General features: G+C 31.9%; 55 protein-coding genes (2 of these 55 running past the window's edge). 6 read left to right on the plus strand and 49 right to left on the minus strand.

Annotation, left to right across the window (positions count from 1 at the left end; genetic code table 11):
* The 13 genes from AB9Q04_RS00850 to AB9Q04_RS00910 form a co-directional block, all read right to left on the minus strand.
* A protein-coding gene (locus tag AB9Q04_RS00850) for a siderophore ABC transporter substrate-binding protein (protein WP_410023502.1) crosses the window boundary here: on the minus strand, positions 1–171 show its start. 882 nt of this gene lie to the left of the window's left edge; 171 of the gene's 1,053 nt are visible here — the first part of the coding sequence; its start codon is at positions 169–171; its stop codon lies beyond the left edge, outside the window.
* A gap of 553 nt (positions 172–724) precedes the next feature.
* A complete protein-coding gene (locus AB9Q04_RS00855; RefSeq protein WP_410023503.1) occupies positions 725–1,231 on the minus strand; it encodes a cysteine hydrolase family protein in 507 nt (168 codons plus the stop codon).
* Positions 1,232–1,372: 141 nt separating this feature from the next.
* Positions 1,373–3,283: a lysine--tRNA ligase gene (gene lysS, locus AB9Q04_RS00860; protein WP_410023504.1), complete on the minus strand. Its 1,911-nt coding sequence runs from the start codon at positions 3,281–3,283 to the stop codon at positions 1,373–1,375.
* 9 nt (positions 3,284–3,292) lie between these two features.
* Positions 3,293–3,766, minus strand: a complete 474-nt coding sequence (gene greA / locus AB9Q04_RS00865) for a transcription elongation factor GreA (protein WP_394020164.1) — start codon at positions 3,764–3,766, stop codon at positions 3,293–3,295.
* A 1-nt stretch (position 3,767) separates the two neighbouring features.
* Positions 3,768–4,730 carry a tRNA dihydrouridine synthase DusB gene (dusB, locus tag AB9Q04_RS00870; RefSeq protein ID WP_410023505.1) on the minus strand — a complete coding sequence of 321 codons (963 nt, stop codon included), beginning with the start codon at positions 4,728–4,730 and terminating at the stop codon, positions 3,768–3,770.
* The gene (locus AB9Q04_RS00875) at positions 4,711–5,496 is read right to left on the minus strand and encodes a type III pantothenate kinase (RefSeq protein ID WP_394011865.1); all 786 of its coding nucleotides are present in this window, start codon (positions 5,494–5,496) and stop codon (positions 4,711–4,713) included. The genes dusB and AB9Q04_RS00875 overlap by 20 nt, the downstream gene beginning before the upstream one ends.
* Before the next feature lie 73 nt (positions 5,497–5,569).
* Positions 5,570–6,064, minus strand: coding sequence for a DUF5673 domain-containing protein (locus AB9Q04_RS00880; protein ID WP_410023506.1), 495 nt, complete (start codon positions 6,062–6,064; stop codon positions 5,570–5,572).
* A gap of 34 nt (positions 6,065–6,098) precedes the next feature.
* The gene (hpt, locus tag AB9Q04_RS00885) at positions 6,099–6,653 is read right to left on the minus strand and encodes a hypoxanthine phosphoribosyltransferase (protein WP_410023507.1); all 555 of its coding nucleotides are present in this window, start codon (positions 6,651–6,653) and stop codon (positions 6,099–6,101) included.
* Complete coding sequence (gene tilS, locus AB9Q04_RS00890) at positions 6,646–8,007, minus strand: tRNA lysidine(34) synthetase TilS (RefSeq protein ID WP_410023508.1); 1,362 nt, start codon at positions 8,005–8,007, stop codon at positions 6,646–6,648. Before tilS ends, hpt begins: the two co-directional genes overlap by 8 nt.
* Positions 8,008–8,038: 31 nt before the next feature.
* Entirely contained in the window at positions 8,039–8,407 is a 369-nt protein-coding gene (locus AB9Q04_RS00895; protein ID WP_410023509.1) for an FtsB family cell division protein, read from the minus strand.
* The gene (locus AB9Q04_RS00900; protein ID WP_410023510.1) at positions 8,394–8,645 is read right to left on the minus strand and encodes an RNA-binding S4 domain-containing protein; all 252 of its coding nucleotides are present in this window, start codon (positions 8,643–8,645) and stop codon (positions 8,394–8,396) included. Before AB9Q04_RS00900 ends, AB9Q04_RS00895 begins: the two co-directional genes overlap by 14 nt.
* An 82-nt stretch (positions 8,646–8,727) precedes the next feature.
* A complete protein-coding gene (locus AB9Q04_RS00905) occupies positions 8,728–9,540 on the minus strand; it encodes a YsnF/AvaK domain-containing protein (protein ID WP_394011877.1) in 813 nt (270 codons plus the stop codon).
* A gap of 122 nt (positions 9,541–9,662) precedes the next feature.
* On the minus strand, positions 9,663–9,902 hold the full coding sequence (locus AB9Q04_RS00910) for a DUF2382 domain-containing protein (RefSeq protein WP_394011879.1): 240 nt from the start codon (positions 9,900–9,902) through the stop codon (positions 9,663–9,665).
* A 70-nt stretch (positions 9,903–9,972) separates the two neighbouring features.
* On the opposite strand from AB9Q04_RS00910, the gene AB9Q04_RS00915 reads away from it, so the two are divergent.
* The gene (locus AB9Q04_RS00915) at positions 9,973–11,007 is read left to right on the plus strand and encodes a DNA polymerase IV (RefSeq protein WP_410023511.1); all 1,035 of its coding nucleotides are present in this window, start codon (positions 9,973–9,975) and stop codon (positions 11,005–11,007) included.
* A gap of 36 nt (positions 11,008–11,043) precedes the next feature.
* On the opposite strand, the gene recA is transcribed toward AB9Q04_RS00915, so the two are convergent.
* The 13 genes from recA to AB9Q04_RS00980 form a co-directional block, all read right to left on the minus strand.
* Positions 11,044–12,096, minus strand: a complete 1,053-nt coding sequence (gene recA, locus AB9Q04_RS00920) for a recombinase RecA (protein ID WP_410023512.1) — start codon at positions 12,094–12,096, stop codon at positions 11,044–11,046.
* Positions 12,097–12,105: 9 nt separating this feature from the next.
* Positions 12,106–12,636 (minus strand): CDP-diacylglycerol--glycerol-3-phosphate 3-phosphatidyltransferase, encoded by a 531-nt coding sequence (gene pgsA, locus AB9Q04_RS00925; protein WP_410023513.1) that lies wholly within the window; start codon positions 12,634–12,636, stop codon positions 12,106–12,108.
* A complete protein-coding gene (locus AB9Q04_RS00930; protein ID WP_410023514.1) occupies positions 12,623–14,956 on the minus strand; it encodes a DNA translocase FtsK in 2,334 nt (777 codons plus the stop codon). The genes pgsA and AB9Q04_RS00930 overlap by 14 nt, the downstream gene beginning before the upstream one ends.
* A gap of 94 nt (positions 14,957–15,050) precedes the next feature.
* On the minus strand, positions 15,051–17,213 hold the full coding sequence (locus AB9Q04_RS00935; protein WP_410023515.1) for a polyribonucleotide nucleotidyltransferase: 2,163 nt from the start codon (positions 17,211–17,213) through the stop codon (positions 15,051–15,053).
* Between the two features lie 44 nt (positions 17,214–17,257).
* Positions 17,258–17,524 (minus strand): 30S ribosomal protein S15, encoded by a 267-nt coding sequence (gene rpsO / locus AB9Q04_RS00940; protein WP_203126780.1) that lies wholly within the window; start codon positions 17,522–17,524, stop codon positions 17,258–17,260.
* Between the two features lie 110 nt (positions 17,525–17,634).
* Positions 17,635–18,573, minus strand: coding sequence for a bifunctional riboflavin kinase/FAD synthetase (locus tag AB9Q04_RS00945; protein WP_410023516.1), 939 nt, complete (start codon positions 18,571–18,573; stop codon positions 17,635–17,637).
* Positions 18,563–19,447, minus strand: coding sequence for a tRNA pseudouridine(55) synthase TruB (gene truB / locus AB9Q04_RS00950; RefSeq protein WP_410023517.1), 885 nt, complete (start codon positions 19,445–19,447; stop codon positions 18,563–18,565). The genes AB9Q04_RS00945 and truB overlap by 11 nt, the downstream gene beginning before the upstream one ends.
* Positions 19,447–20,403, minus strand: coding sequence for a DHH family phosphoesterase (locus tag AB9Q04_RS00955; RefSeq protein ID WP_410023518.1), 957 nt, complete (start codon positions 20,401–20,403; stop codon positions 19,447–19,449). The genes truB and AB9Q04_RS00955 overlap by 1 nt, the downstream gene beginning before the upstream one ends.
* A complete protein-coding gene (gene rbfA, locus AB9Q04_RS00960) occupies positions 20,393–20,776 on the minus strand; it encodes a 30S ribosome-binding factor RbfA (protein WP_394011898.1) in 384 nt (127 codons plus the stop codon). The genes AB9Q04_RS00955 and rbfA overlap by 11 nt, the downstream gene beginning before the upstream one ends.
* Position 20,777: 1 nt before the next feature.
* The gene (gene infB, locus AB9Q04_RS00965; RefSeq protein ID WP_410023519.1) at positions 20,778–23,036 is read right to left on the minus strand and encodes a translation initiation factor IF-2; all 2,259 of its coding nucleotides are present in this window, start codon (positions 23,034–23,036) and stop codon (positions 20,778–20,780) included.
* A 10-nt stretch (positions 23,037–23,046) separates the two neighbouring features.
* Positions 23,047–23,313: an RNase P modulator RnpM gene (rnpM, locus tag AB9Q04_RS00970; protein WP_410023520.1), complete on the minus strand. Its 267-nt coding sequence runs from the start codon at positions 23,311–23,313 to the stop codon at positions 23,047–23,049.
* A 3-nt stretch (positions 23,314–23,316) separates the two neighbouring features.
* On the minus strand, positions 23,317–24,684 hold the full coding sequence (gene nusA, locus AB9Q04_RS00975) for a transcription termination factor NusA (protein ID WP_410023521.1): 1,368 nt from the start codon (positions 24,682–24,684) through the stop codon (positions 23,317–23,319).
* Between the two features lie 9 nt (positions 24,685–24,693).
* Positions 24,694–25,137 carry a ribosome maturation factor RimP gene (locus AB9Q04_RS00980; protein ID WP_410023522.1) on the minus strand — a complete coding sequence of 148 codons (444 nt, stop codon included), beginning with the start codon at positions 25,135–25,137 and terminating at the stop codon, positions 24,694–24,696.
* A 216-nt stretch (positions 25,138–25,353) separates the two neighbouring features.
* Between AB9Q04_RS00980 and AB9Q04_RS00985 the strand changes: the two genes are divergently transcribed.
* Both AB9Q04_RS00985 and AB9Q04_RS00990 read left to right on the plus strand, forming a co-directional pair.
* Positions 25,354–26,808: a carbon starvation CstA family protein gene (locus AB9Q04_RS00985; protein ID WP_410023523.1), complete on the plus strand. Its 1,455-nt coding sequence runs from the start codon at positions 25,354–25,356 to the stop codon at positions 26,806–26,808.
* Positions 26,809–26,857: 49 nt separating this feature from the next.
* A complete protein-coding gene (locus AB9Q04_RS00990; protein WP_410023524.1) occupies positions 26,858–27,169 on the plus strand; it encodes a hypothetical protein in 312 nt (103 codons plus the stop codon).
* 41 nt (positions 27,170–27,210) lie between these two features.
* Here the strand turns inward: AB9Q04_RS00990 and AB9Q04_RS00995 are convergent, their stop codons facing one another.
* From AB9Q04_RS00995 to AB9Q04_RS01025, 7 genes are all read right to left on the minus strand, one after another.
* Positions 27,211–27,855, minus strand: a complete 645-nt coding sequence (locus tag AB9Q04_RS00995; protein ID WP_410023525.1) for an ABC transporter ATP-binding protein — start codon at positions 27,853–27,855, stop codon at positions 27,211–27,213.
* Positions 27,856–27,865: 10 nt separating this feature from the next.
* A complete protein-coding gene (locus AB9Q04_RS01000; RefSeq protein ID WP_410023526.1) occupies positions 27,866–30,094 on the minus strand; it encodes a hypothetical protein in 2,229 nt (742 codons plus the stop codon).
* A gap of 150 nt (positions 30,095–30,244) precedes the next feature.
* Entirely contained in the window at positions 30,245–34,372 is a 4,128-nt protein-coding gene (locus tag AB9Q04_RS01005) for a PolC-type DNA polymerase III (protein ID WP_410023527.1), read from the minus strand.
* Positions 34,362–35,423, minus strand: coding sequence for a flavodoxin-dependent (E)-4-hydroxy-3-methylbut-2-enyl-diphosphate synthase (gene ispG / locus AB9Q04_RS01010; RefSeq protein ID WP_410023528.1), 1,062 nt, complete (start codon positions 35,421–35,423; stop codon positions 34,362–34,364). The genes AB9Q04_RS01005 and ispG overlap by 11 nt, the downstream gene beginning before the upstream one ends.
* 9 nt (positions 35,424–35,432) lie before the next feature.
* Positions 35,433–36,449, minus strand: coding sequence for a M50 family metallopeptidase (locus AB9Q04_RS01015; protein ID WP_410023529.1), 1,017 nt, complete (start codon positions 36,447–36,449; stop codon positions 35,433–35,435).
* 9 nt (positions 36,450–36,458) lie between these two features.
* Entirely contained in the window at positions 36,459–37,235 is a 777-nt protein-coding gene (locus AB9Q04_RS01020; protein WP_410023530.1) for a phosphatidate cytidylyltransferase, read from the minus strand.
* Positions 37,222–37,977 carry an isoprenyl transferase gene (locus AB9Q04_RS01025; RefSeq protein ID WP_410023566.1) on the minus strand — a complete coding sequence of 252 codons (756 nt, stop codon included), beginning with the start codon at positions 37,975–37,977 and terminating at the stop codon, positions 37,222–37,224. The genes AB9Q04_RS01020 and AB9Q04_RS01025 overlap by 14 nt, the downstream gene beginning before the upstream one ends.
* Before the next feature lie 177 nt (positions 37,978–38,154).
* On the opposite strand from AB9Q04_RS01025, the gene AB9Q04_RS01030 reads away from it, so the two are divergent.
* A complete protein-coding gene (locus AB9Q04_RS01030; RefSeq protein WP_410023531.1) occupies positions 38,155–38,901 on the plus strand; it encodes an ECF transporter S component in 747 nt (248 codons plus the stop codon).
* A complete protein-coding gene (locus tag AB9Q04_RS01035; protein WP_410023532.1) occupies positions 38,902–39,684 on the plus strand; it encodes a type III pantothenate kinase in 783 nt (260 codons plus the stop codon). It begins immediately after the preceding gene.
* A 17-nt stretch (positions 39,685–39,701) separates the two neighbouring features.
* Here AB9Q04_RS01035 and AB9Q04_RS01040 read toward each other — a convergent pair whose 3' ends face one another.
* The 8 genes from AB9Q04_RS01040 to AB9Q04_RS01075 all read right to left on the minus strand — a co-directional run bounded on the left by AB9Q04_RS01040 (position 39,702) and on the right by AB9Q04_RS01075 (position 48,966).
* Complete coding sequence (locus AB9Q04_RS01040; RefSeq protein WP_410023533.1) at positions 39,702–41,399, minus strand: alpha-keto acid decarboxylase family protein; 1,698 nt, start codon at positions 41,397–41,399, stop codon at positions 39,702–39,704.
* Positions 41,400–41,574: 175 nt separating this feature from the next.
* The gene (locus tag AB9Q04_RS01045; protein WP_410023534.1) at positions 41,575–42,111 is read right to left on the minus strand and encodes a phosphoribosyltransferase family protein; all 537 of its coding nucleotides are present in this window, start codon (positions 42,109–42,111) and stop codon (positions 41,575–41,577) included.
* Positions 42,112–42,119: 8 nt separating this feature from the next.
* Positions 42,120–43,181: an NCS2 family permease gene (locus AB9Q04_RS01050; RefSeq protein ID WP_410023535.1), complete on the minus strand. Its 1,062-nt coding sequence runs from the start codon at positions 43,179–43,181 to the stop codon at positions 42,120–42,122.
* 85 nt (positions 43,182–43,266) lie between these two features.
* Positions 43,267–44,448: a GspE/PulE family protein gene (locus AB9Q04_RS01055; protein ID WP_410023536.1), complete on the minus strand. Its 1,182-nt coding sequence runs from the start codon at positions 44,446–44,448 to the stop codon at positions 43,267–43,269.
* Complete coding sequence (locus AB9Q04_RS01060; protein ID WP_410023537.1) at positions 44,448–45,977, minus strand: YifB family Mg chelatase-like AAA ATPase; 1,530 nt, start codon at positions 45,975–45,977, stop codon at positions 44,448–44,450. The genes AB9Q04_RS01055 and AB9Q04_RS01060 overlap by 1 nt, the downstream gene beginning before the upstream one ends.
* Before the next feature lies 1 nt (position 45,978).
* Complete coding sequence (locus AB9Q04_RS01065) at positions 45,979–46,878, minus strand: RluA family pseudouridine synthase (protein WP_410023538.1); 900 nt, start codon at positions 46,876–46,878, stop codon at positions 45,979–45,981.
* A 62-nt stretch (positions 46,879–46,940) separates the two neighbouring features.
* Positions 46,941–48,077: a hypothetical protein gene (locus AB9Q04_RS01070; protein WP_410023539.1), complete on the minus strand. Its 1,137-nt coding sequence runs from the start codon at positions 48,075–48,077 to the stop codon at positions 46,941–46,943.
* Positions 48,078–48,159: 82 nt separating this feature from the next.
* On the minus strand, positions 48,160–48,966 hold the full coding sequence (locus tag AB9Q04_RS01075) for a hypothetical protein (RefSeq protein WP_410023540.1): 807 nt from the start codon (positions 48,964–48,966) through the stop codon (positions 48,160–48,162).
* Between the two features lie 137 nt (positions 48,967–49,103).
* Between AB9Q04_RS01075 and AB9Q04_RS01080 the strand changes: the two genes are divergently transcribed.
* Complete coding sequence (locus AB9Q04_RS01080) at positions 49,104–49,931, plus strand: exodeoxyribonuclease III (RefSeq protein WP_410023541.1); 828 nt, start codon at positions 49,104–49,106, stop codon at positions 49,929–49,931.
* A gap of 35 nt (positions 49,932–49,966) precedes the next feature.
* Here AB9Q04_RS01080 and AB9Q04_RS01085 read toward each other — a convergent pair whose 3' ends face one another.
* The 8 genes from AB9Q04_RS01085 to AB9Q04_RS01120 all read right to left on the minus strand — a co-directional run.
* Positions 49,967–51,091 (minus strand): hypothetical protein, encoded by a 1,125-nt coding sequence (locus tag AB9Q04_RS01085; protein WP_410023542.1) that lies wholly within the window; start codon positions 51,089–51,091, stop codon positions 49,967–49,969.
* 58 nt (positions 51,092–51,149) lie between these two features.
* On the minus strand, positions 51,150–52,190 hold the full coding sequence (locus tag AB9Q04_RS01090; RefSeq protein ID WP_410023543.1) for a hypothetical protein: 1,041 nt from the start codon (positions 52,188–52,190) through the stop codon (positions 51,150–51,152).
* A gap of 130 nt (positions 52,191–52,320) precedes the next feature.
* Positions 52,321–53,586: a CAMP factor family pore-forming toxin gene (locus tag AB9Q04_RS01095; protein WP_410023544.1), complete on the minus strand. Its 1,266-nt coding sequence runs from the start codon at positions 53,584–53,586 to the stop codon at positions 52,321–52,323.
* A 159-nt stretch (positions 53,587–53,745) separates the two neighbouring features.
* Entirely contained in the window at positions 53,746–53,874 is a 129-nt protein-coding gene (locus AB9Q04_RS01100; protein ID WP_410023545.1) for a hypothetical protein, read from the minus strand.
* A gap of 89 nt (positions 53,875–53,963) precedes the next feature.
* Positions 53,964–54,872, minus strand: a complete 909-nt coding sequence (locus AB9Q04_RS01105; protein ID WP_410023546.1) for a helix-turn-helix domain-containing protein — start codon at positions 54,870–54,872, stop codon at positions 53,964–53,966.
* Positions 54,873–54,902: 30 nt separating this feature from the next.
* Positions 54,903–56,006, minus strand: a complete 1,104-nt coding sequence (gene mnmA, locus AB9Q04_RS01110) for a tRNA 2-thiouridine(34) synthase MnmA (RefSeq protein WP_410023547.1) — start codon at positions 56,004–56,006, stop codon at positions 54,903–54,905.
* A 37-nt stretch (positions 56,007–56,043) separates the two neighbouring features.
* Entirely contained in the window at positions 56,044–57,228 is a 1,185-nt protein-coding gene (locus AB9Q04_RS01115; RefSeq protein ID WP_410023548.1) for a sensor histidine kinase, read from the minus strand.
* Positions 57,225–57,671, minus strand: the 3' portion of a protein-coding gene (locus tag AB9Q04_RS01120) for a response regulator transcription factor (protein WP_410023549.1). 234 nt of this gene lie beyond the right edge of the window; only the last 447 of its 681 coding nucleotides appear in the window; its start codon lies beyond the right edge, outside the window — the gene reads right to left on this strand; the stop codon is at positions 57,225–57,227. Before AB9Q04_RS01120 ends, AB9Q04_RS01115 begins: the two co-directional genes overlap by 4 nt.

A 57,671-nucleotide genomic window follows, 5' to 3' on the forward strand; every position in this document is an offset into this window, starting at 1 on the left:
ATTATTAGAATCACTAGCTACATCTTTCTCTACTTCTTTATCTATCGTTTCTACTGAGCTAGTATCGCTTTCTTCAATAGATGTATTATTATCAGAAACTTCTGCTTCATTCCCACATCCTACAAGGCTTAAAGCAAGTCCTGCTGTTATTAAATATTTTGTAATTTTCATTACATCCTCCTGTAATTGATATTGATTATCGATATTGATATCCTAACATAATCATATGCTTAAGTCAATTGTTTATAAATATATAAAGTATATAGTACATAGCTATAATTATGGAAACATTTAATCCAAATTCAAAAAGAGCTGTTACAGAAGTTCTAGTATAGAAAAAGAAGAGGATATTGAGCCCTCTTTTAAGAAAATGTATATAAAATAAAATATTATTTAAAAATTTTGATATACTCTTATATCTAAACATGCATCTTTAATAAAAAAGGATGATGAGCAGAATATATTTAGCTATTCTGCAACATCACCGTTTATCTTATAATATCAAAAGTGCGGTTATAGGAGTTCACCACTTCTCCATATTATATTTCCATCAATATATTTAATACAGTAATTTTATATTAATTCTCATTAATAAATATTAACTTTAATACATTATAGCATATAGATCCTGTAAAATTTATGAGAATATGCATTATATACTCATCCAAAGTGAATGTGTTAGTAAAACTAAAAATCCTATTGCATTACCCAAAATATTAATAATCTATTTAACATTAATTTGAATACTTTCCATAGCTTGAAGGCTTGTCCTATGATTATCCTCATTTGTACCTTTGCATAGAGATCCAATTACATCTATTGGAGTATTAGGTAAGGCATTTTTGACTAGAGTAGCATTTGATAGGACACATATATCTGTACAAATTCCAACAAATATTACCTTATCAATTCCTTCTTTTTTATTTAATTCTACTAAATAATTTACCAGATCATATGAGCCAAAAGTTTCTTTATTAAAAATCTTGTGTTCCTTGGTATCAATCCTAATTTCCCAACCCTCTGTGCCTTCTTGGCAATGGATTATAGGAAGGTTTTTACCTTCGAGAGTTTGTAGATAATCTTCATGATGGGTATCACGAGTAAAGATCACTTCGCCATTAAAGCCTTCAACAAGTTCTTCTATAGGTTTTACAATCTCATCATTGCCTGGATTTCCTAGACTTCCATCTATAAAATCATTTTGTAAGTCAACTACAACTAAAACTTCCATTATCTTCCTCCTTTTAGTATATTAGTTAGACTATACCCATCGACTCTATTATGGGCAAAACTATATATAGAAATGATATAAGTATAAAAAACACATCAATTTAAGATAGAAAAAACCAGCCTAGGCTGGTTATATAATCTATTACTGAATTTTAGCTCCTGCAGGTATTCTGTTTGATACTTGAAGCACATTTAGTACTTCTTCGCCGTTTTGGTTATGAACTGCAGATAGGATCATACCTTCAGAATCAATTCCCATCATAGCTCTTGGTGGAAGGTTTACTATTGCTACTAGGTTTTTACCTATTAGTTCTTCTGGGCTGTAGTGTTTTTTTATACCTGATAGGATTGTACGCTCTTTGCCTGTTCCATCATCTAGGGTGAATTTTAGAAGCTTGTTTGATTTTGGTACTTCTTCACAAGCTAGGACTTTTACTACTCTAAAGTCTGATTTGATAAAGGTATCAAAGTCTACATCTTCATATATATCTTCGATTTCTACTCCAGTAAAATCTATTACTTCATCTATTTCTTCAACTTGTTTTTTTGGAGCTGGACTTTGACTTTCATTTCCTTCAACAGCATTTTTACCAGTTGGTTTCATTGTTGGGAATAATAATACGTCACGAATAGAGTGTTGGCCAGTAAGTAGCATGATAACTCTATCAATACCTATACCAAGTCCACCTGTTGGAGGAAGTCCTACTTCTAATGCATTTACGAAATCGTGGTCCATCATTTGTGCTTCATCATCACCTTTTTCACGTTTAGCAACTTGTGCTTCAAATCTTTCTCTTTGATCTGCCGCATCATTTAATTCTGAGAAGGCATTTGCTACTTCTTTACCATTGATAAAGGCTTCAAATCTATAGGTTAATGACTTATCATCATTTTTTCTTTTAGCTAGTGGTGAGATTTCCACTGGATAATCTATGATAAATGTTGGTTGGATAAGTTTATCTTCTACAAACTCTTCAAAGAATTCTGATATGATTTCACCACGAGTTTCTTTTACTTCAACACCTTTTTCTTTTGCAATTGCTACTGCATCTTCATAGCTTGCAATTTCGTTAAAGTCTATACCAGTTTCATTTTTTATAGCATCAATCATAGGAATTCTTGCCCATGGAGCTTTTAATTCGATTTCTTGTCCATCGTATTCGATAGTGGTTTTTCCTAGAACATTTGTAGCTACTGTTTCTATCATATGTTCTGTGATTTCCATCATATCTTCATAATCAGCATAGGCTTGGTATAATTCCATTGCGGTATACTCAGGGTTGTGAGTGGCATCCATACCTTCGTTTCTAAACATTCTGCCCATTTCATAAACTTTATCAAAACCACCTACGATTAATCTTTTTAGATAAAGTTCGTTGGCAATTCTTAGATACATATCAATATCTAGAGTATTGTGGTGAGTAATAAATGGACGAGCAGTTGCACCACCTGCGATAGTATTTAGGATTGGTGTTTCTACTTCCATAAATCCTCTACCGTCTAAGAATTTCCTAATTTCACTAATGATTTGGCTTCTTTGGTAAAATACTTCTTTTACTTCTGGGTTTACGATTAAGTCTAGATATCTTTGTCTGTATCTTAGGTCTGGGTCTTTTAGTCCGTGCCATTTTTCTGGTAATATTTGCAAAGATTTTGTTAGTAATTGAGGTGTTTGGGTTTCAATAGATATTTCACCTTGATTAGTTTTAAAAACATTACCTTCAATACCAACTATATCTCCTATATCATATTTTTTTACTTGTTTAAATTCATCACCGATAACATTTTTACGATTTACTATTTGGATAGTGCCAGACTCATCCTGGATATCCATAAAGCTCATGTTCCCATGGCCACGTTTGGCTCTGATACGTCCTGCTATTCTTACTGATTTGCCATCATAATTATCAAAATTATCTTTAATTTCACTTGCAGGTATACGATCTTTAAAATTTACAATTTCGTGTGGATCTCTGCCTTCTTGCTTAAGTTCTTCAAGTTTTTCTCTTTTTATCTTAAGCATTTCATTTAAATCTTTATTGTTATCAGTCATTATTTCTCCTTATTTAATGTCTTTAATAGTAAAATACATTTTGCCATTTGGAGTAGTAACTTCTACTCTATCATTAACTTTTTTTCCTAATAATGCAGCACCTACTGGTGATTCATTTGATATAAATCCTTTTACAGGATCTGACTCTGCAGTTCCTACGATTTTGTAATCCATTGTTTCATCAAATTCTTCATCATATACTGTCACTGTATTTCCTACCCCAACTTCATCAGAATTTAAGTCTACTTCGATAGTTTTTGCATTTCTTATCATATCTTCAACTTTTGCTATACGACTTTCGATTTCACCTTGTTCATTTTTAGCTTCATCATAGTCAGCATTTTCTGATAAGTCACCAAAGCTTCTTGCAATTTTTATTTTTTCTGCAATCTCTGGTCTTCTTTTGGTTTTTAGGTATTCTAATTCGTCTTCTAATTTTTCTAAATACTCTTTTGAAAGTATTACTTCTTTATTTTCTGCCATTTCATCCCTCTAAAACATTCTTATATTCATCTAATAAATCAAATATTTCTTCTTTTGTTTTTAATTTATTAACTTCATCACGGACCTTGCTTGAGTCCTTAAGGCCTTTTATATACCATCCTACGTGCTTTCTCATCTGATTTACTACTAGCTTTTCATCTTTAAATTCTAAAGATAGGGCATACTGCTCTTTGATTTGATCAATTATTTCACTCGGGCTTACCTTGCTATAATTTCCAGTTTTTAAATAATCTTTAATATATTTAAACAAGAATGGATTACCCATAGCACCCCTTGCAAGCATAACTCCATCAGCATTAGTAGTTTCTATGATTTTTATAAAATCATCTACAGAAAAAACATCTCCATTTGCTATTACTGGTATAGCTAAAGCTACTTTTAATTTTTTAATATCATCCCAGTTTGCGCTTCCGCTATATTGTTGCTCACGAGTCCTACCGTGTAGGATGACATAATCTACACCATTATCCTCGCAAATCTTACCAATTTCAACAAAATTTCTACGTGTATCATCTACACCTGATCGAAATTTTACATTTACTTTTTTATTAGTAGATTTTACCAGGGTTTTAGTTATCTTATCAACTAAGTCTGGTTCTTTCATAAGAGCTGAGCCTTCTCCATTTTTATATATCTTTGGAGCAGGACAGCCCATATTAAAGCTTAAGTCAGTAATAGTGTCAATTGGATTTATCTTTTCTTTTATAGCTCTTTCAATTTTTTCTGGGTCTCTGCCAAAAATTTGGATATTTGCGTGTTTTTCTTTATCAGCTATATAAAGAATTTCATCGGTTTGTTTGTTATCATAAATCATGGCATTTACACTTGCCATTTCCGTAAATGTTTTATCCGCCCCGTATTTTTCGCAAATTATTCTAAAGGCTACGTCTGTAACTCCTGCTAGGGGAGCTAACATGATTTCTTTATTTTTTAATTCTGTCATAAATAATTTTTAGCCCATCTAACATCAAATCAGGTTCGATACGGTTAATATATTTTGACTCACTTGCAATTAATTCAGAATAGCCACCAGTCGCTATTACCTTTATCTCATCTGCTATCCCATAGTCATTTATAAGCTCATTTTCAATTTGACTTATAAGTCCATCTATTAAGGCAATATATCCGTAAACAATCCCAGCATTCATACTTTCTGGTGTAGTTCTTGCTATTGCCGTTTTTGGATTTCTAAGTTCAATTTTTGGTAACTGAGCAGTCATGCCAAAAAGACCATCTTGGGCGATGCGAATACCTGGTGCTATAGATCCACCTAAATATTTTGCATCTTTTGTTATGACATCAAAAGTAATAGCTGTTCCCATATCTACTATTATAGCTGGTCCACCATATTTATTGTAAGTTGCAACTGCATTTACAATTCTGTCCGCCCCAACATCTTTTGGTGACTCATAGTCATTGGTAATACCTGTATCAGTCATATAGTCAATAACTATAGGGTCCTTATCAAAAAGCTTGCGGTTACATGATTGCCATGCATACATGATATCAGGAACTACCGATGAAATAATGGTATCATCGATACATTCTTTATCAATTTCATGAATTGTAAACATATTAAAAAGGGTAGCTACTAATTCATCGCTGGTGCGTTTTAAATTTGTAGCCACTCTATATCTGAATTCTAATTTATCTTTGTTGAAAACACCTAGAACAGTATTGGTATTTCCTACATCTACTACTAGCAGCATCGTATCTCCCTTTAAGGTTTTAGTAAATAAAATTTAACTCTAATATGATACGATAATTTCCTCTTTAATTCAACTATTTACCTAGTTTATATTTTCTTATAAGTCTGTTGACTTCTACTATATCCAAAGACTTTACTTTTGTTGCTTCATTTGTATTTTGCTTATCTTTTTTAGCTTGGATTACAAAGTCATTTTTTTCCTTATCAAAGCCCCATTTTTTTATTTCTTTGTAGGTATAAAAAGTGGAATTTATAAGAATTCCATTTTCTGCAATATACAATTTATTTTGTTGGGATAGGGCAAATACAAAGGCTAATATAACCATAACAACAGACATCATAATAGCATTTTTATTATCTTGCTTAAGTCCTGCTACTAGATTAAATACTCCTGTTGCTAGTAAAAAGGCTAATAGCACCCACTCAAAAGTAGTAGATGGTCTATCAAATCTATTTACTTCTCCTTGTAATAACTTTTTATTTTTTTGTGCTTTGATAAGTCTATAAGCAAAAAATACAATAATTGCTATATACATTATCAAAACAAAACTATCTAAATTTCTCTCCATAATAACTCCTCACATAAAAAATAGGTCTTATGACCTATCCTTCATAAACTTCTCTTTTTAATACACCTATAAATGGCAAATTTCTATAACTTTGGTCATAGTCTAGTCCAAATCCTACTACAAATTCATCTGGTATCTTAAAGCCATACCAGTCTGGCTTTATATCAACTTCCCTTCTTTCTGGTTTATCTAAAAGGGTAATGATTTTTATATCCCTAGGATCTCTTTTTTCCAGATTATTTTTTAATTTGAAAAGTGTGTGACCTGTATCAATTATATCTTCAATTAATAGCACATTTTTATCTTTTATATCAGTGTCTAAGTCCTTTAAAATTTTGACATTTCCTGATGATGTAGTGCCAGATCCATAAGATGATACTGCCATAAATTCCAGATTAGTGTCAACTTTAATATGTTTGGCAAGCTCAGCCATAAACATTACTGAACCCTTTAGGATTGCAACCATTATTAGGGTATCTTCATCTTTGTAGTGCTCATTTATATATGAAGCTAATTTTTTTATTCTAAGATTTAAACTCTCTTCATCAATCAAAATTTTTTCAATTATTTCATTTGTATCACTAATCATTTGTCACCTCAATTTTTAAAATATTTTTCGTTTGCTTACTCACCTTATAATCTTCAGATATCCTATGACCAGCCAGCCAAATAATTTCATGATTTGATAAGATTAAAGGAACTTCATCACGGATATTTTTATCAATCTTTTGATCTATAAAAAAATCTTTTAGCTTTTTATTATGACTCATCCCCAAGGGTTTAAATCTGTCCCCATTTCTCCTAGTCCTAACGGTAAGAGGGAAAGAAATCTTATCTAAGTCAAAATATCCTATATTTTTATCATTACTACTTTTTTTAAAAACTTTATCAGCCCTTATACTATATCCATTAAAATTAATTTCTTGGCCAAGTTCAAGGCTAAGAATATTATAAGAAAGTTTTTTATTTGTAATAATTTCTAAATCATAAGACTGATAATTTTTTCTAAAAATTATATCATCTTTAATAATTTTTTTACCCGTATCAAGGTCCACAAGTCTTATAAATTCATCTACATTTTCTCTTGATAAATCTTTTATCTCACCCTTAAGTTTAAAAATAGCTTTTCTAATAATTCTAGACTTTTTATTATAAGAAAGATTTTCAAATTCCTTTATATCAAATTTTATATAAGTATCTGCTTCACTTAGCGCAATAGACTTATATATGTCTTCTATAATTTCATCTATGATTTCTAAATCATTTTTTACAAGGTCTGATAAGTTAAAAAAGTTTGATTTTACATTAGAGTTTATTTGTTCCAGGCTTGGGAAAATCTCATTTCTAATATAATTTCTGGTATAGTCATTTTCTAAATTTGTCACATCTATAGCATAATCTATATTATTTTCTTCTAAGTAAGAGAGGATTTCTGACTTTTTAAAGGATAAGATTGGTCTTATTATCCTGCCATTTTTATAATCCATGGCAGCTAAACCATCTAAGCCAGTACCTCTTATCATACGAAATAGCATGGTCTCTGCCTGATCATCCATATTATGGGCAATAGCAATCTTAGAATTTTTATTTCCATTGGCTAATTGATTAAAAAAATCATACCTTAACCTGCGGCCAGCATCTTCGGCAGATATCTTATTTGCTTTTGCAAAATCATCCATGCTAGCTCTTTTGACTTCTACTTTCATACCTAGTTTTTGCCCAGTTTCTTTTACTAGGTTTTCATCAAAAGATGCTTCTTTTCTATGTAGGTGGTTTAAGTGGGCAAGAATAATATTTAAATTATATTCTTCTTTTATTTGATTAAAAAGGTAGATTAAAAATTGGCTATCTGGGCCACCACTTGCACCAATTATTATGGTATCATTTTTTTCTACTAGGTCATATTTTTTTATATTGGATAAAAATCTATTAATTATCGTCATTACTTGTTTCTGGTTCTAAGAGTTCTTCTGATTAATTTTCTTTGTTTATAGTATCTTCTTGATTATTTTTGTCATCATCTTCTTCTGTTGACTTATCTTCTTGTTTACTTTCAGTATTACCCTTTGTCATACCCAGTCTTTCTTGGGCAATTTTTTCCTTAAATTGATCAGTATTTCTTATTTCATAGTCTTTTTCTAGACTAGTAATTTCTTTGTTTACATCATCTAGTTTTTTTTGAGTAGAAGAAATTTCAGTATCTAACGAATTTATTTCTGCCTTCATCATTTTATTTAGAAAGATATAAGAAATTACTGATATAAGCAGGACTAAAAATATGGTTAATAAAAACCTTCTATTTTTAGCCTTTCTTCTTCTCTGATATGATTTAGCTTTCGCCATCTATAACCTCATACATTTCACCGGCAGTAGACTTCTTTGCTCCATCTATTAGGTCTGTTACTTTTACCTTTAAGTTACTTTTTCCAAAAGCAATCTCTATTATATCGCCCTCTTCTACTACAGAGCCTGGTTTTGCAACATTTCCATTTATTAATACTCTGCCATTTTCACATGCTTCTTTTGCAACTTGCCTACGTTTTATTATTCTTGAATTTTTTAAAAATTTATCTATTCTCATAGGCTTATTTTACTCTAATAGCGCGCTTATAGCTAGCTAAAAACAAAAGCCCAGGCTAAGCCTGGGCTAAATAATTTTTATCTTATAATAGGTGATCTTCGTCTGAATCTACTTCTTTAACATCACCATTTTCAACAACGTCTAATCTTTCTTTTCTTACTTGATCAGAAACTCTTTGGTTTTCTGTAACTGTTTCAGTATTTACATCTACTTCTTCTGATACGTAAGCTTCTTTATCTACAGATACTTGTTCTTCGTGGATTGGAATTCTGATTTCATCAGCTGTTTCATCGAAGTTGTATCCATCTACTGCTTCACCTTCTACAGCGTGTCTTTCAACAGTAACTCTTTCTTTTTCTACAGGAACTTCGATTTCTTGAGTTTCTGTTACAACTTCTTTTTTAAGTCCAATTTCACCAGTTTGAACTCTTTGTTTGTTTACTCTTAGTCTTTCTTCGTGAAGTCTAATTTTTTCATTTTTTGATAGGTCATCTCTTTCAAGAATATCATTGTCGATGTAGTCTTTTCTTTGTTCATAAGCTGCATCTACATATTCTGGATCATCTAAGAAACCATCTCTTTCGATAGCTAATACATAGTTACCATTTTCTACTGCACCTAGTGCTTCGTCAGATACGTTTCTATCAAATCCGAAATCACCAAAGTATGTTGGATCTAAATCTTCACCGGTGTAGTAAGCATAGATTCCGTTGTAGTCTGGGTCTAATGTATCTCTATTAGCTCTATCTGAAATTCCGTAATATCTTAAATTGTCATTATCAAATTCATTTGCAGAAATTACTTCTAGTTCGCTATCGCTAAATCCTTGAGCTCTAAGTTGATCTATTCTTGCTAAAAGTTCATCTTCTGTTCTAAATGTTTCAAAATTTGCCATTATAATCTCCTTTTTAATTGCTAGACTTATTGTCTAATTTGTTCTAGTAGGTATATACCCCCTAGTAATTTTTATTAAACATAAATATAAAAATTTTTTTAAATTTTTACAAATATTTATATTTATTGTTCAATATTATCAAAATTTAGTTTACTATCATCAACTGTAATAATCTCTTTTCTAACTGGAACTCTAATAGTTTGCATCTCTATATATTTTTCTCTTCTTATTACAAGCTCTTCTACAACTTTTTTTTCTTTTCTAACTGTTACTCTTTCTTCATGCAAAGGAATAACTATAGTTTCGCCTCTTTTTAGCTTTTCTAGATATTCCTCATTTAAATCATCTTTTAAATTAGTCATCTAAATCATCCTTTCACACTTTTTTTATTTATACCCACAATTTAAAAAGTATAGTAGTATAGGTGATAATATGAATAATATTTTACATATAGACTGCGATGCCTTTTATGCATCGTGTGAAGAAATTAGAAATCCTAAACTTAAAAATTATCCTCTTGCAGTGGGAGGACTTACTAATAAATCGATAATTACAACAGCAAATTATAAGGCTCGTGAATATGGCTTGCACTCTGCTATGCCAGTTTTTATAGCCAAAGAACTATGTCCACATGTAATTTTAGTACCCGTAGACCATCCATATTATAGGAAAAAATCTGAAGAAGTTTTTACTATTATAAAAAAATATGCCAAAAATTTTGAGCAAGTTTCTATAGATGAGGCCTATCTTGAAGTAGATAATAAAAATCCTTATACTTTAGCAAAGTATATCCAAGATGAAGTATATAAAAAGACCCAAATTAACGTTTCTATAGGTATTTCTTACAACAAATTTTTAGCAAAACTTGCAAGTGATTGGAATAAGCCCCATGGTTTAAAAGAAATAAATAAGGAAGATGTCCCTGATATCTTGCTTGATTTTGATATAAAAAAAGTACACGGATTGGGCAAACATGGAGTAGAAAAATTAAATACTATTGGTATCTATACTATAAGAGACCTATTAAGACTTGATGAAGAATTTTTGATAGATTTATTTGGAAAACAAGGCTCTTACATCTATGGGGTTATCAGAGGTGAGGATAAAAGAGAAATAAATCCAAGTAGGGTAAGAAAATCATTGGGACGAGAAAGAACTTTTAGGAAAAATACCAATGACATTAATATTTTAAATAATTACTTAAAAGAAATTGCAGAAAAAATCGAGTTTGATTTAGCAAATAAGGATTTGCAGGGAAAAACTGTTAATTTAAAACTTAAAAATAGTGATTTTAAAACGACAACTCGTGCTATAACCTTCCAAGAACCTATATACAAGAAAGAAAATATATATGAGGCTGCAAGTGATCTATTAAATGAAGTTTATAAGGGCGAATATATTAGATTAATAGGCATCTCTTTATCAAAATTATCAAACAGAAATAGCAACCAATTATCGTTTTTGTAATAAAAAAGTACTGAAATTAATCAGTACTTTTTATTTTTATTCTGTATCTAGACTTTGTTGACCCTCTTTTTCTTCATCCTCAAAAAGGTCTGGATTTTCTTCATCATCTCTAAGGGTTGCTCTTATTTTTCCCTCAATTTCATTCATGATATCTTGGTTTTCTTCTAGGTAGGTTTTTACATTTTCACGACCTTGGCCCAGTTTCTCTCCATCATAAGAGAACCATGATCCAGCCTTATCAACTATATCCATTTCAACTGCAGTATCTAAGATTACCCCAGATTTTGAAATACCAGTTCCATACATTATATCAAACTCCACAACTTTAAATGGTGGTGCAACCTTATTTTTTACAACTTTTACCCTAGTACGAGATCCTATAGAATTATCTCCCTCAGTTATAGTTTTTATCCTACGGATATCAAGCCTAACTGATGAGTAGAATTTAAGGGCACGACCACCAGTTGTAGTTTCTGGTGAACCAAACATTACCCCAACTTTTTCTCTTAATTGGTTGATAAATACAACAGTTGTATTTGATTTTGCAATAACACCAGTTAGTCTTCTTAAGGCCTGACTCATAAGCCTAGCTTGAAGCCCTACGTGGCTATCTCCCATTTCCCCTTCAATTTCTGCTCTTGGTACTAATGCTGCTACAGAGTCTATAATAATTAAATCCACTGCACCAGAACGAACTAAAGATTCTGCTATATCAAGTCCTTGTTCCCCTGTATCTGGTTGAGATAGGATAAGATTATCTATATCTACACCAAGATTTCTAGCATATTCTGCATCCATAGCATGTTCTGCATCTATGAAGGCACATGTTTGACCTTGTTTTTGATCTTCTGCAATCATATGAAGGGCAAGGGTTGTTTTACCAGATGATTCTGGTCCAAATATCTCTATTACTCTACCTCTTGGTATACCACCAATACCTAGAGCAATATCAAGGTTGATAGCTCCAGTTGGGATAGCTGATACCTTAACTTTTGGTGCTTCACCCATCTTCATTATGGAGCCTTTACCATATTTTTTTTCAATATTTTTAAAGGCTTGGTCTAAGGCTTTTTGTTTATTATCATCCATAAAAATCTCCTATATATTTTCTAAATCTAAGACTTCTTTGTTTTTTATTATATAATCTAAACCAGAAATGATAGTTAGTATTACAGCTAGATAAAATACATATATACCTATATGATTTAAACTATTATTATCAAGTAAAAGTAATACTAGGGCTATCATCTGGCTAGTAGTTTTTAGTTTTCCCCATTTACTTGCTGCAATGGTGATGCCCTTATCGGCTGCAAGGGTTCTAAAGCCTGTAATAATTAATTCTCTTGCGATAATAATTATTACCGCCCAAGCAGGTATTATACTTCCTTCTACCAAAACAACAAAGGCAGCCATAGTTAAAAGCTTATCTACTAAAGGATCAACAAATTTTCCAAAAGTCGTTACCAAATTGCGGCTACGGGCTAGATGTCCATCTAGGGCATCAGTAAGGGATGCCACTACAAAAACTATAGCAGCTAGATTATTAGTTGACCCATAAATATAATATAATACTAAGAATACTGGAATCAAAAGTAATCTTAAGACTGTAACTTTATTAGCTATATTCACCTTGCTCTCCTTCGATATAAGTTCTATCTACTAAAACTTTTCTTGGCTTACTGCCTTCATAAGGACCTACTACACCTTTTTCTTCAAGCTGGTCTATTATCCTACCTGCTCTAGCATAGCCTACCCTTAATTTTCTTTGTAAAAGTGAAACTGAGGCAGTATTTTCATCTATAATAATTTTTATAGCCTCATCGATTAATTCATCCTCGTCATCCACTTCTTTTACCTGAGAATTTTCTTCAACTGTTTCTATTGCCTCTTGATTATAGTTAGCCTTTGTTTCTTGTTTGATATAATCAACCACATCTAAAACTTCTGTATCCGATACAAAGGCTCCTTGGATTCTAAGTGGTTTCATAGAATCGCTTGAAGCGTAAAGCATGTCACCCTTACCTAAAAGTTTTTCTGCTCCTGCTGAATCTAGTATGGTTCTAGAATCTGTTTGAGATGTAACTGCAAAGGAAATTCTAGATGGAATATTTGCCTTAATTGTACCTGTAATAACATCTACAGTTGGCCTTTGAGTAGCTATTACTAAATGAATACCACAGGCCCTTGATTTTTGAGCAAGACGCATAATATAATCTTCTACTTCACTTGCTGCAGTCATCATAAGATCTGCAAGCTCGTCTATAATTACAACTATATATGGTAAGTTTTCCATAGATTCATCAGATTCTGCTGCTTTTTTATAGCTTTCTATATCACGAACATGGTATTTTTGAAAGGCCTTGTATCTTTTTTCCATTTCTGAGATGGCCCAAAATAGAGATGAACTTGCTTTTTTAGGATCAGTAATTACCGGCATAATTAAGTGTGGAATGCCATTGTAGACAGAAAGCTCTACTACTTTAGGGTCAATCATCAAAAGCTTTACCTCATCTGGTGAATGTTTGTATAAAATACTCATTATAATAGTATTAATGCAAACTGATTTACCTGATCCTGTTGCCCCTGATACTAGTAAGTGAGGCATCTTTTCTATACCAGAAACTACAGGATCACCTGCTATAGATTTACCCATAGCAAAAGGGATTTTTGACTTAGCGTTTGCAAATTTGTTAGTAGATATTATTTCTTTAAAACCAACTATTTCCTTGCTATCATTTGGCACTTCTATCCCTACATGGCTTTTGCCAGGAATAGGGGCTAATATTCTTATACCACTTGTTGCAAGTGATAAGGCCAAGTCATCTGCAAGATTTAATATCTTACTAACCTTTACCCCTCTTTGCGGTTTTAATTCATAGCAAGTTACTGTTGGTCCTATATCAATTTGAACTACCTTTGCTTCTATACCAAAGCTTTCTAAAGTCTCTTCTATTGCTAGGGCTTTTTCTTTGATTTCGCCCTCATCTATGGATCCTGCATCAGACCTATCTTCTAAAAGATCAAGTGGTGGATAGTTATAATTGTCAAAGTCCTTTTTGAAAGACTCATCTAAATCTCTCATTTCAATTTGCTTTGATTTATAGCTTCTTACTTCTATTTCTTCATCGTCTTTGAAATCATAAGCTTTTATAGGTTTTTTCTTAGGTTTTTCAACTCTTACAGGTTCTTTCGCAACTTTTACCTCTAAGTCTTGGCTTGCTACTGGCTTTTCTTCTAGAGTTGGCCCCAAATCTTTATTATCATCTGGGATAAGGACTTCTTCTGCTTCTTTACTTTCATTCTTTTTAGAAGATTCATTTCTTTTTTCCTTAAGGCCAGCAAAGAAATTAGATACTCTCCCTCCTATAAAGACTAATATGTCCCTTAGTTTTATTAAAAACTCCCCATAGGTCATAGGACTGATGCCTATTACAAATAAAAATATGGAAAGGCCAAATAATATATCAAGTCCTAGAGTTCCTAAAAAGCTTACTATATAATAGGCGAAAAATCCGCCATAGATTCCACCAGAATCTTTTGCATTTAGCATATTATAATCCATAGTCCAGCTTAAATCATTTCTTACATAGGGCTTTGACATAAAGGCTAGGGTCATTGTAAATACTAAATATAAAAGCAAAAAGTTTTTTATATTTACCTTATATTTATCCCTATAAGCAAATAGAAAGCTTATAAAAACTATTAGGGGAAATAGTAGGGCAAGTTTTCCAAAGGTACTTGTAAAAGCACTAGTTACTACATTTCCAAGTTTACCAGTATTTGATGAAAGTATAAATATAAAGAAAAATAAGGATAGACCCATCATAACTAGAGAAAAAATATTAAAATTAAAGGTCCATTCTCTTTTTTTAGTAGCTCTTTTCTTATTTTTTGGAGGTTTATTTGTGGATTTTTTTCTTATTCTATTGTCATTTTTACTATTTGCCATATCTTACCTCACTATAAATTATATTATATCAAGGCTAAAAAATAAACTGCCAGAATATGGCAGCTTATATATTGAGTTTCTATTATTTATTTCTTTATTTATTTCTTGGGTCTTCATCAGCAGGCCACGCTTCTGCTTTTGAATTATTTTTGTAATCTTCTTTATCTTCTCTTTCAGGTTTTTCTAAAAGAGCTTTTCTAGAAAGATTTATTCTACCTTGTCTATCTATTTCTGTAACTTTTACTGTTACTTCATCTCCTACAGATAGGACATCTTCTACCTTATCAGTTCTAGCATGGTCGATTTGTGAAATATGAAGCAAGCCTTCTTTGCCAATTGCAATTTCGACAAAGGCACCAAAATTCATAATTCTAGTAACTTTTCCTGTGTAAATATCTCCCACTTGTGGGTCAGTTACAATGGCACGAATCATTTCTATTGCTTTTTTACCGCTTGCTCCATCAGTTGATGCAACTGTAATGTGTCCATCATCTTCTGTTTCGATTGTTACTCCAGTTTCATCGATAATTTTATTAATTGTTTTACCACCTGAACCTATTACATCACGTACCTTTTCTGGGTCTATGTCTATTGTAAATAGTCTTGGTGCATAATCTGATATATCTGCTCTTGGTTTATCAATGGTTGATTCAATTAAATCAAGGATTTGCATTCTAGCTTCTTTTGCATTATCTAGTGATTCTTCTAGGACTTCACGAGTAATTCCTGCAATTTTCATATCCATTTGTAAAGCTGTGATACCATCACGAGTGCCTGCAACTTTAAAGTCCATATCTCCCAGGTGGTCTTCGAGTCCTTGGATATCAGTAAGAATAGATATTGAATCTTCTTCTTTTATAAGACCCATCGCTATACCTGCAACTGGTTTTTTAATTGGAACACCTGCATCCATTAGTGAAAGTGTAGATCCACAGATAGATGCTTGAGAGCTTGATCCATTTGAACTTAAAACTTCTGATACAACTCTAATTGTATATGGAAAATCACTTTCTTCTGGTAATACTGGAACTAAGGCCCTTTCTGCTAGATGGCCGTGTCCTATTTCACGACGTCCTGGAGCACGCAGTGGTTTTACATCTCCAACACTAAATGGTGGGAAGTTATATTGATGCATATATCTTTTGTGAATTTCTTCACGATTTAATCCATCTATGATTTGTACATCCGCTGGTGAACCTAGGGTAGTAACTGATAATACTTGTGTTTGTCCACGTTTGAATAAACCTGAACCATGAACTCTTGGTAAAAGACCAGCTTCTACTGAAAGTGGTCTGATTTCTTTTAAATCACGTCCGTCTGGTCTAATTTTATCAATAGAAATCATACGACGAACTTCTTTTTTCATGATATCATCAATAACCCTATGAATTTCATCTTCTGTTTCTGGGTATTCTTCTAAGTACTTTTCCTTAGCAGCTTCCTCTATATTAAAGATCGCTTCGCCACGTTCCATTTTATCTGTTGTTCTAATAGAAGATTTGATATCTTCTGAATAATCTGCTATGATTTTTTCTTCTAATTCTGAAGGAACAGTTACTTCTACTAGTTTTTTTTCTTTACCAATTTCATCAATGATTTCTTGGATAAAGTCAGAAATATGACCAATTTCTTCGTGGGCTATTAGCATTGCTTCAAGCATTTGGGCTTCAGTAAGTTCATTTGCACCTGCTTCTACCATGTTGATAGCCTCTTTGCTACCAGCAACTGTTAAGTCAAGCTCAGATTTTTTTCTTTGCTCTTCATTTGGAAATACAACAAATTCTCCATCAACAAAGCCTACTGAAACAGCTCCAACTGGTCCATTAAATGGAATATCTGAAGTACCAAGGGCAATACTTGCACCAATTGTTGATAAGCAATCTGGCTGATTATCTTCATCCATTGATAAAACTGTAGCAATTACTTGCACATCATTATAATAATTTTCTGGGAAAAGTGGACGCAAAGGTCTATCCATTTGGCGGGAAATAAGGGTAGCTTCATCAGATGCTTTACCTTCTCTTTTTAGAAAACCACCTGGGATTTTTCCTACTGCGTATAATTTTTCCTGAAAATCACAAATTAGTGGAAAAAAGTCTATCCCCTCTCTTGGTTTTTCACTAGCTACTGCAGTCACTAAAAGAGAAGTGTCTCCACTTTTTATGTAACATTCGCCATTAGCCTGTTCTGCAAATTTTCCTATTGTTACATCAAGCTCATAACCATGCTTTGATGTATAAGTATATTGTTTCTCCATCTTTTCTCCTAAAAAATAAGGCGGGATAATACCCCGCCAATCAACTAACCTCTGATGCCTACTTTTTCGATAATTGCTCTATATCTTTCGATATCATTATCTCTTAAGTAGTTTAATAACCCTTTTCTACGTCTAATCATTTTGAAAAGTCCTCTTCTTGATGAGTGGTCTTTTGGATTAGCCTTTAAGTGTTCTGTTAAATCTTTAATTCTGTAGCTTAAAATAGCTATTTGTACTTCTGGAGAACCTGTGTCTCCTTCTTCTAATTGGTATTCTTTAATAAGTTCTGTCTTTTTTTCTTGTGATAACATAATTTTCCTCCTATATGTTTATATGCCTTTGACCGTGTAAAAGTCGAGGTTGCGTTTACAAAGCCAAGGTACCTAAGGTATTATACCAATAAAAAAAGCATTTGTAAAGCTTACAAATACTTATTATTTATCATATCAATCGCTTGTTTTTTGTCCATTTCCATTTGCTTAATAAGATCATCAACTGAGTCAAATTTCATATCGTCACGGAAAAATTCTAAAAACTCAATTGTGATGTTTTTCCCGTATATATCCTCATTAAAATCTAAAATGTAGGTTTCTACTTTTCTAAAGTCATTTTCAAAAGTAGGATTTGAACCTACATTGCTTAAGGCAAAGTGATTTTTGCCCCCTACATTAACTCGTGTTAGATATACTCCATCCTTAGGAATAGTATAAGAAAAATTCATTTTTAGATTTGCTGTTGGGAAATTTAGCTTACGGCCTCTTTTATGACCATCTACTACTTCTCCTCTAATTTTATAAGGCCTACCTAAATAAGTGCTCGCCTTATTTATATCACCGTTTTTTATAAGATTTTTTATAGTACCAGAGGAGATCTTTTCTCCATTATCAAGTTCAAAATCAATTACTTTTGTTTGATAGGCAAATTCATCTTGCAAGGCCCTTAATTTTTCAATATCTCCCTTAGCATTTTTGCCAAAGCGATAATCTTCCCCTACAACTATATATTTAGTATTTAATTTTTTATACAAAATCTTAGCTATAAAGTCTTTAGGACTAAGCGATCTAAATTCTTCATCAAATTCTAGAATACAAAAGGTATCCAAGCCCATTTGAGCAAGGATTTCTATTTTGTCATCTAAACTTGTTAAATAGTCTTTTTCATCTATCAAAGTTTTTTTACTATTTTCTTTAAAAAGTAAAACTGAAGGGACCAAATTAAGTTGATGGGCAAGCTCTATATTTTTTTTGATTAATTTTTGGTGGCCTATATGGATACCATCAAAATTACCCAAGGCAATGGCCTTGGGCTCAAAATCAGTCATGCCCCTATCTAGGTCATAAATTTTAATATTATTTTTCATAAAATACTTTCTCCATTTTTAGAAAATATTTGTCACTACTTTTGTGGGCTTTGCCTAGGCCTATAAATTCATTTTCTACATAAACCCTATGTAGGCTATTTGTATCCATACTGTTAACCGCCATAGTCATACCATTTGTAGCCTGTTTTAAATAAGACTTGTCTAAAATAATTTTTGGATAAGTTTTTAGAGCATAATCAACTGGTTTTAATTTATCAAGGACTTCTTCTCTGCTCATATTTAGTAAGTCTTCAGAATTTATTGCATCTTCTATATAAAAATCGCCCACCTTGGAACGGGTCAAACTATTTACATAAGCAAAAGATCCTAGATTTTCACCTAAATCGTCGATTAAGGTTCTAATATAAGTACCTTTTGAACAAGTGATTTTAAAAGTAGCCTTTGGAAAATTAAAATCAACTATCTTAAAAGAATAGACATTTACTTGGCGTTTTTTGCGCTCTACTTCTATACCTTTTCTTGCCAAATCATAAAGTTTTTGGCCATTTACTTTTATAGCTGAATACATGGGTGGTATTTGAGTAATATCTCCTATGAAATTTTCCATTTCTTTTTCTAAATCTTCTCTAGTAAAAGTTGCATCAGAAGTTTCTACTACTTGACCATCATAGTCTAGGGTGTCCGTTCTTTTACCAAAAATTGCCTCTGTAATGTATTCTTTTCTTTCATCCATTAAAAAGTCTGAAACCCTAGTTGCCTTACCAATTACTATTGGTAAAACTCCACTTGCTTCTAGGTCTAAGGTTCCAGTATGTCCCACTTTTTTTGTATTTAATGCTTTTTTTACAAGGCTGACACATTTATTAGAAGATATGCCCACTTCTTTGTTTATATTTAAAATTCCACTAATCATTATATATTTTTAAGGATTGCGTAAGCTTTTTTAGCTGCAGATTCTAGGCTATCATCAAAAATAGAAAATCCACTAGCATTAACATGGCCGCCTCCGCCATTTTCGCGGGCTACTTTTGCAATGTCAATCCCCTTAGATCTCATGGATACTTTATATTCTCCATTATCATATTCTTTTAAAAGCATAGCCACTTCTATACCTTCAAGGTCTCTTAGGATATTTACAACATGCTCACTATCACCCATTTGTACGCCAAATTCATCTACCTTATCTTTAGAAGCTATAGCAAAAACTTTATTTTCCATAAATTCCGCATTAGCAATTAAATCTGTCTCAAATTTTAAAGTTTTTATTGGCTTATTTTGATATAAGGCTTGGTAAATAAAATCTTTATCGGCACCAGCATCTATTAACTTTCCAGCAACATCGAAGGTTTCACGATTTGTATCATAATACATAAACCTACCAGTGTCAGTTACAATTCCTGTAAACAAAAGGCTTGCTGTTTTTTCATCTAAGGGTAGGTCTAGTTTATTAATTATTTCATAAACTAATTGACATGTAGCTGGAGCATCAGAGTGGATAATATTTAAGTCTGAAGTAATTTTACCTCCCAAGTGGTGGTCAATTACTGCAGTTTTTTTAGAATTGTGGGCTACTGGTTGAGCATCACCTATACGGTCAAATTCTGAAGCATCCAAGATTAATAATAAATCATAAGAGTCTTTATAGTCATTTTTATAATATTCTAAATCAGGTAAAAATTTTAAATAATTATCAATAGTATCATGACCTAAAACTTCTACATCTTTTCCATAATTTCTTAATGCACGAGCTAGACCCAAAGAAGATCCCAAGTTATCTCCGTCTGGATTTACATGGGATACTACTCCGATCTCATCTGCCTGATCGATTAGACTTTTTAATTGTTCTAAGTTTTCTCTACTAATTGTCATCTTCTTTATGAGCCCTCTCATCTTTTGCAATGGTTTCTTTGATAAGTTTTTCCATGTATGCCCCATATTCGATAGATTCATCTAATTTAAATCTAAATTCGGGCATAGAACGTAGTCTCATCCTATCTCCAATTAGCATTTTTATATAGCCTTTTGCTTGATTTAGAGCATCTAGGACATCTTCTTTTTTTCCATTATCTCCTAGTACTGATATATAGCAATCAGCAAAAGAAAGGTCATTAGTGACCCTTACTTCTATTACTGAAACTGTTGCTGTATCTGATAGTCTTGGATCATTTAAATCATCTCTAATTATTTTTGATAATTCTTTTTGGATTTCTGCTCCAATTCTTTCAGTTCTAATTTTTTTCATTCTAGTCTCTTTCTTTTTCGACTACTTCGTAGGCTTCCATAACATCGCCTACTTTTATATCGTTAAATCTATTTAAACCGATACCACCTTCATAGCCGTTAGCAAGTTCTTTGGCATCATCTTTAAATCTTTTCATTGATGAAATATCTCCATCAAAGATTACTACGTTATCACGAAGTAGTCTGATTTTTGCTCTTCTAGGTACTGATCCACTTGTTACCATAACACCTGCAATTGTCCCAACGCTTGGTACTTTAAATGTATCACGTACTTCTGCACGACCTAGGACTTCTTCTACAAATTCTGGATCAAGCATACCTTTTATAGCATTTTCTACATCTTCAATTGCTTCATAGATTACGCTATAAGTTCTTATTTCAATATTATTATCTTTAGCTCTCTCCATTGCTCCTTGAGTTGGACGAACGTTAAATCCGATAATGATTGCATTTGAAGCTTGAGCTAATAATACATCTGATTCTGTAATACCACCAACAGCACCTGCTACTACTGAAACTTTTACTTCTTCATTTGATAGTTTTAAAAGTGATTGGCTTACAGCATCCACAGTACCTCTTACGTCTGTTTTTACTATTACATTTAATTCTTTTAACCCACCTTCGGCAGCTTCACCTGATAAATCTTCAAGGCTAGCTCCCTTAGCCATAAGTCTTTCTTCTCTTTTTTGTTCTTCAGCACGTGCTGCATAAGCTCTTGCAGTTTTTTCATCTTCTACCGCAAATAATTTATCTCCAGCTTCTGCAACATCTGATAAACCTAAGATTTGTACTGGAACAGATGGGCCTGCTTGTTTGATAGCATTTCCTTTAGAGTCAAACATTGCACGAATTCTACCTGAAGCTGATCCTGTAAGAACATTATCTCCTTCATGTAGAGTACCTTTTTGAACTAAAACTGTAGCAACTGGTCCACGAGCCTTATCAAGTTGAGCTTCAATGATAAGACCTACAGCATCTCTGTTTGGATTTGCTTTTAATTCTCTCATTTCTGCAACAAGTAGAACCATTTCTAGTAATTCTTCTATGCCTTGACCTGTTTTTGCAGAAACATCAACTGTAATTGTATCTCCACCCCAATCTTCTGAAACAAGACCATATTCCATAAGTTCTTGTTTTACTATGTTTGGGTCAGATTGTTCTTTATCTACTTTGTTTACTGCAACTACTATTGGAATTTCAGCAGCTTTTGCGTGGTTGATAGCTTCTACAGTTTGTGGCATAACACCATCATCTGCAGCTACAACTAGGATTGCAATATCTGTTGATTGAGCACCCCTCATTCTCATTTCTGTGAAGGCTTCGTGGCCTGGAGTATCTAAGAATGTGATTGCTCTACCGTTTAAATCTACAGAATAAGCACCAATATGTTGGGTAATACCACCAGCTTCACCACTTGTTACGCGGGTATTTTTAATTGCATCTAATATAGAAGTTTTACCGTGGTCAACGTGACCCATTACTGAAACTACTGGTGCACGTGTTATTAAATCTTCTTCATTATCTTCATAATCTAGATCAATTTCTTGCTCTTCTATGGCAGAGAATTCTTGTTCTAAGCTAATTTCTTTACCAAAGTCCATAGCAATTAATTCTGCTTGTTCAAATTCAATAGTGTCATTAAGGCCTGCCATTACTCCAAGTTGGATTAATTTACCAATAACAGCATTAGAATTTTCGCCAATTTTTTCTGCAAAGGCACTTACTGTAACTACTTCTGGAATTTCTATTTTGCCATTTTCATTACTTTCTTTGGCTGGCTGGTTATTTGCCTTATTAGATTTTGATTTTCTATTTTTTTTCTTACGATTTTTATTCGGTTTATTTGGATTAAAATCTTCATTATCGTCATTGTCGAAATTTTTCTTAGATTTAGTTTTATTTTGATTTTTTATCTTATTTGATTTGCCGATTTTTTGTTTTGATCCGTGCATGCTCTCATCATCATCGTAATCATCCATTTGATCGTAATTTATATTATTATTTTTTTTCATATTTGATTTTTTATTGTTTGATTGTTCTTTTTGAGTTTCCTTATTAGTTTTTTCTTTTGTTTGCTCTTTTTTATCTTCATTTGAGCTTTCATTGAAGTATTCGTTTATTAGCTCTAGGTCATCTCCACTTACACTTGACATGTGAGATTTTATTCCTAGACCAAATTCTTCGTTTAAAAGTTCAACCATTTTCTTTGCTGGCATTCCTTGTTCTTTTGCTAGTTCGTAAACTCTAATTTTATCAGCCATCTATTTCACCTCATTTTACTTCATAAGCTTCTAACTCCTCATAAAGTTTGTCATCTATTTTTTGTTTAAATACACGATTAAGCTTATTGTTTTTCCTAACATCTGCTAGGCACTCATTATTTTTACAAATATATGCTCCGCGTCCGTTAAGTTTTCCTGTCTCATCAATTACAACCCCTAAGTCTTTGTTGTTTACAACTCTTAATAGGTCGTTTTTGTCATAAAGATTTCCACAATTTATACATTTTCTTTGAGGAATCTTTTTTGTCTTTTTCATCTTTTACTGATCCTCATCTTCATCATCACTTTCCCTGTGTGGTACAAGGTCAGATTCATCAGTATATACATCTTCAAGTTGATTTTCATCAACATCTATTTGACTAGTTAAAGAATCATTTTCTTCATCATAAAGTTCTTCTAAAGTCTCGCTTGTGATATCTTCTACTTCTTCATCAGCTAATTCATCACTTGCTTGATCTATAATTTGTCTATCTTCACTAGCCATTTGATCTGTTATTTCATCTGGATTTTCGACTAATTCTTCATCTATCATGATTTCTTCCCTCTCTTGATTTAAGCCTAAAATTTCATCAATTTCTTCATCAGTCATCATATCAAAGTCTTCTTTTGATTTGATATCTATCTTCCAGCCTGTAAGTCTTGCTGCAAGTCTTGCATTTTGACCTTCCTTACCTATTGCTAGGGATAATTGTTGGTCATTTACTACTACTAGTGACTGCTTATTTTTTTCGTTTGTTAAAACTTCAATAATATCTGCTGGAGATAGAGAATTTGATATAAATTCTTCTATATCTTTGTTATAGTTTATGATATCAATTTTTTCATTTTGTAATTCTTCTACTATAGAATTTACACGAGAGCCCTTATATCCTATACAAGCTCCTACTGGATCGATTGCTTCATCGTTTGAGAAGACTGCAATTTTAGTACGAGATCCTGCCTCACGAGCTATAGAATATATTTCTATGACTCCTTCAGTTATTTCTGGAACTTCTAATTCAAATAGTCTTGTAACTAGGTTCTCACTAGAACGAGAAAGTATGATTTGTGGTTCTTTGGATGAATTTTTAACATCTTTTATTAAAAATTTCATTCGCTCATTTGGTATATATTCTTCATTTACCACTTGCTCTTTAAGTGGAACTATGCCCTCGATTTTATCAAGATTTACATAAAGGTTGTAGTTATCTTGTCTTTGGATAGTTCCTGTTATCATTTCATTTTCTCTATCTAGATATTCACCATAAACTGAATCTCTTTGAGCATCTCTTATTTTTTGGATAACAATATTTCTTGCAGTCTGGGCTGCAACTCTACCGAAGTTTTTTGGAGCAATTTTTATTCTTGCTATATCTCCTATTTCTAGGTTACTATCCACTTCTTCTTTAGCTTCTTTTAGAGAAATTTCATTGATATTATCATTTACATCATCAACTACTTCTCTTAGAGCAAATACTTCTATATCTCCTGTTTGCTTATCTACTATGACATCAACATTTTCTGCATTGTCATAATTTTTTTGATAGCTTTTTACTAGAGCTTTTTCAAGCGCATCTAAGATAACATCTTTATCAATATTTTTATCTTTTTCCAGCTCCTCTAAGGCTAGTATAAACTCTTCATTCATCAGATCTCCTTAAAATACAATCTCTATTTTTATTTGCTTGATATCTTCTTTTGCTACTCTAAGACTTTCCTTATCATCTACATCAAAAACAAGACTATCTTCTTTTATTTCTTCTATAAAACCTATAAAAACTTGACCATTTTTCAATGTTACCTTTAAAGGTTCGCCTGCATTCCTTTCAAGGTCTCTATCAGTTTTTAAAGGTCTTGATAAATCTTGAGAGGACACTTCTAAGTAGTAGTGGCCCTTTATTAAATCAAGTTCATCTAATTTTTCATCTAAGTAGGTACTTACTTTTTCACAATCATCAATTGTTATTCCCTCTTTATTATAAATAAAGAAGGTCAATGTCTTACCTTCATGTGTCGTTTTAAATTCTATATCAACTAATTCATATCCTAAGTTTTCTATATCATCTTCAAAGGTTTCTTTAAGGGTTGTTATTAAATCCATTTTACCATCCTTTGCCTTATACATATTAAAAGAGCGGATAACTTGCCCCACTCTTTGATAGAAATATTATACTGCAAAGCTTGCTGTAATCAATAAATATTAGTCTTGCTAATTTCTAAAATTTATTTGATAATTTTTTTACAAAAAACTTGCTTTTATTAGCCAAAAAAGTTTATAATAGACCCATATAATACATATTATTAATAGGAGGTTTATATGTTTTTATTCATAGTAGGTCTTATCATCCTCCTAGTTGGTGGTTATTTTTATTCCAAATATGTAGAAAGCCAACTAAATTTAGATGATAGACCAACTCCAGCTGTCGCAAAAGCTGATGGTATTGATTTTGTTGCTATGCCAAAATGGAAAAACTGGCTAATTAATCTATTAAATATTGCAGGTACTGGCCCTATCTTAGGCCCTATCCAAGGTATACTTTTTGGAAAAATTGCTTTTTTGGCAATTCCAATTGGCTGTGTTATAGCAGGTGCTACTCACGATTTTTTAGTAGGCACAATGTCTATGAGAAACGGTGGTGCTCAAGTTCCAAAACTTGTTGGTAAATATTTAGGCAACGCTACTAGAAAAGTTTATAATGTAGTAATAGGAATCTTACTTCTTCTAACTGGTACTGTTTTTGTCTACACTCCTGGTGACTTACTAGCAAATGATGTTTTAGGCCTAGGCGAAGGATCAAAGGGTATTTGGATTATTTATGCAGCTATTTTTGCTTATTATATCCTTTCAACAGTACTTCCAATTGACCAACTTATCGGTAGAATTTATCCATTATTTGGTGCGTTTCTAATTATTTCAGCTTTTGGTGTACTTATTGGAGTATTTACAAAAGGTGCTAGCCATCTAGAATTCTCTGGGGCTGGATATTTAAGCAAACACCCATTAGGCCAAAGATTTATTCCAGCATTCTTTATTACAGTAGCTTGTGGTATTCTTTCTGGTTTCCACGGTTCTCAAGTGACATTAGTTTCTAGAACTGTTGCTAGCGAAAGAGAAAATAGAGCAACATTTTACTCAACAATGATTGCTGAAGGTGTTATAGCTATGGTTTGGGCTGCTGGAGCTATGGTAATATTCTCCCAAGGAATTGTTCCATTGGATACTAGAGCTACACTTATGGTAGGTGAGATTTCTAAATACTTTATGGGCAATATTGGTGGACTACTTGCCATTATTGGGGTAATCGTTCTTCCAATTACTTCAGGAGATACAGCATTTAGATCACTAAGACTTATCGTTGCTGAAGAGCTTAACATAGACCAAAAAGTTCCAGCAAAAAGAATTGCTGTTGCTGTCGTTTTATTTATTCCAGCTATTTTAATTCTTGTTTGGGCTAAAAACGATCCAAACGGCTTTAACTTATTATGGAGATACTTCGGCTTTACAAACCAATTAGTGGCAATTTTTGCATTAGCAACTGCTACAAGCTACTTACTAAATAATAATGGTAACTATTGGATTGCTTTAGTACCAGAGCTATTTTATACATTTATAGTATTCTCATTTATCATTTCTGATAAGGGTGTAGGTTTTGGAGCAGATTATAATATTGCATATATTCTAGGTGCAATAATCAGTTTAGTAATAGCTGTACTTACAGTAAGAAAAGCTCGCAAAAATCAAGATAGAATCGCAAATATTATATTAAACTAAGAATTTAATCTGGGGAGAATAATTCTCCCCATTTTTTAAAGGATTTAAAATGAAATTTATATATAGTGACAAGGCAAAAAAATATATAAAGAAAAATAATATAACAAAAATTTTTATTAGAGAAGATATAGAACGCGGCATGGGTTGTTGCGATCTAGGCTCAATAAATCTTAAAATAAGCAAAAATGGCTATAATGAAGAAAATTATAAAAAAGAAACATCTGAAATTGTTACTACCTATTATGATCCAAAACTAGAAGCCCTACTTATGAACTATCCCGAGGTGGAAATCTCAGTTTTTGGCATAGGTAATAGAAAAACTTTCTATACAGCTACTGAATTTTCGCCTTTGAATTCATAAAAAAATTCCATTTATCAAAAAGATGGAATTTTTTTTATTTGTTATTTATTTATATCTATAGCCCTATCACATTTTTTGGCCATATCCATGTCATGGGTTACAATTAGTATTGTTTTATTATAATCATTTCTCAAACGTAAAAGTAAAGAAAATACTTCATTACTCATTTTAGGATCTAATGAACCAGTTGGCTCATCTGCCAAAATCAAATCACCTGGTTTTAAAATACACCTAGCAAGGGCTACCCTTTGAGCTTCTCCCCCTGATACTGTATTTGCCTTTTGGTCTTTTATATCTAAAATATCTAGTCTATCTAATATCTCACTTATTTTTTTGAATTTTTCCTCATCTTTTATATCCACATACTCCATAGCAAGCAAGAGATTTTCCCTAACAGTTTTTTCACTTATCAAGGCATTTGTCTGAAAAAGATAATTTATTTCATTTCTTCTTAGTAAAGTAGATTGCTTGCTATTAAGGTCTGGCAGTCTTTTTCCTTTTAGTAAAATCTCTCCATCATCATAAGTTTCTAAAAGTCCTATCATATTTAATATAGTGGACTTACCAGAACCACTCTTGCCAACTATGGCAACTATTTCTTTTTCTTCTATAAAAAAAGATAAATTATCTATTATTTTCCTATTACCATAGGACTTAGAAATATTATTTAATTCTATATGTTTCATTTTTTATCCCCTATTTTAAAAACTCCACTAACATTTCAAACTGATTTTTGTTGGTAAATCTTCTTAGTAATATAAGCTCTATTAAAGCAAATATAATCCCAAAACATATACCGAATACCGACCCATTAATTATTGCAATTGTTAGATTTACAATGCTAGCAACAATAACCATTATAAATATCGACTTATATATTTTTTTATTGTCATAACCTAAAAACTTTTTGATATTTACTTCTTCTAGGTATATCTCCCTATATAGATTAATTAATGCAGATAATATCGCTGCTGATATGCCTAAAAATAGCAAAGCGATTAACAAAAATGTAAATATGGATTGGGTTAAGCTTCTAATCATCCCGCCTATGAGCTCTCGTATTTGGACAAATTCAGGTTTATTATCATCGATATTATATTTTTTAAAGTATTCTTTATTTGCAAACTTATCATAGGCTTCTTGATTTAGCTTTATTTCTGAATTAGTTTCCCCACCAGATATTAAGCTTAATGATTCAAAAATACTCATATTGTTGGTATTAACATAGTTTATAACTGGATTTGTGGATGTAGAAGGAAATTTTTCATTATACATTTCATCATCAATATTATTTGGATAGGCAAAATAATTTTTATTATTGTTGTAGGTAAAAAACTTAATTCCTTTAAATTTAATATTAAAATTTTCTCTATCTGTGTCATTAGTCTCGTCAAGAAACATTTCTTCATCCATCTCTGTTATTGCTATCTCTAAAGACTTTCTATCTTCTTTTGAAAAACTTTCAGGTATTAGATAAACCCTATAACCTTCATTAGCTAACTTTTCCATTTCATTTGTTATTTCTACCTGCATATCTTCTTCTATATAATTTTTATTAGCAGTAAATAAAAGATATGAAAAATCTGGAACATGGTCAAAACTTCCTATTTCTTTCATGTGTTTACTCCAGTTTTTTCTACGAAAGTCTGTATTTATAAATTTGACCCCATCCTCATTTTCTATAGACTGATAAAATCTATAAAAATCTCTTTGAAAACTCATAGGGGTTATGGAGTGGTCTCCTTCAAAATCATCACCTTCGTAAAAGGTTGTGGTTACATAATAATCGGATACATTTTCCCATTCTTTTTTAGTAACTATCTGATCTTTTAGCTCAATTATCATATTATCTATATCCATAAAGGATAAGGCACTTGTCGAAGTATTAAATATCATAAATAAAATCATGCCAAAAATAAGTAAGCCTTTTTTTGATGTCCTGCCATGGATAGCATCTATAGGCTTAACAGTCCTTAGTATAAGTGATATTAATAATTCAAAAAATAAGAATATAGTTAAATTTATTAGCCCAGCTAGTAAAAATATCAAGTAAAATTTTAAGGTATTAAAACTTCCCTTAGTTAAAATAAATCCATAGGGAATAAATAATATTGGTAAAAAATATGCAAACTTGTTTATGGGGTTGTATATATTTTTTATGTAAGACTTTTTAGACCAACCTTGGAGCAGGTAAACTCCCATATTTTTTAATGATGCTACAGTTGTAGTTGTTAAAATTGTAATGATTACTAAAGCTAAAACCACATATATAATTATAAAGCTAAGAGAAGATCCGCCTCCCATTACAGCCGAGCCACCACTTGAAGTTTTTATCTCATCGACACTTAGACCGGTTACCTTAGATAAGCCTTCATAAAATCTATCTACACCTGCATCATCTATACCAATTAGCTGATATTCACCATTAAATCCTCCAATTTTTCCAGTACCAGTTAAGTTTATAAAAAAATAACTATCCCCTAAAATAAATCTAGGAGTAGGCTCTATCGTGCTATAATCTCCATCTAGCAAACCAATAGTCCCACCCTTATCTAAGTTTTTAAAACTTTGATCTGAAGCATATTGCTTGTCTAGAAATTTTAAATTTAATTTTTCTTTATTAGCTTCATAATCACCACTCATCCAGTATCCGTGTAGTAACTTTTTTCCAGTATAATCAGGACCCTCTACTTTTTTTACCATCAAGACCTGATTTTCCTTCAAAAAATTCGCTATGTAATCTCCTACTTCATTGCCTTTAGTTATATCAATATTGTTTATAGAAACTTCTTTGTAATCGTTAGCTAGATTATCAAAGTTTTCCCTATATCTTTGATCTAAATATAGGCTTGTTGCTATAGCAAATACAAGTGATTGGATAACCAGCAATACTATAAGTAGCTTACTGCTTAAACTCCTTTTCATAATGACCTCCATATAATGTGTTATGATTAGTATAACACCTTACTGGATACAGATCAATAAAAATATAATTTATATCACAAACTTAATTTATCATTTAAATAAATTAAATTATAATATAAAAAAGCTGCTATAATGATATAGCAGCTTAGGTTAAAACATCCCATCAAATAAACTCATCTGGTTTTCTTCTTGAATACCATCTATGATGCCAAAAGTTTTTAAACTTTCTAGGGCATTTTTATTTACTTTAGTTCTTTTGTTAAAATCTTCTACGGATATAAACTCGCCTTTTTCACGTTCGTGTGCTATATCTAGAGCCATAGCCTCTGATACATTATCTACAGAACTTAATGGTGGGAGTAGGTATCCGTCTTCTTTATTTAATATAAATTTAGTTGCATCTGATTTATATAAGTCAGCCTTATCTATTTTTATATCACGAGCATACATTTCTTCTGCAACTTCTAATACTTTTCTAATATTTTCATCCCTAGCTGTTAAATCAAATCTTTCCTTATAACTACTTAAAGCCGTTTGGATAGATTCTAGGCCATTTATGATTATAGAATAAACAAAATCATTCACTTTTGTATTAAAGTAAGTTGCATAAAAGGCTGCTGGATAATAAACCTTATAATAAGCTATACGATAACTCATCAAGCAATAAGCAACCGCATGGGCTTTTGGAAAGAGATATTTGATTTTTAGACATGATTCTAAATACCATTCTGGTACACCATTATCTCTCATGTAAGCAACTTGTTCCTCTGATAAGGCCTTACCCTTTCTAACAATTTCCATAATTTGAAATGATTTTTTCTTATCAAGGCCTTGTTGGATAAGAGAGTTCATTATATCATCACGAGTTGAGATTATTTCATTAAAGTTTGCAGTTTTTGACATAATTAAGTCTCTGGCATTATTATTCCATACGTCTGTACCGTGGGATAGGCCTGATATACGTGTCATCTCCGAAAACTTTGTTGGATATGTTTCTTTTAGCATTCCACGTACAAAGTTTGTACCAAATTCTGGAATACCCAAAGTACCTATTTGATTGTTTGAAAAATCATGCTTTATATCTAATGGCTCAGTTGATGAGAAAATTTTCATTACCTTTGGGTCACCCATTTTTATTTTAAGTGGATCTGTGCCTGTCAAATCTTGTAAGGCACGGATAATGGATGGCACATCATGGCCTAGCAAATCTAGTTTTAATAAAGTTTCATGCATCATGTTGTAGGTAAAGTGCGTAGTTTTTATATCACCTGCTGGATCATCTGCTGGATATTGGATAGGAGTTATATCAAAGATATCTATGTCATTTGGCACGACAATTAGTCCACCCGGGTGCTGGCCTGTAGTTCTTTTTACATCCTTAAGACCTCTTTGAAGTTTTCTAATTTGCGCATTATTAAACTCTTCATGATATTCTTCAGAATATTTTTTGATATAACCAAAGGCCGTATTATCTTGGATAGCTCCTATGGTTCCTGCACGGAACACTTTTCCCTCACCAAATAATTCTTCTGTAAACCTATGAATAGTTGGTTGGTATTCACCAGCAAAGTTTAAGTCTATATCTGGTTCCTTGTCTCCTTCAAAACCTAAAAATACTTCAAATGGGATGTTGTGCCCATCTTTTCTTAAAGAAGTGCCACATTTTGGACAATCTTTATCTGGATAATCTATACCAGCTCCCAATCTATCTTCTTCAAAAAATTCACTATATTTACATTTTGGACAAACATAGTGCGGAGAAAGTGGGTTTACTTCTGTAATATCAGCCATGGTTGCTGCAAAAGATGATCCAACCGATCCACGAGAACCTACTAGATAGCCATCCTCGTTGGATTTTCCTACTAGGTCTTTGGCAATTATATAAAGAACTGCATAGCCATTTGAGATTATAGAATTTAGTTCTTTATTTAACCTATCTTCTACAATTTTTGGTAGGGGATCACCATATATCGAATGAGCCTTTTCAAAACAAGTATTTCTTAATTTTTCATCCGACCCATCTATAACTGGAGGAAATGTTCCAGGTGGTATTGGCCTTATATCTGCAATCTGATCTGCAATTTTTTTAGGATTTGCAATTACTATTTCTCTTTGCTTATCTTTATCTAAATAAGCAAAACCATCTAACATTTCATTAGTTGTCCTTAGATAATACAAAGGATTATTTTCATGGTATCTTACAAATTGCCCCTTGTGGAGAATATTTCTTAAAATATAATCATCAGCCTTAAAATATCTAACTCCGCCAGTAGCAACAACTAGTTTGTCATGTTTTTGTCCTAAATCTATTATCTTTTTATTTATATCAATAACTTGATCAAAATTTCTTAACCTGCCTTTTTCAACTTCATCCTCAAAAATTCCTAAAGGCTCTATTTGTAAAAAGTCATAAAGCTCTAATAATTCATCTATCTTACTTTGTGGATAATCATTTAATAAATATTTAAATAATAATCCATCATGGCCACCACTTCCTATCAATAGACCTTCTCTATATTCTTTTAAAAGCGAGATAGGAGTTTTGGCTTCAGTGCTAAAGTGCTCCATTCTAGATTTCGATATCAATTTATACAAATTTTTAAGACCTACTTCATCTTTGGCAAATACTAAGGTAGAAAAGTTTTCAAATTTTGCTTTTGGATAGTGGGTTTCTAATTTATTTATAGTGGATAAATCTAGATCTTGTTCCATTATCATGGCATACATCTTAATAAAAATTTGAGCAGTAGCCCTAGCATCATCGCTAGCCCTATGGTGGTTAAAGGCTGGGATATTTAATTTGCGAGCTATCTTATCTAGGGAAAATCTGCCCATATCTGCAAATAAGGCACGAGCCATAGGCAAAGTATCCATATAAATCGGAGCAAAATCAAGATTAAGAATTTTTGCATTTTCCTTTACAAAACCAATATCAAAGTCAGAGTTTTGTCCAACTAAGATTGCATCATCTGCAAAGTCTAAAAACTTAGGTAATATCTCATCTATCTTTGGCTTATCCATTACCATTTCGTTGGTAATTCCAGTAAGTTCAATAACTTTTTCAGGTATCATTTGCTCAGGATTTACTAGTTCATTAAATTCTTCTACGATCTCTCCATTTTTTACCCTAACTGCCCCTATTTCTGTAATCTTATCCGCAAATCTAGAAAGACCTGTTGTTTCTAAGTCAAAGACGACAAATTCTTGGTCTTTTATATCTTTGCTTGTAGGGACTGGCTTTGAAGAAAGATTTGTTAAGATTCTTAGCTCATCTTCTACAAGTAAAAGTTCTGCCCCGGGTAGCATTTTTTTGCCTTTTTTGTGGATAGCATCATATAAGTCAGGCAAGCCTTGTAGAGTTGCTGTGTCAGTTATACCGATAGCATCCCAATCCCAATCTTCTAGCACATTTAAAATATCAGCATTATCTACAAAACCATCAAGGTTGGTCATTTTTGTATGAAGCTCAAGCTCTATTCTTTTTTCATAAGCTGTATCTATTTTTTTACCGATAATAGCATCTTTTAAAGACCTAGCTGTAAAGATTTCCTCATGGGCATAGTCATCGTAATTTAGTACACCTTCCACTTGGACAGAAGTTCCATTTCGTAAAAGCCTTAGCTTTTCCTTATTTTTTTCTGATGAGAATATCTTACAGGAAATGGCATCAGTGCTATCCTCTATGTCAAAAGTATAGATAAAATAGTGGTTTTTGGTTTCAAATACGTCTAAATTGTAAACTGTGCCTATAAGAGATACTTGCAGTCCCTTTTTATCATAAATTTCTGCAATAGGAATTGTTTCATTTTTAATTTTCGGACCATAATCTAGACTGTCTATAGGCTCAACAGGTTTCTTTTCTTCCTTACTATTGCTAAGATTTATGGCATGGCTAATGCGAGCTTGGAGGTCTTTTTCTTTTTGATCCATCAATTCTTCTAAAGGATCTGTTTCGCTATTTTCCTCATTACTTGCTACAACTTCACGAGCTTCTAAGTCTAAGTCTTTATCTTCTATAACTTCTACTTCATTTATATCTGGCTCGATTTCATTACCATAGATATCTTCTTCTATATCTGGAGTTAGGTTTATAAATTCTATTGTAAGAGTGACAAAGGATAAAAAATCATCCAAATCTGACCTTACTTTATCGTCAAAATGGTCTAGGTCAGATTCGATAGTTAATTTTAGTTCATTATTATTTTTACTATAAATAGCATTTGTTATTACATATTCTTTTTCTTTAATGTCGACAAATTTGCTTAAATCAATCTTCATTCTTATGTCTTTCTTTTAAAACATCTAAAAGGGTATCTACTATTTGATCTTCCTTAACTTTTTTAATTGTTTTTCCATCTTTAAATAAAAATCCCATGCCATTTGCAGCAGAAATTCCGTAATCAGCTTCCTTACTTTCACCAGGTCCATTTACTGGGCAACCCATTATTGCAACTTTAGCATCGATATTTAATCCATTTGCTTTTTCTTCTACTTCTGCTACTATCTCTTCAAGATTAACAGTAGTTCTTGAGCATGTAGGGCAAGATACTATATCTAGACCATCTCTACGTAAATTTAAAGCTTTAAGGATTGCTTTTCCAGCTTTTATTTCTTCTACTGGATCTCCTGTTATAGAAACACGGATGGTATCCCCTATACCATCTTTTAGTAAAGATCCAATACCGATTGATGATTTGACAAGGGCTTGGTAAAGTGGTCCTGCTTCTGTAACTCCAAGGTGTAATGGATAATCTACTAATGAAGATAATTTCCTATATGCATCTATCATAGTATTTACATCAGATGACTTTACAGATATTTTCATATTATAAAAGTCCATGTCTTCTAGAATTTTAATCTCCTCCATGGCACTAGCTACAAGGCTATCTGCATTTACTCCGCCAAACTTATCTACTATTTCACGGGAAATAGATCCTGAGTTTACCCCAATCCTGATTGGAATATTTTTATTCCTGCACGCCTCTACTATTTCGCGTACCTTATCTTCACTTCCTATATTTCCTGGATTGTACCTTAGACAATCACAGCCATTTTCAACTGCAGCTAAGGCAAGCTTGTAGTCAAATTGGATATCAGCAACAAATGGCAAGTTAGTTCTTTTTTTAATTTCAGTAATTGCTTTTGCATCATCCATATCATTTATAGCTGACCTTGAAATGTCACATCCTGCTTCTTCTAAAGCATTTATTTGTTTTACAACTGCATCAATATCACTGGTTTTTGCAGTTGTCATTGATTGGATAGAAATAGGAGAGTCACCTCCAATTGCAACATCTCCTACGTAAATTTTCTTAGTTTCTTTTCTCATTACATCTCCTTAAAAAAGTGTAAATATATCTTTAATTGAGATTATTAATATTAAACTTATTAGTATTATAAAACCAACAATAGTAACTCTTTCTTCAATTTTTTTATTAACCCTTTTTTTAGTAATCATCTCATAAAGATTTGTTACAAGCTTTGACCCATCAAGGGCTGGGAATGGTATCAAGTTAAATACAGCTAAGTTTACGCTGATATAAGATAAGAAATAAAGAACACTCATAGCGCCATTGCGTGCTTGGTTACCTATTTCTTTTACAACACCAACTGGTCCTGAAAGGGCACCAAAAGATAATTTGCCAGTTATAAGCATGCCTAAAATATTAAATATCATTTTTACATTGCGACCGGTTTCTTTAAAACCTAGGCCTATAGCTTCAATAAAATTAACATTTCTCATTTTTGAAGATATACCTAACAAAGGAATATCATTTTCAAAAGTTGGTGTAATATTATAAGTTTTTTCACTTCCCTCAGTTGTCTTTGTCACAACCTCTACTGGACTATTTTTAGCATTTTTGCTGTAATAATCTGCTAAGATTTTTGAAATATCAGTAAATTCATCAATATTTTGATTATTGATAGCTACTATTTGATCATCAATAGATATGCCAGCTTTTTTGGCAGGAGAATTTTCTGAAAATCCTCCTACAAAGGTAGTACTTGTTCCGGTATTAAAAGCTACAATTGTAAAAACTATAACAGCTAAAAGTAGATTCATAACAGGGCCTGCTAGGATTGTTAAAAATCTTTTAAAAGCTGGTGCATTGTCATAACTACGTGGGTCTGATGAAGATTCATCCTCTCCTTCCATAGCACAATATCCACCTATTGGTAAAAGCCTTAGCGAGTATTTAGTTTCGCCATTTTGCTTGCTAAATATTTCTGGCCCCATGCCAACTGCAAATTCATTTACTTTTATACCTGATAATTTCGCCACAATGAAATGCCCAAACTCATGGATGGTTACCAAAGCTAAAAACATAATCATGGCAATAATAAATGTTCCCATTATCTCTCCTTACAAAACAGAAAATAAATAAAATAACGGAGCTATAAAGATCATAGAATCAAAGCGATCCATGATACCCCCATGACCTGGAATGAGATTTCCGAAGTCTTTTATTCCCGTTTTTCTTTTTATATAAGATGCTACCAAGTCCCCTATTTGTGATAAAATAGCACCTAAAGCTGCAAAAATAATTATTAAACTTATATTTAGATTTAATATAGCATAGTTATTGTAAATTAAATTTAAAATAACTGCCCCTAAAACTCCACCTATTGATCCGGCCAAAGTTTTATTTGGACTTATGTGACTTACAGCTGCTATTTTTTTCTTACCAATAAGAGAGCCTGTTAGATACGCAAAGGTATCAGAACCCCAAGAGGTAATATATAGCATCCACAAAAATTTAATTTCGCGAGTCCTTACAATAGACCCCATTAGCCCTGCCACATAAAATAAAATAAATATATGGGCAAGGATATCTTCTAAGTTTGTATGCTGATCAAAAATTAAAATTCCAAAAATAATTGCAAATGATAAAATTAAACCAATAGCAAATAATTCTTTTTTTTCATAAAAACTTGCTGCCATAACTATAAGGTCGCATATATATATTAAAGCTTTATTAAATCTAAAATCTATATTAGAAAAGGCATCTGTCAATTCTTTTATAGCTATTAGGGAAAATATAGTAAAACCAATAGCTAGGCTAGTTTTTCCAAAATAAGTTATAGCTATTAAAATAAATAAAATTAAAGCTCCCCCAAGAGTTCTTTTAATCAGATTCATCGAGTGCTCCGTATCTTCTATTTCTATTTTTAAATGCTTCTAAGGCCTTATCAAGCTCATCTTGATCAAAGTCTGGCCATAATACATCTGTAAAATATAGTTCAGAATAAGCTATCTGATAAATTAAAAAATTTGATATTCGGATCTCTCCCCCTGGCCTGATTAATAAATCTGGATTAGGAATGCCAGCAGTATACAAATTATCCGCTATCAAGTCTTCTGTAATTTCTTCTGGCCCATAGCCTTTTGCAATAATTTGTTTAATAGCATGGACTATTTCATCCCTGCCGCCGTAATTTAAGGCTATATTAATAACTAAAGACTTATTATCTTTAGTTTTTTTAAGCGCTTGTTCAACAGCCTTACGAGTTGGTCCTGGTATAGCAGATAAGTCTCCTAAAAAATTTAGCTTACAGTCTTCTTTCATTAATTGATCTATCTTTTTTTCTACAAATTTTATTAAAAGTTTCATCAAATAATCCACTTCACTTGCTGGTCTTTTCCAGTTTTCTGTAGAAAAAGCATATAAAGTAAGGTATTTTACCCCACGTTTTTTTGCATGAATTGCAATATCCACGACGTTTTCTGCCCCATTTTTATGGCCAAAAGTTCTTGGTTTATTTTGTCTTTTAGCCCAGCGGCCATTGCCATCAAGGATTATTGCAAGGTGATTTGGTGTGTTTGTATTTTCCATAATTTCCTCTTTTAAAAGTCTAGGCTTATTATACCATTTTTTAAAGATAAATTATTAACAAAATGTGCCCGTGTTTACCCCCTATAAAGCTTATGATATAATCAAAAAAAGCTCTTATATATTTTAGGCAGGATACAATTGATTCTAGCTTTTTAAAAATATATAAAAGTTTTGAGTTTTAATCATAAGAACGGTATCTATAATGAACCGTATCAGGAGGTAAAAATGAATAAAAAAACTCTATCCAGCAGAAAATTGGTTACTGCTGCAGTTCTTGGTGCCATTACAATTGTACTTGGCCTTACTCCACTTGGTCTAATTCCCCTTGGAATAATAAATGCCACTACTATGCATATTCCAGTAATTATAGCAGCTCTGGTAGAAGGGCCGGTTGTTGGAGGGCTGGTAGGCTTTATTTTTGGAGTATTTTCTTTAGTAAATGCAATAATAAGACCAACCCCAGTTTCTTTTGTCTTTTACAATCCACTTATTTCAATTGTTCCTAGAATTTTAATTGGGATTACTTCTTATTATGCCTATAAGGCTGTTAAAAAATTAGATGATAAAAATTTAAAATCACTTTCCAAAATTCTTTGGGCTCTAATTTTATTATTTTTAGCTTACTTACTTTATAGAAATATTAAAACAGGAGCATCTATGGCAAATATTATCCTAGTGGTTATTTTAATAATTGCCTCTATAGGACTTTTAGTCTATTCTATAAAAAATGAAACCAAAGATTTCCCAATAGCAGTAGGAGCTTTTATCGGCTCTATGACCAATACAATTTTAGTTTTAGGTGGGATTTATTTAATCTATGCTCAAAAATATGTAGAAGCTTTAAATATTCCTTTAGAAAATGCAAGATCAGCTATACTTGGAGTTTCAATAACATCTGGTCTACCAGAAGCTTTTTTATCAATAATTATTACAACTGGAGTTGTAAAAGCAGTTAGCAAAACGAGGAGATAAATGTTACTAGCAATTGATATAGATAATAAGTTTACTAAATTTGGAATTTTTGATAATGAAAATTTACTAGTAACTTTTAATCTTGTAAGCGATAAAAATAAGTCCATTGACGAAATAGAGGTATTTATCAAGCTTATATTAAAGAATAAAAATATTAATATCTGCAATATAAAAAATATAATTATTTCAACTGTAGTACCAGAATTGGCTTTAATTTATGAAAAAATTTCTAAGTCCTTAACTGGTACCAATCCTATTTTAATATCAGCAGGAGTTAAAACAGGATTAAATATAAAGTGTGAAAATCCCAAAGATGTGGGGTCTGATAGGATTGTTAGAGCTGTTGGAGCAAAAGACTTAAATGATAATCTAATAATAATTTCTGCTTCATCTATTACAACAATAGATCTTATTAACAATAAAAATGAATTTAGGGGTGGAGTTATATTTCCAGGTATAGATTTATATGCCAAATCTCTTTACCAAGAAAGTGCAAAATTACCCCAGGTAGAAATAGAAAAAACTAGGGAAGTTTTAGGGAATAACACAAAAAATGCCATCCAAAGTGGCATATACCACAGCTACAATTTTGCAATCATTGGTATGGTAGAAAAAATCATAGACCAATACGATCTTAACAAAGCTAATTTATCTATAATTATAACCGGGCCACACGCAAACCTGATAGAAAATAATAGTTACAAATTTAAAAATATCCCTAATCTAGGGCTGTATGGACTTAAAAATATTTTTGATATAAACAAAGAAAAACTGCAGAAATAAATCTGCAGTTTTTTATATTAAGCTTTAAAGTCTGGTTCTGGGTTTTCTGGACCTCTTTTTCCAAAGTTAAAGTCTTCTTTATTTTTACCATAATCTACCATTACTTCTGGTGAATCTTCTTGGTGCATATAAACTGTAATGATTATTCCTTCATTTACATCATCAAGAGTTTTTAATATTTCTTCAAGTTCTCCTTGGGTTCTTGCCTCAGCTGTTTTCATATTAGATTGACCTTTACTGAAAGCTTGTGGTAGTAATGAGTAATCCCATTTTGGAATATCATTATAGTCTCTTTTCATCCCCATAATATAACGTTCAATTGTATATCCGTCATTATCAATTAGGAAAATAATCGGATTTTGCTTGTTATAAATCATCCTAGAAAGAGCTTGGGCACTTACTTGGAATGATCCATCACCGATTAATAGGATGTGACGTTTTTCAGGACTTGCAAGCATAGCCCCCATTTGCATTGGTAGCATAGCTCCAATTGATCCCCAAATTTGGCTTCTTACAAGTTTTACTCCGTCAGGAATTTTTATTTCTGTAAGCCCGTGGCTTGCTGTACCAGTTTCACCATAAACCACATCATTTTCTTTAAAGTATCTAGCAATTTGTGCGTAGAAATCCTCTTGTCTGATTAGTTTTTCAGCTTCAAACTTAAATTCTTTTTCTTTTGTTTGGTTTACACTGTCAATTTTTTCTCTTTGAGAGACATTTTTAAGACCTAGGTCTACTAAGTCATTTACATAAACCGCTTCAAATATTTTCTCGCCTACTTTTGTATAGTCAGCCTTTATTATTATAGAATCTTCTGGGAGTTTAGATGTAAATTCACCATTATTGGCTTGCATGAATACTGGCTCAATGGAGATTAAAAAATCAGAATTTTCTATCTTTTCTTGAACTCCTTCATCTGATTCATCTCCTTGATAAATTCCTAGATATAAAGGATGAGATTCATTATAATATGCTTTTGCTGTAGCTAAAGCTGCAAATGGAACTTGGGCTCTTTCGATTAATTCAAGTACTTTGTCAGCTACATCATATCTATCAATCGCTTCATCGATTAAAACTATAGGATTTTTAGCATTTTCAAACCTTTGAGCAATTTTTTTAGCAGCGGCTTCTAATCTTTCCTCATCTGAATTAGTTTTCTTTTTATCAATAGGTTTTAAATCATCTTCTATTTCTATATCAAGATATGCAATATTTGATGGTAATTCAATATTTACTGATTTACTATATCTTACTGCTCTTTCAATAAGTCTATCTATTTCATATCTGGCATTTTCATGAGTAATTAAAACTGAATCATCTACAAACTCATTCATTGCACGACGTACATTTTCATAGTCTCCATCGGCTAGAGTATGGTGGGTCATTTTTCGCTCTCTCATAGCAAATAAAGGTGGCGTACCAGAAATGATTATAATTGGTCTGTGTTCTGCAACAGATCCTGCAATCCCGCCTAAAGCATTTAGGTCCCCTACACTGTAAGTAGTCATAAGAGCAGAAATACCATTTTCATTTGCATAGCCATCTGCAGCAAAGGCAGCATTTAGCTCATTGCTCATACCAACAAATTCAATTTCATCATCTTCTGAAATTTGCTCTAGAAACTCTAGATTAAAGTCACCAGGCTCTCCGATAATGTGTTTAATATTTAATTCCTTAAGTCTTTTAAGGATATAATCCCCAATAGTAATTTTCATTATTATTCCTTTCTTTTTATCCATTTTGTGGAGTCATTAAGATATATACCCAGAACTAAAAAACTTTACCAAAAAAAATCAAGATTTTAAATCGTTATAAAATCCACTAGTGAGCTAGTAGTATTTGTAATCAATAAAAAAAACTCCCAAATTTCTTTGGAAGTTTAAAAATCATTTATACTTCAAATAAAGGAAGTTTTTCTAAATAGATTATATCTTCTCTATCAGCCGCATCCCCTTCTGCAAGGATGGCAAGTTTTTGGACAACTTTTCCACCTGCTTTTTCTACTAAGGCTTCTAGAGCTGCTATAGATTGGCCGGTTGATATTACATCATCAACAAGGGCTACTCTTTTACCCTTGATTTTTTCTGCATCTTTTGAATCTAAAAACAGTTTTTGAGTGTTTGCTGTTGTGATAGAATTTACCTCTACACTTAGTGGGTTATTCATATAAGATTTTTCTGATTTTCTAGCTACGATAAATGATTCTTTATCTAAATTTCTTGCTATTTCATGGGCAAGTTGGATCCCCTTTGCTTCAGCTGTCACAATTATATCACAGTCTATTCTTTTGCTTAGCTCATAGCCCGCTTTTGCAGCAAGCTCTGCATCTCCCAGTAAAACAAAGGATGCTATCTTTAAATCATCTGATATTTGAATGATTGGTAAATCTCTTTTTAATCCACACACATTTAATTTGTAATAATCCATAAAATCTCCTATAAAATTATAAACTTAAGAATAACTCCTGCAACAAGCCCTACAAACGGATCACTTGCAGCTGTAGTTGCCATTGCTATACCAGCAACTAGAGCTGCATCTCCTCCTGCTGCAAAGGCAAGATTTGCATTTGTTGGTACTGTTACTAAGGCGCCTAGCACAAATAAAAATCCATGAATTGATTCTCCTGGAACATATTTACCTAGTTTTGGTAAAAGTCCCATAAACATAATTGCCCCAAGGATAGCCATCATCAAAATTCCAGAATTTACTGGATTATCACTTGCTCCTGTTGCAGAAATAATTGCTTCTACTGGTGCTCCTCCAAAAAGTGAAGAAACAGCATCAGCGATTCCAGAATAAATTGTTAAATGGTCAATGTTAGCTGTAACATTTCCATTTGATAAAGATGCAGTTATATTTCCAAAAGCAATATTCGCCCCAATGGTTAGACAAGCTAGGGAAAGCCCACCTCTAATTATTTTTCTATTTAAAAGTGGTTTTTTTACTGAAAGTTTTCTTTCTTCGTTTTTAATACCCTTGCCTATTTCCATTTTCATAGCATTTGCATAAATTGATGAAATAATTACAGAAATAATTATAGTATATACTAAATTTCTACCTGAAATAAAATAAGTTGCAAAAGCAGTAAGAATAGATATAAGACTTACCATTCTTGTTTCTAGCTTTAATCCATCGACTGCAATTTTAGCTAATATTAGCCCAACACCAGCCATCATACCATTTAGGACATATTCCCCAGCTAAATCAACAATATAATTTAAGCTACCAGTAATTCCTAGGATGGCCATTATAATTCCTGCCCAGAATACTACTGATAATCTCTCACTTACATCATCACCATAGGCTCCAGCTAGGGCTATAGTTTCAGCTTGCATGGAAATTGGAATTGGTGATTGTAAAATAGCACATGCAATTACCCCAACTAAAAAACCAAGCGAAGTTGGAAAAGCAGCAAAGCCTACAGAAAGAGCTAAAAGGGCTTGGGGTATACCATTAATCACAACTCCCAAGGCCGCCATAATATCATTTAATGTCATAAGACCTCCAAAATTTAATAAAAATACGCCTATATTATACCATATTTAACTAGTATAATATGCAAATTTTAAACTAAGTCCTTTATTAAATTTGATCATACATAACATTTATCAGTTCCTCAAAGCTAGTAGTGCCTTCAAAAACTTTGTTAAGACCATTAGCTACCATAGGAACAAAATTATTAGCCTCTGCAAATTTACTTACACTAACTAAGTCTATTTTGTCCTCCCTTACCATATCACGAAATTCATCGGTAAGGACAAAAACCTCTTCACAAGCTTCCCTTCCCATATAGCCCTCATTACAATTTGGACAACTATTTGGCCTATAGATTTCTTTATTTCTATCAATATCTATATGTTTTTTTGCTAAATTGTATTCTAGATCTGTCATTTTATCAGGTATTTTGCAATCACAAAGTTTTCTAACCAGCCTTTGACTAGCAACTGCATTTATAGCAGATGATAGTAGATAATTTTCAACTCCCAGATCTTTTAACCTAATTATAGATGAAAGAGCATTATTTGTATGAAGGGTCGTTAAAACTAAGTGTCCGGTTATTGAAGCCCTTATAGCAATTTGTGCAGTTTCGTAATCTCTTATTTCCCCAATTAAAATTATATCCGGGTCTTGCCTTAAAATAGAGCGCAAAGCCTTAGCAAAAGTAAAGTCTATTTTCTCATTTATGTTTATTTGATTAATACCTGGAATATTGTATTCTACTGGATCTTCGACTGTAACTATATTTTCATAATCATTATTTAGATTCTCTAATAGTGAATAAAGAGAGGTGGATTTACCAGATCCAGTTGGGCCTGAAAAAATCACCATACCAGAACGATTTTTTAGGGCCTTGTCTAAAGCTAATTTTGATTCCTCGCTAAAACCTAAAAGGTTTGCCCTTTGCCTAAACTCACCAAGAGATAAGATTCTAATTACCATCTTCTCCCCATTTATAGTGCCAATTACAGAAACTCTAAAATCAATGTTAGGATAAGCTTTTAATTTTAAATTTTGATCTTGGGGTCTGCGACTTTCACTAATATCCATACTTGATAAAAGTTTTAATTTTGATACTAACATTTCATAATTTTGTCTAGTTATCCTTAAAAATTCATCAAGTCTACCATCTATTCTTAGTCTAATTCTGCCGTATTCTTTTTCTGGTTCGATATGGATATCACTTGCCCTATAAAAAAGCGCATAATCAAATAAATCATAGACAAATTTATCAATATTATTAACAATATCTCTTTGATCAACCATTATTCTCCCCAATATTTCCCATCAAGAGTCCTATATCTAATTGCTTCTAGTAAATGTTTTTGTTCTATTTCATGGCTATTATCTAAGTCTGCTATCGTTCTAGCCATTTTTATAATTTTATTAAATCTTCTTACAGAAAAATTATATTTGTTGAAGGCCATTTTAGCTATTTTCTCTACGTCTGGATTAAGTTTTATATATTTTTTCATTTGAGCTGTGGAAAGTTCTGAGTTTGCAGCTACTTTTTCACCTTTATATCTTTCTCCTTGGATTTTTCTTGCTCTTACTACTTCTTCTTTTAATTCTTTTGATGATTTGGAATAGGCCGTGCTTCTTAAATCATCATATTTTACTGGAGAAATTTCTATGTGGATATCTATCCTATCTAAGATTGGTGCAGAAATTTTATTTAAATACCTTCTAATTTCATTTTGTGAGCAAGTACATTCCTTTAATGGATTGCCATAATTGCCACATGGGCAGGGATTCATGGCGGCTATTAAAATAAAATCCGATGGATACTTTAAACTTGCTTGGGCACGAGAAATATTTATTTCTCTATTTTCTAAAGGTTCTCTTAAAGCTTCTATGGTTTTTTTGTTAAATTCTGGAAACTCATCTAAAAATAAAACTCCACGGTGAGCTAGAGAAATTTCTCCTGGCTTTGGTATAGAATGACCTCCCCCAATTAAGGCAACTTCACTTGCGCTATGGTGGGGTGATCTAAAGGGTCTTTCTTTTACAAGACCGCCCTTATCTAAAAGTCCCATTATAGAATATATTTTAGTTACTTCTACTTTTTCATCAAAGCTCATATCTGGAAGAATGGTTGGTAAGTGTTTGGCAGAAAAAGTTTTTCCACTTCCTGGTGGTCCTATCATTAATAGATTGTGGTTCCCTGCTGCTGCAATTTGTAAGGCACGTTTTAAACTTTCTTGCCCCTTTATATCAGCAAAATCTAGGTCATAGGCTACTTCATTATTTATCTTTGCTAGATCTATTCGGTAGGGTTTTGCTTCTATTTCCTTATTTAAAAAGTTAACTATTTCATTTAAATTTTTAAAGGGTAGTATATCAACATCGCTTATAATTGCACACTCATCTTTATTTTCATCTGCTATTATAAATTTAGTAAACCCAAGCTCACGCATAGAAATAACCATAGCAAGTGCTCCTCTAACTGGCATGATACGTCCATCAAGGGCTAACTCTCCTAAAAAAATATAATCTTCATATGGATATGTAATAACACCCATAGAACTTAAAAGAGAAATTGCTATGGGTAAATCTAGTTGGGTTCCTTCTTTTTTTAGATCTGCCGGGGATAAATTTACAGTAATCCTTCCAGGAGGAAAGGAATAACCAGAATTGCTAATAGCAACTCTAACCCTTTCCTTGGATTCTTTTATAGAAGAATCTGGCAAACCTACTATTAAAAAAGCTGGCAAGCCAGAAGTAATATCAGATTCTACTTCTACTAAGTTTCCAGCAAGCCCTATAAGAGAGCAAGTGTTTGTTTTTGAATACATTTTATTCTCCAAGTCCTAAGACATTTTGATATTTTAAAAAAGTTTCGTGAGGTTTTGCCTCAAAGCTTACATAGTCTCCACTTTGGTCGGTAAATCCTAAGTACCTGCAGTGGAGCAATTGGTGGTCTAGGTTAAAATTAGTTTTTACATTACCATAGACTGGATCTCCTACAAGGGGGTGGTTTAGATGGGTCATGTGCACTCTAATTTGATGGGTGCGGCCAGTTATAATATGAATTTTAACTAAAGAGTAGCCAGGCACTTCTTTTAAGACTTCATATTCACTTATGGCTACTCGACCTGATGGCCTTACTGCCATTTTTCTGCGGTCTTTAATGTCTCTATCCATATAATTTTCTATCCTAGCAGATTTTTCATCAAAGTTACCATGGACTATGGCGATATATTCTTTATCTACTTTTCTTGTTTCAAAAAGACTTTTCAAATATTTGTAGGATTCATTATTTTTTGCAATTACCATTAGCCCTGTAGTATCTTTATCTAACCTATGGACAATACCTGGTCTATCATCTCCACCGATGTGAGATAAACCTTCATAGCCATATTTATCTAAAAGTCCATTGACCAATGTGCCAGTTATTATAGATCCTGCAGGATGAACTATTACATTTTCATCCTTATCTATCACTGCATAGTCATTATTTTCATAAACTATTTTTAAGTCCATTGCCTCTGGCTTTATCTCTGGTACTTCAAAAATCTCACCATCTATGTCGATTTCATCATTTATTTCAAGTCTATAACTTGGTTTTATAGCTTTGTTATTTACTTTTATTTTCTTATCTTTTATAAAAGTTTTTATCTTCTCACGAGGGATTTCTTCAAACTCATCTGAGATATATTTATCAACTCTTATACTTTCAAATGCTTGTAATTTCATAGTTTTATTATAGCATAGATTTTTATACAAAAAAATGCAGGATAGTTCCTGCATTCTAATTATTATTTACTTTTCTTTTTTAATAAACCTGCACTAACTGCCATTACTCCCAAAAGTGGAGCTACTGGTGTGATACCAGTGCCGGGGTTGTTTTTTATACCATTTACTGTTTTGTTTGCTTGTTCTTTATTCTCATCAATTTTTTCTGGCTCAGTTTTTTTAGTTTCTTTATCACTACTTTTTTCTACTTTTACTGGTTCTTCTTTATTATCTTTATTTTCTTTTTCTACTTGAGTTACTTCTTTAGATGGCTCTTCATCTTCTTTTTTCATCCATTTTTCAATTTTTTCTATCTCATCTAATTTGCCATCTTCGTCTTCATTGTAGGTTATTAGATACCTATCTCCTATTTGGGGATTAGAGTCTTTTAAGATGTCTATATTTTCTTCGTAAGTTTGTCCACTCTTGGTTGCTTTTAAGACTACTTTTCCCTCATCTATAATTTGTACTAATTCAAATTCATTGGTTACTATATTACTTTCTAAAACTTGGTTTAGTTTTTCTACCCTATATATTTCTCCAAATTGGCCAGGATATGATTCCATAACTATACCATCCCAATAAATTTTGTATTTATCTCCTATCTGAGGCTCTTGATCTCTTAGGTCATCAAAGCTTATAGAATAAATGTTATCTTTATTACCAATCTCAAAAACATTTGCTGATGTATACATAGGATCATCTGCAAAAACTTCACCTACTTCTACTTCTATAGTCTCAGTATTTTTAGGAAGTTTGTCCTTATCCATATTTACCGGTTTTTCGTATTTTTGAATTAAAGATAAGTCTTCTTTTTTGATATTATCTTTATTTAGCTCATGGATATTTATATCGGTTGTTATTTGGTACTCATCTTTTAAGCTCACATTATTTTCAAAAAAGTCTTTACTTAGGGTAATATTTTCATATTGGTCATCCATAACTACTTCTACGGCATCATCACGATTTTCACCTGCATATGAAAGTGTAACTTGGTTTTCGTTTATATTTGTTACATTAAATATATAGCTATGTTCTTCGTTTTCAGTTGCTTGTGTTAGTTCTTTATCAATTTTTATATTATCGTCTGCATATGTTTTAGGACTTATTGCAAATAAAAATGTAAAACTAAGCCCTAGTGCTAAAATTTTATTTTTCATAAAATCCTCCTTTAGCTTCTTTTATGTATATTACCCAAAGTACTAGTAAATATCAAAAAAAAGCACCCTAAGGTGCCTAGTTTTAGTTATTATATGAAGTGATGTCTCTGTAGTTTTTGACATCATTACCAAAAAATAAAAATTCTTTTTCTACGTACTTGCCATCTTCTATTACTAAAGCATGGACTACTATATTATTTCCTTCTATTGGTTCTATCATGCCCATTTTTACATCTTCATAGTCTTGGGCTAATCTTTTGTTATATTCAATAAGCATTTGCCTATAGACACTTGCTACACCGTGATAAAATCCATCTGGTTCATTTTGGGCAATATTATCAGCTTCATTTAACATATCTTCCATAGCCCTTAGCTGAGCTTCATTAATTGCCTCTATATTTTTTTTACTTGTGACTACTCGTAGATCATCTAATAGATAATTAAGATTATCTATAACTTGCCCATAACTTTCTACAAGTCTATCCTTATCTCTTTCATAACCTTCTAAAAGTTTATCGTACTTATCTATAATATCATTATAAATATCCATACCTTCTTCTGTTACGAAATAGCTATAATAAAAGGTATCTCCATCTTCATTTTTAGTATCAATTTCAAGTAATCCCTTATCAACTAAAGAAAATAGGGTTTTTATCATAGTTGGGTAATCTTGATCTGCTATAAAAAAGTCTTGGTTACCTACTCCACTTGATATAAGCCCATGGCCAAAATAAGCTTCTCTTATTAGCATTTCAGTTTCTCTTAAGTTTAAATCGTAAAAACGGCCTAGCTCTCCCCAGCCTATTTCGAGTGATTCTTTTATATAGTTAAATCTTTCTAAATAATCATAAGCACTTGAAATTATTTCTAAACCATGTGAATTTTCCATAAGGCCTCCTTAATTTTAAAAAAATATTTACCTACATCTATTATATCATCTAATAGCTTAATTTTCTTTAAACTTGCAATAAAGCCTAGTAACTTTTATAATGATTTTATAACTAGACCCCAGTAAAGGAGATTAATTTGAAATTTATTTCATGGAATATAGACTCATTAAATGCAGCCTTAACCAGTGATTCAAATAGGGCTGTCATGACTCGTGAAGTTTTTGAAAGTATAAAAAAAGAAGACCCTGATGTAATTGCTTTTCAGGAAACAAAATTACCTCAAACAGGTTTATCAAAAAAGCATAAGGAAAAACTAGCAGAATTTTTCCCAGAATATAACTATGTACATGTAAACTCTAGTGAAGGAGCCCGAAAATCCTATGCCGGATGTATGACTCTTTTTAAAAAAGAACTAGATATTAATAGCAATTTTCCCATCATAGATGCCCCAGATCCTATGGATCTTGAAGGCAGAATGGTTACCTTAGAATTTGATAATTTTTATTTTACTCAAGTTTATACACCAAATGCAGGAAATGAACTAGTTAGACTAGATGACAGGCAAGTTTGGGATAGAAAATATGCAGATTATTTAACTAAGCTTGATAAGGAAAAACCAGTCATAGCTGCCGGTGATTTTAATGTAGCTCATACACCAATTGATCTAGCTCATCCAGAAAGTAACCACAGGTCAGCGGGTTTTACAGATGAAGAACGTGAAGGATTTACCCAAATCTTAGACAAGGGTTTTATAGATACTTTTAGACATATTCATGGAGATGTAGAAGGAAAATATACTTGGTGGGCTCAAAGGGTAAAAACCAGCAAAATAAATAATTCGGGCTGGAGAATAGACTACTTTTTAGTTAGTGATAGAATAAAAGATAAGGTAGGCCGTTCAGATATGATTGATTCTGGAAAACGCCAAGACCATACACCAATTGTTTTAGAAATTGACATATAAAAAAAGCCCTTGTAAAAATTACAAGGGTATATTTTTTAATATTTTTTTGTTTTTTTAGCTAAAAGAGATGCTGTTCCAGCTGTTCCTAGGACTCCCATGGATGAAAGTATACCAGTTTTTGGATTTGCTCCGCCTATTCTATCTTTCATAGAATTATTAACTAGATTATTACTTTTTAAATTTTGATCTTTTTCTTCATTACTATTATTAGACCTAGTGATATCTTTTATATCATTTTGTTTTCTTGCATCAGAAATTTTATTTTCTACTGGTGTTTTACTATTATCAATTTTTTTGATTTCAACATCCCCCACAAATTGAGCTGGGATTGATCTAGTAGCTAGACCTGTGTGAGTTATTTCTAATTCATCTCCCACATTAAGATTTATGCCAGTTACATCTTCTTTGCTTATAGAGTATTTACTATCCTTGTTAGATTTTTTATAAATAGTATAGCCACCATCAGCTACTTCTTCTACTATAAAATTTTCAGTAACTTTTTCTTCTTTACTTTCATCTTCAACTTGCTTATCATATTTTACTACTTTAAATATCTTTCCAAATTGAGCTGGATAAGATTCCATAACTACTCCATTGTGGGTAATTTCTAATTCATCCCCTACAACTAAGTCCATATTTTTGGCATCTTTTTTGCTAATAATGTATTTATTATCATTATTTTCTATATCAGCGATGGTGTAGCCATCTTCATTTACTTTTTCTACAACAAAGTGGTCTTTAATTTTTTCTTCTTTTATTTCATCATCTGTAACTTCAGCCTGGTCATCTTTTTCGATAGAATAAATTTTGCCAAATTGGGCTGGATTTGATGGCATGATTATGTCATCATGTTTAATTTTATATCTATCGCCTACCTTTATTTCCTTATCAGCAAATTTATCTTTTGGAACATTAAATTCTGCTCCATTATAAGTTGGTATGATATCACCTGTTAGGGTTTGGACAAATTTTAAAGTTACATTACCTTCAAATACTTCTGTTACCTCATAAAGATCGGTTTGACTTTGCTTTTCATCTTTACTTTCACTGGTAATTTCGGATTTAGCGTGGTTATTCATTTGATTATTTTCACTAGCTGCAAGTGAGTGTGCACTTGGTAATACAAGAATAGCTAGAGCTAAGGTTGCTAATTTTTTCATATATACCTCCTATCGTGCTTTCATAATAACAAAGTAGATGTTAAATCCGTGTTAATTTTTATTTTAAAGTTTTAAGGGCTCTATTTACCAGTTTTTCAGATTCTTCTACTGATGGTTTTAAAGTTTTTTCTATAGATTTTGATATATTTGGATAATCAATTAAAAGTTTTCTACCAGCATTTGCCATAATTATGTTCTCATAGATAGAAAGGGCTAGCTTCTGGTCTTTTTCGGTTTCAAGTTTTTTTCCATACTTAATTTGGATGATTTTTATAATAGCCTTTGAATTATCATCTGCTTTTTGCTCTTCTTCTGTTAATAGAGCCTTATATCCTCTTTTAATAATTTTATCTGATTCTTTTATAGAATCTTTTAAACTTTCTCTACTTGCTATATCTAAAGAATGGATATTTTCAACAAGGATTGCCGCTGCTTCTGATTCTACTAGGTTATCAAAAAGTTTATTTGCTAAGACTTCTGTAGAGCTCATATTAGTTACTTGAGCTTTCTTGGTAATTTCTGATTTATATACTTCTGGTATATACATTTCTTCATTACCATTGGTTGGGAACATGTGCCATAATTTAATTTGATCACCTGTTTTTACATCTGTGTTATTTAGATTTGATAAAGCTGTTATATAAATAGAGTTAGCAAAGTTTTCTTTAACAAAATCATTACCCGCTTCAACAGTTTTAAATCTAATCTCATTTTTTGATTTATCTATTTTAACTACCTTATAGGTTGCCCTATATACTTCTTCTGGAATCTTATCTTTTGGGTGGTCATCATTTACATATATACCTAAAAATATTTCCTCATCGACTAAGACAGTATTAGGATCTTTCCCTCTTTTATAAATGATGTCTTTTCTACCGCCAAAACTTTCGTCATTTATGACACCATCATAATCTGGATATATTGGAGTAAAGTTAGCTGTATATCCACTAGGCCTATATAATTTGCCATCAAGAGTGAAGGTGTGTTGCTGTTGGTTTAAAATAACCGAATCATTATTTTCTGTTGGTGCTGCTTGACTTACTGTCACTGGCATAGCTATAAGAGATGCTAGAAAAAGTGCTTTAGTAATTTTTTTCATAAGTGTCTCCTTAAGTTACTATTCTATATGAAATATACCCACTTTTTATAAAAACAGAAAAACCTCCCTTATATCTTTATAAAGGAGGTTTTAATCAATTGAGGACTGCTATATGAATCTTATTTATCTATTATTCAGCTATTTCGCTAGCTTCTTCTACTGGAGTTTCTTCTGATTGAACTTCTTCTGTTTCAGCTTCTAATTCTTCTTCGACTTCTTCATCTTCAGTAGTTTCTTCAATTTCTTCAACTGGTGTTTCATCTTCAACTTCTTCTGTTGATTCTTCTTCAACAGTTTCATCTTCAATTACTGGTTCTTCAACTTCTGGAATTGTTTCTTCAACTTCTTCAGCTTTTTCTTTTACTTGAACTTCTTCTAATTTTCCTAAAGCCTTGTTTGTAGCTGCTACAATAATTTCATCTGCAGCTTCTACTTCATTTATTGTTGCTCTGCTGTTGTTTAAAACTCTATTTGCATCTGCTATCTCTCTATTTAGCTCTTGGATAACTTTTCCGTCTACTTTGCCTTTTAAGCTAAAGTCGCGTAGATTTTTTGCAGCTTTTATATCTTTTTCTAGGACTAGTTTTGTAGATTTATTGGCAGTTTTTTCACCTTCTGGAATAGATTTGTAAGCTTCTTCTGTTTTGCTAACTAGTTCTTCAGTAATAGCTTTTACTTCTGCTACTGTTGCAAAGTTATTTCTTCTTACATCTGTAGCTTTTTTAATTAGTAGGTCAAATTCTGCTAGGGCACTTGGATCTAGTTTATTTTTTAGTTCTGTGTTTCTAGCTTCTTTTGCTCTTGATAGGGCCCTGTCTAATTGTTGAAGTGTGTAGTGAGTTCTTTTTGAATCATCTGTTAGTTTTGGAATCTCACGAGCTTTTTCTAGTGAAGCTGTTAGGTTTTCAGAAGCTTTGTTTAAACCATCTGCTTTTTCAAAGATATTTGTTGCTTTTAGTAGAGCACGTGTTACAGAAAATCCTATAATTACGTGAGCTTGTTGTTCGCTATCAGCTAGCTCTGTTGCATCTGCTGTTATTGTTTCTGCTACGTTTATTAGTAGGTCAATTCTTGGGATAACACTTTTTGTTAGATCAGATACACTTCCGATTGCTCTATTTAATAATTTGCTTGTTAAATCATAAGCATTTTTTAATTCTTTTAACCAGCTTAATGGATTACCAGCAAGACCACCAGCTATATTTTCAAGTCCTTCTATTAGGCTACCTAGGTAGTTTAATTTATCTTTTGCTTCTTTTGCTTGGCTTGACTCTTCAGCAGCATATGCTACGCTTGATAAGGCTGGAGTTTTTTCTGCAATTTTAGTTGCTGGTAAAACTGTGTTTGATAATAGTGCTATGGATAATGCGCTTGCTAAAACTTTACTTTTTTTCATAAATATCTCCTTACATTTGTATAATTAATCTGCTAATTAGACAAAAGCAATTTACTAAGGAGGTAAATGAAATATTCATATTTCTTAATGCTTTTATCTAAATCATTTTTCTTGGTGCTTTTTGCTTACTACTTAGTTAATAATTAGCTTATAAATTTCTTACACTATAGCGAATATATCTATAATATGTTCATCTAGGTCGCCTGCTACTTCTACACTTTTATTTACATTAAAATTTAAAGTTAACATTAATAACAATGTAAAAACTATTGCTTTTTTAAGTTTCATAGTTGTACCTCCTTGTTGATATTATAGTAGCATATGAGAAAAATGATTTAAATACACATTTGTGTGGATGCTTATATTTTATATTAATTTTATTTTAATAGTAGTCCATCTATTTCATTTGATATACTATTTGATAGAATTTCATTGGAGAAAATATTTGTCAAAGTTTTGCAATAATCAAAGCTTAGCTTTGCTTGATTATATTCGTTTAAGTAAAGGTGATTGATACCCTTTGCGTAATAGAGCATATTTAGATATGTGGTCTCCTTTACGGTTTTTGCATTAGCTATTGCTATATTGCATATTTCTAAAGATTTGTCATATTTTTCAAGTCTTGTATAAAAAACTGCCATATTATAGCAAAAAACAAAATAACTATCAATAGAAGAATTTAAATATCCTTCCATTTCCAGCATTATATCCTTATATAGATCAAAATTTCCCTTTTTATACTCGTTTAAAGCTAGGGCTAGCAAAATCCTTAGTGAAAATTCATCGTACTTGTAGTTTTTAAACTTATTAATCTTAAACTTTGAATTCATATCAGCAAGGGCTACCTCCAAATCATTGGATGGATTATCTCCCCTTGCATTATTTTTAATACCCAAGATTCCATTAAAATAGTGCTTGGTTGCAAAAAGCTCTTTTTCACGGGCTAGGTTTGATTTAAAACTAAAGCCATCTAGCTTTTTTATAAGGGCCTTTGCTTTTTCTATAGAAGCGTTATTTAATAAGTCCCCTATTTCTTTTCTAAGAGATAGTAGGTTTTTGTATTCATATTGCCTGTCATTTATTATATCCTTTATATCTATACCTAAATAATTACAGATAGGTACGAGGGTAGATAATCTAGGGTCATTGTCCCCCTTTTCTATACTTCTTATAGTCTCTTCAGAAATAAACATATTTTCAGCTATTTCTTTTCGAGTAACTCCCTTTTGTTCTCTAATCTTTCTAATATCAGATCCTATAAAACTATAATCATTTTGTATAATCATATAAATCTAACTCTCTTCTTTTAGTTATTATCAAACCTTAAGTTTTTTATCCCCATTATAAACTTCATCAATTATTGCAGATCCAATGCAGATATCATCCATATAAAATACAGCTGATTGGCCAGGAGTTACTGCCTTGGTATCATCATAAGTCACTACTATTTGATTATCATCTAAAACTTTAACATGGGCATTTATATCTTTTTGACGATATCTAAATTTAGCTGTACAGTCAAATTCTGTTGGTATCTTTTTATTTGTAAAGGTAGAGAATTCACTTGCATAAAGTTTATTTGAAAGTAAAAGTGGATTATCAGATCCCTGGCAAACTATAAGTTCATTTTTTTCTAAATCTTTACCACAAACAAACCAAGCAGCTCCATCACCACCTATACCAAGACCGCGTCTTTGACCAATCGTGTGATACATTAAACCATCGTGCTTGCCTAATACATTACCTTCTGTATCTACTATATCACCTGGCTGAGCTGGTAGGTAATTACTTAAAAATTCATTAAAGTCACGCTCTCCTATAAAGCAAATACCTGTAGAGTCTTTCTTATTGGCAGTGGCAAGATTATGTTTTTTTGCAATTTCTCTTACTTCAGATTTTTCTAATTCTCCTACAGGAAATAGAACATCTTTAATTTGATCTTGGGATAATTGGCTTAGAAAATAAGTTTGATCTTTATTATTATCTACCCCGCGGAGCATAATTGTTTCATCACCAGACCTATCTACTCTTGCATAGTGGCCGGTTGCTACATAGTCTGCCCCTAGATTTTTGGCATAGTCTAAAAATGCCTTAAATTTTATTTCCTTATTGCACATGATATCAGGGTTGGGGGTCCTACCTTTTTTGTACTCATCTAAAAAGTAGGTAAACACTCTATCATAATATTCTTTTTCAAAGTTGATTGAATAATATGGGATACCTATCTGGTTTGCTATAGCTACTGCATCTTCAAAGTCTTCTTCCGCAGTACAAACACCATTTTCATCCGTATCATCCCAGTTTTTCATAAATATTCCAACTACATCGTAGCCTTCTTCTTTTAAAAGTAGGGCAGCTACTGAGGAGTCTACCCCACCGCTAATACCTACTACTACTTTCGTATCCTTTTTTTCTTTCACGGCCCCTCCTTGTATACTAGAGAATTACTATACTTTATTAAAAGCTGATTACAAAGCCATCTTTATAGGAAATTTTCCATTTATGAATCTCGCAAATCTTCTTAACATTCGCAAGGCCCATGCCACGAAGTTTTTCCCCCTGGCGGCTTGTATCACCAGTAAATAGGGGATCAAATATATTTTCTATATCTTTAGAATCTATACCCCTACCATTGTCCTTAAAAATAAGGTTATTATCTTTAAAATTAATTGTAATTATGACGTCTTTTTCATTATGGTCTATGGAATTTTGGATTAAATTTTGAAGTAATCTTTGAAATAGTTTATAATCCACATCTATAAAAAATTTATCATTCTCATCAAATAATATTTCTATATAGGCTTTATTTTCTAAAAAATAAGAGTAATTATCTCCCACGTATCTACGAACAAACTCTAAAATATCTTTGTTTTTCTTTTCTATCACAAAATTATCAATACTTGAAAATTCTAAGAGCTCATCTACTCTGTCATTTAAAATTCCTGCATTTCTTTCAATTATTTTAAGATAAGATTCTTTTTTTTCATTAATAACCAGATTTTCATCCAAGGCCTTACTGTAAGATAATATAACTGCTAGGGGTGTTTTTACATCATGGGCAATGCCTTTAAATAAAAGATCCCTATCTCTTTCTTGTTTTTCATAGATTTCTGCTAGTTCATTATTAATTTTATAGGATAACCAGCGGACTATTAAATAGATGATTAAAATATAACTACCAATAATTAAGAATAAAAATATTAATATATTTTTTTTAAGGGTACTTTCTCCCTTGTTTAGATTAAAATTTATAGTTGACGAAACCTTATCATTGGGATAGCTTAAAAAAAACTTGTTTCCATCATTAGTATTAAAAACAAAGGTATTTTGGCCATTATCGCCAAGAGTTACAAGATCTAAAAGCTCAGAACTTGAATATTCTTCGTTAATTTTTTTATTATAAGTTCTTATTACCTTATTACCATCCACTACAAAGCCAGACCCACCAAGTTCTGCTATTTTATCCCAATTTAATGAGCTTTCATCAACATTATCAGCAATTGGTATATATTCTCCAAAAATATTATCGAAGGTATTGTCATTTAAAATTTTTGATATGCTGGTAAAAAATAATGCTGTTGCTATTATAAATACTATTATAAAAATAATAGTATTCTTGAAAATATTTTTTTTAGTATTCATTCTTCTTTGCTAAGCATATATCCTAGGCCTCTTATGGTAATTATTTTTGTTGGACTTCTAGGATTATCTTCTATTTTATCTCTCAGGTTTGAGATATGAACCATGATTGTATTATCGTCTTCATAATAATATGATTGCCACAAGTTTTCATATATTTCTTGTTTAGTAAATACTTTGCCAGGAGTGCTCATAAACATTGTTAAAAGTTCATATTCTTTGGAACGTAGATTTAAAACATTTTCATTCTTATAAATCAGTCTTTTATCCTTATCCCAACTTAAATTCCCTACTTTTATAATATTATTAGACCTACGGTTATTTCTTCTTAAAAGAGCAATAACCCTTGCCACCAGCTCTGCTGGGTCAAAGGGTTTTGCTAAATAGTCATCCGCACCAAGATATAAACCTTCTATCTTATCCTTTACACTGGATTTGGCTGATAA

It is taken from the genome of Anaerococcus groningensis (genome assembly GCF_046365465.1).
Taxonomy (GTDB): Bacteria; Bacillota; Clostridia; order Tissierellales; family Peptoniphilaceae; genus Anaerococcus; species Anaerococcus groningensis.

What these genes read in the sequence shown, in the direction of transcription:
- AB9Q04_RS00855 (WP_410023503.1), bottom strand. Translation starts at nt 1,231, where the DNA reads ATGGAAGTTTTAGTTGTAGTTGACTTACAAAATGATTTTATAGATGGA.
- lysS (WP_410023504.1), bottom strand. Translation starts at nt 3,283, where the DNA reads ATGACTGATAACAATAAAGATTTAAATGAAATGCTTAAGATAAAAAGA.
- greA (WP_394020164.1), bottom strand. Translation starts at nt 3,766, where the DNA reads ATGGCAGAAAATAAAGAAGTAATACTTTCAAAAGAGTATTTAGAAAAA.
- dusB (WP_410023505.1), bottom strand. Translation starts at nt 4,730, where the DNA reads ATGACAGAATTAAAAAATAAAGAAATCATGTTAGCTCCCCTAGCAGGA.
- AB9Q04_RS00875 (WP_394011865.1), bottom strand. Translation starts at nt 5,496, where the DNA reads ATGCTGCTAGTAGTAGATGTAGGAAATACCAATACTGTTCTAGGTGTT.
- AB9Q04_RS00880 (WP_410023506.1), bottom strand. Translation starts at nt 6,064, where the DNA reads ATGGAGAGAAATTTAGATAGTTTTGTTTTGATAATGTATATAGCAATT.
- hpt (WP_410023507.1), bottom strand. Translation starts at nt 6,653, where the DNA reads ATGATTAGTGATACAAATGAAATAATTGAAAAAATTTTGATTGATGAA.
- tilS (WP_410023508.1), bottom strand. Translation starts at nt 8,007, where the DNA reads ATGACGATAATTAATAGATTTTTATCCAATATAAAAAAATATGACCTA.
- AB9Q04_RS00895 (WP_410023509.1), bottom strand. Translation starts at nt 8,407, where the DNA reads ATGGCGAAAGCTAAATCATATCAGAGAAGAAGAAAGGCTAAAAATAGA.
- AB9Q04_RS00900 (WP_410023510.1), bottom strand. Translation starts at nt 8,645, where the DNA reads ATGAGAATAGATAAATTTTTAAAAAATTCAAGAATAATAAAACGTAGG.
- AB9Q04_RS00905 (WP_394011877.1), bottom strand. Translation starts at nt 9,540, where the DNA reads ATGGCAAATTTTGAAACATTTAGAACAGAAGATGAACTTTTAGCAAGA.
- AB9Q04_RS00910 (WP_394011879.1), bottom strand. Translation starts at nt 9,902, where the DNA reads ATGACTAATTTAAAAGATGATTTAAATGAGGAATATCTAGAAAAGCTA.
- AB9Q04_RS00915 (WP_410023511.1), top strand. Translation starts at nt 9,973, where the DNA reads ATGAATAATATTTTACATATAGACTGCGATGCCTTTTATGCATCGTGT.
- recA (WP_410023512.1), bottom strand. Translation starts at nt 12,096, where the DNA reads ATGGATGATAATAAACAAAAAGCCTTAGACCAAGCCTTTAAAAATATT.
- AB9Q04_RS00930 (WP_410023514.1), bottom strand. Translation starts at nt 14,956, where the DNA reads ATGGCAAATAGTAAAAATGACAATAGAATAAGAAAAAAATCCACAAAT.
- AB9Q04_RS00935 (WP_410023515.1), bottom strand. Translation starts at nt 17,213, where the DNA reads ATGGAGAAACAATATACTTATACATCAAAGCATGGTTATGAGCTTGAT.
- rpsO (WP_203126780.1), bottom strand. Translation starts at nt 17,524, where the DNA reads ATGTTATCACAAGAAAAAAAGACAGAACTTATTAAAGAATACCAATTA.
- AB9Q04_RS00945 (WP_410023516.1), bottom strand. Translation starts at nt 18,573, where the DNA reads ATGAAAAATAATATTAAAATTTATGACCTAGATAGGGGCATGACTGAT.
- truB (WP_410023517.1), bottom strand. Translation starts at nt 19,447, where the DNA reads ATGATTAGTGGAATTTTAAATATAAACAAAGAAGTGGGCATATCTTCT.
- AB9Q04_RS00955 (WP_410023518.1), bottom strand. Translation starts at nt 20,403, where the DNA reads ATGACAATTAGTAGAGAAAACTTAGAACAATTAAAAAGTCTAATCGAT.
- rbfA (WP_394011898.1), bottom strand. Translation starts at nt 20,776, where the DNA reads ATGAAAAAAATTAGAACTGAAAGAATTGGAGCAGAAATCCAAAAAGAA.
- infB (WP_410023519.1), bottom strand. Translation starts at nt 23,036, where the DNA reads ATGGCTGATAAAATTAGAGTTTACGAACTAGCAAAAGAACAAGGAATG.
- rnpM (WP_410023520.1), bottom strand. Translation starts at nt 23,313, where the DNA reads ATGAAAAAGACAAAAAAGATTCCTCAAAGAAAATGTATAAATTGTGGA.
- nusA (WP_410023521.1), bottom strand. Translation starts at nt 24,684, where the DNA reads ATGAATGAAGAGTTTATACTAGCCTTAGAGGAGCTGGAAAAAGATAAA.
- AB9Q04_RS00980 (WP_410023522.1), bottom strand. Translation starts at nt 25,137, where the DNA reads ATGGATTTAATAACAACCCTTAAAGAAACCTTTGAAGATGATATAGAA.
- AB9Q04_RS00985 (WP_410023523.1), top strand. Translation starts at nt 25,354, where the DNA reads ATGTTTTTATTCATAGTAGGTCTTATCATCCTCCTAGTTGGTGGTTAT.
- AB9Q04_RS00990 (WP_410023524.1), top strand. Translation starts at nt 26,858, where the DNA reads ATGAAATTTATATATAGTGACAAGGCAAAAAAATATATAAAGAAAAAT.
- AB9Q04_RS00995 (WP_410023525.1), bottom strand. Translation starts at nt 27,855, where the DNA reads ATGAAACATATAGAATTAAATAATATTTCTAAGTCCTATGGTAATAGG.
- AB9Q04_RS01000 (WP_410023526.1), bottom strand. Translation starts at nt 30,094, where the DNA reads ATGAAAAGGAGTTTAAGCAGTAAGCTACTTATAGTATTGCTGGTTATC.
- AB9Q04_RS01005 (WP_410023527.1), bottom strand. Translation starts at nt 34,372, where the DNA reads ATGAAGATTGATTTAAGCAAATTTGTCGACATTAAAGAAAAAGAATAT.
- ispG (WP_410023528.1), bottom strand. Translation starts at nt 35,423, where the DNA reads ATGAGAAAAGAAACTAAGAAAATTTACGTAGGAGATGTTGCAATTGGA.
- AB9Q04_RS01015 (WP_410023529.1), bottom strand. Translation starts at nt 36,449, where the DNA reads ATGGGAACATTTATTATTGCCATGATTATGTTTTTAGCTTTGGTAACC.
- AB9Q04_RS01020 (WP_410023530.1), bottom strand. Translation starts at nt 37,235, where the DNA reads ATGAATCTGATTAAAAGAACTCTTGGGGGAGCTTTAATTTTATTTATT.
- AB9Q04_RS01030 (WP_410023531.1), top strand. Translation starts at nt 38,155, where the DNA reads ATGAATAAAAAAACTCTATCCAGCAGAAAATTGGTTACTGCTGCAGTT.
- AB9Q04_RS01035 (WP_410023532.1), top strand. Translation starts at nt 38,902, where the DNA reads ATGTTACTAGCAATTGATATAGATAATAAGTTTACTAAATTTGGAATT.
- AB9Q04_RS01040 (WP_410023533.1), bottom strand. Translation starts at nt 41,399, where the DNA reads ATGAAAATTACTATTGGGGATTATATCCTTAAAAGACTTAAGGAATTA.
- AB9Q04_RS01045 (WP_410023534.1), bottom strand. Translation starts at nt 42,111, where the DNA reads ATGGATTATTACAAATTAAATGTGTGTGGATTAAAAAGAGATTTACCA.
- AB9Q04_RS01050 (WP_410023535.1), bottom strand. Translation starts at nt 43,181, where the DNA reads ATGACATTAAATGATATTATGGCGGCCTTGGGAGTTGTGATTAATGGT.
- AB9Q04_RS01055 (WP_410023536.1), bottom strand. Translation starts at nt 44,448, where the DNA reads ATGGTTGATCAAAGAGATATTGTTAATAATATTGATAAATTTGTCTAT.
- AB9Q04_RS01060 (WP_410023537.1), bottom strand. Translation starts at nt 45,977, where the DNA reads ATGTATTCAAAAACAAACACTTGCTCTCTTATAGGGCTTGCTGGAAAC.
- AB9Q04_RS01065 (WP_410023538.1), bottom strand. Translation starts at nt 46,878, where the DNA reads ATGAAATTACAAGCATTTGAAAGTATAAGAGTTGATAAATATATCTCA.
- AB9Q04_RS01070 (WP_410023539.1), bottom strand. Translation starts at nt 48,077, where the DNA reads ATGAAAAATAAAATTTTAGCACTAGGGCTTAGTTTTACATTTTTATTT.
- AB9Q04_RS01075 (WP_410023540.1), bottom strand. Translation starts at nt 48,966, where the DNA reads ATGGAAAATTCACATGGTTTAGAAATAATTTCAAGTGCTTATGATTAT.
- AB9Q04_RS01085 (WP_410023542.1), bottom strand. Translation starts at nt 51,091, where the DNA reads ATGAAAAAATTAGCAACCTTAGCTCTAGCTATTCTTGTATTACCAAGT.
- AB9Q04_RS01090 (WP_410023543.1), bottom strand. Translation starts at nt 52,190, where the DNA reads ATGAAAAAAATTACTAAAGCACTTTTTCTAGCATCTCTTATAGCTATG.
- AB9Q04_RS01095 (WP_410023544.1), bottom strand. Translation starts at nt 53,586, where the DNA reads ATGAAAAAAAGTAAAGTTTTAGCAAGCGCATTATCCATAGCACTATTA.
- AB9Q04_RS01100 (WP_410023545.1), bottom strand. Translation starts at nt 53,874, where the DNA reads ATGAAACTTAAAAAAGCAATAGTTTTTACATTGTTATTAATGTTAACT.
- AB9Q04_RS01105 (WP_410023546.1), bottom strand. Translation starts at nt 54,872, where the DNA reads ATGATTATACAAAATGATTATAGTTTTATAGGATCTGATATTAGAAAG.
- AB9Q04_RS01115 (WP_410023548.1), bottom strand. Translation starts at nt 57,228, where the DNA reads ATGAATACTAAAAAAAATATTTTCAAGAATACTATTATTTTTATAATA.